41 protein-coding genes (2 of these 41 cut by a window edge) are annotated in these 57671 nt (G+C 64.0%); 25 read left to right on the top strand and 16 right to left on the bottom strand.

Going from position 1 to position 57671, the window contains the following annotated elements:
• A protein-coding gene (locus UP10_RS08800) for a caspase family protein (RefSeq protein ID WP_044586955.1) crosses the window boundary here: on the bottom strand, positions 1-141 show its 5' end (the start). The gene continues 2031 nt to the left of window position 1, outside the view; the window shows 141 of its 2172 coding nt (coding positions 1-141); the start codon lies at positions 139-141; its stop codon lies beyond the left edge, outside the window.
• A gap of 194 nt (positions 142-335) precedes the next feature.
• Here UP10_RS08800 and UP10_RS08795 point away from each other — a divergent pair, with 194 nt between their 5' ends.
• From UP10_RS08795 to UP10_RS08780, 4 genes are all read left to right on the top strand, one after another.
• The gene (locus UP10_RS08795; protein ID WP_044586954.1) at positions 336-1007 is read left to right on the top strand and encodes a DUF4286 family protein; all 672 of its coding nucleotides are present in this window, start codon (positions 336-338) and stop codon (positions 1005-1007) included.
• Between the two features lie 244 nt (positions 1008-1251).
• On the top strand, positions 1252-3051 hold the full coding sequence (locus tag UP10_RS08790; protein WP_044586953.1) for an FAD-dependent oxidoreductase: 1800 nt from the start codon (positions 1252-1254) through the stop codon (positions 3049-3051).
• Positions 3021-4868 (top strand): 2-oxoacid:acceptor oxidoreductase subunit alpha, encoded by a 1848-nt coding sequence (locus UP10_RS08785; RefSeq protein ID WP_044586952.1) that lies wholly within the window; start codon positions 3021-3023, stop codon positions 4866-4868. Before UP10_RS08790 ends, UP10_RS08785 begins: the two co-directional genes overlap by 31 nt.
• A complete protein-coding gene (locus tag UP10_RS08780) occupies positions 4865-5920 on the top strand; it encodes a 2-oxoacid:ferredoxin oxidoreductase subunit beta (RefSeq protein WP_044586951.1) in 1056 nt (351 codons plus the stop codon). The genes UP10_RS08785 and UP10_RS08780 overlap by 4 nt, the downstream gene beginning before the upstream one ends.
• 20 nt (positions 5921-5940) lie before the next feature.
• Here UP10_RS08780 and UP10_RS08775 read toward each other — a convergent pair whose 3' ends face one another.
• The 3 genes from UP10_RS08775 to UP10_RS08765 all read right to left on the bottom strand — a co-directional run bounded on the left by UP10_RS08775 (position 5941) and on the right by UP10_RS08765 (position 10812).
• Entirely contained in the window at positions 5941-7485 is a 1545-nt protein-coding gene (locus UP10_RS08775; RefSeq protein ID WP_044586950.1) for a SpoVR family protein, read from the bottom strand.
• On the bottom strand, positions 7485-8756 hold the full coding sequence (locus tag UP10_RS08770; RefSeq protein WP_197082620.1) for a YeaH/YhbH family protein: 1272 nt from the start codon (positions 8754-8756) through the stop codon (positions 7485-7487). The genes UP10_RS08775 and UP10_RS08770 overlap by 1 nt, the downstream gene beginning before the upstream one ends.
• Positions 8757-8868: 112 nt before the next feature.
• Positions 8869-10812 carry a PrkA family serine protein kinase gene (locus tag UP10_RS08765; RefSeq protein WP_044586949.1) on the bottom strand — a complete coding sequence of 648 codons (1944 nt, stop codon included), beginning with the start codon at positions 10810-10812 and terminating at the stop codon, positions 8869-8871.
• 1137 nt (positions 10813-11949) lie between these two features.
• On the opposite strand from UP10_RS08765, the gene UP10_RS08755 reads away from it, so the two are divergent.
• The 6 genes from UP10_RS08755 (at position 11950) to UP10_RS08730 (ending at position 19440) form a co-directional block, all read left to right on the top strand.
• Positions 11950-14796, top strand: a complete 2847-nt coding sequence (locus UP10_RS08755) for a bifunctional transaldolase/phosoglucose isomerase (RefSeq protein ID WP_044586947.1) — start codon at positions 11950-11952, stop codon at positions 14794-14796.
• Positions 14797-14808: 12 nt separating this feature from the next.
• Complete coding sequence (gene gnd, locus UP10_RS08750) at positions 14809-15792, top strand: phosphogluconate dehydrogenase (NAD(+)-dependent, decarboxylating) (protein ID WP_044586946.1); 984 nt, start codon at positions 14809-14811, stop codon at positions 15790-15792.
• Between the two features lie 67 nt (positions 15793-15859).
• The gene (zwf, locus tag UP10_RS08745) at positions 15860-17365 is read left to right on the top strand and encodes a glucose-6-phosphate dehydrogenase (protein WP_044586945.1); all 1506 of its coding nucleotides are present in this window, start codon (positions 15860-15862) and stop codon (positions 17363-17365) included.
• Between the two features lie 2 nt (positions 17366-17367).
• Positions 17368-18120 (top strand): 6-phosphogluconolactonase, encoded by a 753-nt coding sequence (pgl, locus tag UP10_RS08740; protein WP_044586944.1) that lies wholly within the window; start codon positions 17368-17370, stop codon positions 18118-18120.
• 28 nt (positions 18121-18148) lie between these two features.
• Positions 18149-18637 (top strand): gluconokinase, encoded by a 489-nt coding sequence (locus tag UP10_RS08735; RefSeq protein ID WP_044586943.1) that lies wholly within the window; start codon positions 18149-18151, stop codon positions 18635-18637.
• Positions 18634-19440: a Cof-type HAD-IIB family hydrolase gene (locus UP10_RS08730; protein ID WP_044586942.1), complete on the top strand. Its 807-nt coding sequence runs from the start codon at positions 18634-18636 to the stop codon at positions 19438-19440. The genes UP10_RS08735 and UP10_RS08730 overlap by 4 nt, the downstream gene beginning before the upstream one ends.
• Positions 19441-19447: 7 nt before the next feature.
• Here the strand turns inward: UP10_RS08730 and UP10_RS08725 are convergent, their stop codons facing one another.
• Positions 19448-21256 carry a glycoside hydrolase family 15 protein gene (locus UP10_RS08725; protein ID WP_044586941.1) on the bottom strand — a complete coding sequence of 603 codons (1809 nt, stop codon included), beginning with the start codon at positions 21254-21256 and terminating at the stop codon, positions 19448-19450.
• Positions 21257-21271: 15 nt separating this feature from the next.
• Entirely contained in the window at positions 21272-23224 is a 1953-nt protein-coding gene (gene malQ, locus UP10_RS08720) for a 4-alpha-glucanotransferase (RefSeq protein WP_044586940.1), read from the bottom strand.
• Between the two features lie 200 nt (positions 23225-23424).
• Between malQ and UP10_RS08715 the strand changes: the two genes are divergently transcribed.
• The 6 genes from UP10_RS08715 to treY are packed head-to-tail and all read left to right on the top strand — an operon-like array spanning position 23425 to position 37440.
• Positions 23425-25374 carry an alpha-1,4-glucan--maltose-1-phosphate maltosyltransferase gene (locus tag UP10_RS08715; protein ID WP_044587204.1) on the top strand — a complete coding sequence of 650 codons (1950 nt, stop codon included), beginning with the start codon at positions 23425-23427 and terminating at the stop codon, positions 25372-25374.
• 10 nt (positions 25375-25384) lie between these two features.
• Complete coding sequence (gene treS / locus UP10_RS08710) at positions 25385-28690, top strand: maltose alpha-D-glucosyltransferase (RefSeq protein ID WP_044586939.1); 3306 nt, start codon at positions 25385-25387, stop codon at positions 28688-28690.
• A complete protein-coding gene (gene glgB / locus UP10_RS08705) occupies positions 28687-30834 on the top strand; it encodes a 1,4-alpha-glucan branching protein GlgB (RefSeq protein ID WP_044586938.1) in 2148 nt (715 codons plus the stop codon). The genes treS and glgB overlap by 4 nt, the downstream gene beginning before the upstream one ends.
• Positions 30835-30837: 3 nt before the next feature.
• Positions 30838-32910 carry a glycogen debranching protein GlgX gene (gene glgX / locus UP10_RS08700; protein ID WP_044586937.1) on the top strand — a complete coding sequence of 691 codons (2073 nt, stop codon included), beginning with the start codon at positions 30838-30840 and terminating at the stop codon, positions 32908-32910.
• Positions 32907-34661 carry a malto-oligosyltrehalose trehalohydrolase gene (treZ, locus tag UP10_RS08695; protein WP_044586936.1) on the top strand — a complete coding sequence of 585 codons (1755 nt, stop codon included), beginning with the start codon at positions 32907-32909 and terminating at the stop codon, positions 34659-34661. Before glgX ends, treZ begins: the two co-directional genes overlap by 4 nt.
• A 4-nt stretch (positions 34662-34665) precedes the next feature.
• Entirely contained in the window at positions 34666-37440 is a 2775-nt protein-coding gene (treY, locus tag UP10_RS08690) for a malto-oligosyltrehalose synthase (RefSeq protein WP_044586935.1), read from the top strand.
• Between the two features lie 183 nt (positions 37441-37623).
• Here treY and UP10_RS08685 read toward each other — a convergent pair whose 3' ends face one another.
• Positions 37624-37935 (bottom strand): polyhydroxyalkanoic acid system family protein, encoded by a 312-nt coding sequence (locus tag UP10_RS08685; protein WP_044586934.1) that lies wholly within the window; start codon positions 37933-37935, stop codon positions 37624-37626.
• A gap of 164 nt (positions 37936-38099) precedes the next feature.
• Between UP10_RS08685 and UP10_RS42850 the strand changes: the two genes are divergently transcribed.
• Positions 38100-38264 carry a DUF3309 family protein gene (locus UP10_RS42850; protein WP_082070007.1) on the top strand — a complete coding sequence of 55 codons (165 nt, stop codon included), beginning with the start codon at positions 38100-38102 and terminating at the stop codon, positions 38262-38264.
• Positions 38265-38494: 230 nt separating this feature from the next.
• Here UP10_RS42850 and ligD read toward each other — a convergent pair whose 3' ends face one another.
• The 7 genes from ligD to UP10_RS08650 all read right to left on the bottom strand — a co-directional run bounded on the left by ligD (position 38495) and on the right by UP10_RS08650 (position 49461).
• Positions 38495-41122 carry a DNA ligase D gene (gene ligD / locus UP10_RS08680; protein ID WP_044587203.1) on the bottom strand — a complete coding sequence of 876 codons (2628 nt, stop codon included), beginning with the start codon at positions 41120-41122 and terminating at the stop codon, positions 38495-38497.
• Positions 41123-41251: 129 nt separating this feature from the next.
• Complete coding sequence (locus UP10_RS08675) at positions 41252-41941, bottom strand: response regulator (RefSeq protein ID WP_044537200.1); 690 nt, start codon at positions 41939-41941, stop codon at positions 41252-41254.
• The gene (locus tag UP10_RS08670) at positions 41938-44652 is read right to left on the bottom strand and encodes a DUF4118 domain-containing protein (RefSeq protein ID WP_044586933.1); all 2715 of its coding nucleotides are present in this window, start codon (positions 44650-44652) and stop codon (positions 41938-41940) included. The genes UP10_RS08675 and UP10_RS08670 overlap by 4 nt, the downstream gene beginning before the upstream one ends.
• 39 nt (positions 44653-44691) lie before the next feature.
• A complete protein-coding gene (locus tag UP10_RS08665) occupies positions 44692-45297 on the bottom strand; it encodes a K(+)-transporting ATPase subunit C (RefSeq protein ID WP_044586932.1) in 606 nt (201 codons plus the stop codon).
• 116 nt (positions 45298-45413) lie between these two features.
• Complete coding sequence (gene kdpB, locus UP10_RS08660; RefSeq protein ID WP_044586931.1) at positions 45414-47525, bottom strand: potassium-transporting ATPase subunit KdpB; 2112 nt, start codon at positions 47523-47525, stop codon at positions 45414-45416.
• Between the two features lie 24 nt (positions 47526-47549).
• On the bottom strand, positions 47550-49253 hold the full coding sequence (gene kdpA / locus UP10_RS08655) for a potassium-transporting ATPase subunit KdpA (RefSeq protein ID WP_044586930.1): 1704 nt from the start codon (positions 49251-49253) through the stop codon (positions 47550-47552).
• Between the two features lie 118 nt (positions 49254-49371).
• A complete protein-coding gene (locus tag UP10_RS08650; RefSeq protein ID WP_016846764.1) occupies positions 49372-49461 on the bottom strand; it encodes a K(+)-transporting ATPase subunit F in 90 nt (29 codons plus the stop codon).
• A gap of 503 nt (positions 49462-49964) precedes the next feature.
• On the opposite strand from UP10_RS08650, the gene UP10_RS08645 reads away from it, so the two are divergent.
• The 6 genes from UP10_RS08645 to UP10_RS08620 all read left to right on the top strand — a co-directional run bounded on the left by UP10_RS08645 (position 49965) and on the right by UP10_RS08620 (position 54401).
• Complete coding sequence (locus UP10_RS08645) at positions 49965-50426, top strand: hypothetical protein (RefSeq protein WP_044586929.1); 462 nt, start codon at positions 49965-49967, stop codon at positions 50424-50426.
• Positions 50427-50439: 13 nt separating this feature from the next.
• On the top strand, positions 50440-50715 hold the full coding sequence (locus UP10_RS08640) for a hypothetical protein (protein WP_156164477.1): 276 nt from the start codon (positions 50440-50442) through the stop codon (positions 50713-50715).
• A 222-nt stretch (positions 50716-50937) separates the two neighbouring features.
• Positions 50938-51195, top strand: a complete 258-nt coding sequence (locus UP10_RS08635; protein ID WP_044586928.1) for a hypothetical protein — start codon at positions 50938-50940, stop codon at positions 51193-51195.
• A gap of 7 nt (positions 51196-51202) precedes the next feature.
• A complete protein-coding gene (gene dapA / locus UP10_RS08630) occupies positions 51203-52183 on the top strand; it encodes a 4-hydroxy-tetrahydrodipicolinate synthase (RefSeq protein ID WP_044586927.1) in 981 nt (326 codons plus the stop codon).
• A gap of 62 nt (positions 52184-52245) precedes the next feature.
• Positions 52246-53643 carry an NfeD family protein gene (locus UP10_RS08625; RefSeq protein WP_044587201.1) on the top strand — a complete coding sequence of 466 codons (1398 nt, stop codon included), beginning with the start codon at positions 52246-52248 and terminating at the stop codon, positions 53641-53643.
• Positions 53640-54401 (top strand): slipin family protein, encoded by a 762-nt coding sequence (locus UP10_RS08620; protein ID WP_044537208.1) that lies wholly within the window; start codon positions 53640-53642, stop codon positions 54399-54401. The genes UP10_RS08625 and UP10_RS08620 overlap by 4 nt, the downstream gene beginning before the upstream one ends.
• Here the strand turns inward: UP10_RS08620 and UP10_RS44000 are convergent.
• Both UP10_RS44000 and UP10_RS08615 read right to left on the bottom strand, forming a co-directional pair.
• Positions 54371-54574, bottom strand: a complete 204-nt coding sequence (locus tag UP10_RS44000) for a hypothetical protein (protein WP_156179712.1) — start codon at positions 54572-54574, stop codon at positions 54371-54373. The genes UP10_RS08620 and UP10_RS44000 overlap by 31 nt on opposite strands.
• 1 nt (position 54575) lies before the next feature.
• Entirely contained in the window at positions 54576-54851 is a 276-nt protein-coding gene (locus UP10_RS08615; protein WP_044586926.1) for a hypothetical protein, read from the bottom strand.
• A gap of 256 nt (positions 54852-55107) precedes the next feature.
• Between UP10_RS08615 and UP10_RS08610 the strand changes: the two genes are divergently transcribed.
• Together UP10_RS08610 and lon are read left to right on the top strand one after the other, a co-directional pair.
• On the top strand, positions 55108-55515 hold the full coding sequence (locus UP10_RS08610) for an Hsp20/alpha crystallin family protein (RefSeq protein ID WP_044587200.1): 408 nt from the start codon (positions 55108-55110) through the stop codon (positions 55513-55515).
• Positions 55516-55525: 10 nt separating this feature from the next.
• Positions 55526-57671: the 5' portion of an endopeptidase La gene (lon, locus tag UP10_RS08605; protein ID WP_044586925.1), read on the top strand. Its footprint extends 242 nt past the window's final position; only the first 2146 of its 2388 coding nucleotides appear in the window; its start codon is at positions 55526-55528; its stop codon lies beyond the right edge, outside the window.

The following is a 57671-nucleotide window of genomic DNA, read 5'->3' as shown; positions in this document are numbered from 1 at the left end:
GGCGGCGGTCTGCAGCGCTCCCGCCTGATAGGCACCATTGCCGACGACGAGCGCGAGCCGCTTCTCCTGGTCCTGCGCATGCGCCGGAAGCGACGCCAGCGACACAAGACCGACGATCAATGCCCACAGAATTCGCGCCATCGAGGCGTCCCCTTTTTCATTTCAGCAATGCTATGGGCGAATGGAAATACAGTGTCCGTGAACCCGCGCTGAACAGAATTGCAGCAATTGTGGCAATCCTTGGTCTGCGCTGATCTTAACCGCAGGAACCAGCTTCCGTTGCATCGGCCGTTCGGCGATATTCAGCAATCAAAACAGGCACACAGGAGCAACCCATGCCGATCGCCGGACAGGGCATGCTGCTGACATCGATGGATGTCGACAGCTTACACGAGGCTGAATTCAATCGCTGGTACGACCGCGAGCATCTCGAAGAACGGGTAGCGATCGACGGATTCCTCGAAGCGCGCCGCTACGTCGCTCATGACGGCAAGCCGAAATATCTGAGCCTGTATTCGACCGCGACCTTCGACGTGCTCGACAGCCCGGCCTACCGCACCGCGCTTGCCAACCAGACCGAATGGTCGAAGGCCAACATCGCAAACTTCAAAAACATGATCCGCGGAGTTGCGCGTATCACCATCAGCCGCGGCACTGGCAGAGGCGCGGCGCTCGGCATCATCCGCCTGCGTCCGCCCGCCGACGGCGCGGACCGACTTCGCGATGCCTTGCGGGAACAACTCGATCCGTTGGCGCTCGACGGCATCATCTCGATGCACCTGCTGGAGAACGATCCGGTGCTGTCGAAGCCGCTCACATCAGACGCCGCGAAGAACGATCCCGGCGCCGGCGACTGGTTCGCGCTGATCGATGCGACCGATTTGAGTGCCGTCCCGGCCGCGGTGGCGCGCATCATGGATAATTTCGCGTTGAAGCCGCTCGTCGTCACGCGTGGTGTCTATCGGCTGCTGTGGGATATCACGAAGAGCGACCTTCCACGCGGCTGAATGCAACGAATGCGGCGGCGCACCATATTGCACTGCCGCATAGCGCAATCGAGACGAGCGCCCCACGCACGTCAGCCACGCGAAAGCTGCTGATCGCGCAAATTTGCCTTTGCCTTCTCTGAAACGGGTCTAATAAGATAACCCTATGATCCAATTCAAAAACCAGAACAACGTCGCGTGAGCGTTCGTCGTCAACAATAAGGCCGCGCCCCCTCTGGCATTTTCGCGCGGGTCGAAGGTAGGAATGAAACCGACTGATATCTCGGCGCCGGATTACTTTCATAAAGTAGTCGATTGCCAATGGGCCTGTCCCGCACACACTCCTGTTCCCGAGTACATCCGGTTGATTGCTGAGGGGCGTTACAGCGACGCCTACATGATCAATTGGAAGTCGAACGTGTTCCCCGGAATCCTGGGGCGCACCTGCGACCGTCCGTGCGAGCCCGCGTGCCGTCGCGGCCGCGTCGAGGAAACACCGGTCGCGATCTGTCGACTGAAACGCGTCGCCGCCGACTTCAAGGACGACATCAAGCATCGCCTGCCGAAGCCGGGCGCAAAGAACGGCAAGCGCATTGCGCTGGTTGGCGGCGGGCCCGCTTCGCTTACAGTGGCGCGTGATCTGGTGCCGCTGGGCTATCACTGCACCGTGTTCGACGCCGATCCCAAGGCCGGCGGCATGATGCGCAGCCAGATTCCAAAGTTCCGGCTGCCCGACAGCGTGATCGACGAGGAGACCGACTACATCCTCCACCTCGGCGTTGACTTCAAGGGCGGCCATCGCGTCGACAGCCTGAAGCAGTTGCTGACCGAGAAGTACGACGCGATCTTCGTCGGCTCCGGCGCGCCCCGCGGCCGCGAGCTCGAGATTCCCGGCCGCAAGGAGGCCGCCGCCAACATCCATATCGGCATCGAGTGGCTGTCGTCGGTCTCGTTCGGCCATATCGAGAAGATCGGCCGCCGCGTCATCGTGCTCGGCGGCGGCAACACCGCGATGGACTGCTGCCGCACCGCGCGCCGCCTCGGCGGCGACAGCGTCAAGGTGATCGTCCGCTCCGGCTTCGAGGAGATGAAGGCCTCGCCCTGGGAGAAGGAAGACGCCCTGCACGAGGACATCCCGATCCTCAACTACATGGTGCCGGTGGCCTTCAAACATGTCGCCGGCAAGTTGATCGGCGTCACCTTCCAGCAGGTCAAGGCCGAATACGACGCCAACGGCCGCCGCAATCTGGTGCCCTCGGGCGAACCCGATCAGACCATTCCCTGCGACGACGTGCTGGTCGCGGTCGGCCAGGAGAATGCGTTTCCCTGGATCGAAGCCGATTGCGGCGTCGAATTCGACAAATGGCACATGCCGAAAGTCGATCCCAAGACGTTCGCCTCGACCAACCCGAAGGTGTTCTTCGGCGGCGACGCGGCGTTCGGACCGAAGAACATCATCTGGGCGGTGGCGCAAGGCCACGACGCCGCGCTCTCGATCCACAAGCTGCTGTCCGGCGAGAACATCACCGAGCGGCCGCTGCCGGAGGTGCAGATCTCCTCGCAGAAGATGGGCATCCACGAGTGGAGCTACGACAACGACATCTCAGCGGACAAACGCTACAAGGTGCCGCATCGCGACAAGGTGATCGCGCTGAAGGATATCCGCACCGAGGTCGAACTTGGCTACGACCTCAAGCTCGCGCTCGGCGAGGCGCAGCGCTGCCTGAACTGCGACGTGCAGACGGTGTTTTCCGCGCCGCTCTGCATCGAATGCGACGCGTGCGTCGACATCTGCCCGATGGACTGCATTACCTTCACCGAAAACGGCGAAGAGAATGATTTGCGGCAGCGGCTGAAGGCCCCCTCGCCGCATCACGACCAGGCGATCTATGTCGCCGACGGCCTGAAGACCGGGCGGGTGATGGCAAAGGACGAAGACGTCTGCCTGCACTGCGGACTGTGCGCCGAGCGCTGTCCGACCGGCGCCTGGGATATGCAAAAATACCTCATCGATATGGTTCAAGCGGGATCAACATGTCAGTCCAAAGCCCGATCGGCAGCGTAAACGACTTCGTCGTCCGCTTCGCCAACGTCAACGGCTCGGGCTCCGCCTCTGCCAACGAACTGTTCGCGCGTTCGATCCTGCGCCACGGCGTACCGGTGAGCCCACGCAACATCTTCCCCTCCAACATCCAGGGCCTGCCGACCTGGTACGAGGTGCGCGTCACCGAGGCAGGCCATCTCGGCGCCCGCGGCGGCGTCGACCTGATGGTGGCGATGAACCCGCAGACCTGGGACAAGGATGTCGCCTCGATCGAGCCCGGCGGCTATCTGTTCTACGATTCGACCAAGCCGATGCCGACGTCGAAGTTTCGCGAGGACATCACCGTCATCGGCGTGCCGCTGACCGCGATCACCAACTCGACCTATTCCGATCCGCGGCAGCGCCAGCTGTTCAAGAACATCATCTATCTCGGCGCGCTCTGCGCGCTGCTCGACCTCGACCCCAAGCTGGTCGAGCAGCTGATCGGCGAGCAGTACAAGGGCAAGGAGAAGCTCTTGTCCTCCAACATCCACGCGCTGCATCTCGGCCGCGACTGGGCGCTGCAGAACCTGAAATGCCCGATCGGGCTGCGGGTGAAGAAATCAGACAAGGTCGGCGACCGCATCTTCATCGAAGGCAACAGCGCAGCGGCGCTCGGCGCCGTCTATGGCGGTGCGACCGTCTGCGCCTGGTATCCGATCACGCCGTCGTCGTCAGTTGCCGAAGCTTTCACCGCTCATTGCAAGAAGTACCGCCACGATCCCGCGACCGGAAAGGCGAAATACGCCATCGTGCAGGGCGAGGACGAGCTTGCGTCGATCGGCATCGTGATCGGCGCCTCCTGGAACGGTGCGCGGGCGTTCACCGCGACCTCGGGTCCGGGCATCTCCCTGATGACCGAGTTCATCGGCCTGTCCTATTTCGCCGAAATCCCGGCCGTGATCATGAATATCCAGCGCGCCGGCCCCTCAACGGGCATGCCAACCCGCACGCAGCAGTGTGACGTCATCTCCTGCGCCTATGCGTCCCATGGCGACACCAAGCATGTGCTGCTGTTCCCTGAGGATCCGGCGGAGGCGTTCGAGTTCGCCGCCGCCGCGTTCGATCTCGCCGAGCGGCTGCAAACCACGATCTTCGTGATGCTCGATCTCGACATCGGCATGAACCACCGGCTGAGCCGCCCGCTGAAGTGGGACGACGCGCGGCAATATGACCGCGGCAAGGTGATGACCGCTGAGATGCTCGACGAGGGCCGCGATTTCGGCCGCTATCTCGACGTCGACGGCGACGGCATCCCCTACCGCACCTATCCCGGCACGCATCCGACCAAGGGCTCCTACTTCACCCGCGGCACCTCGCGCGACCGCTATGCGCGTTACTCGGAGGAAGGCGCCGTCTACGCCGACAACATGCAGCGCCTGGTGCGCAAGTTCGAGACCGCGCAGGACATGGTGCCGCGGCCGCTGCAGGCCAATGCGGCGAAGCCGACCAAATACGGCGTGATCTATTTCGGCTCGACATCACCCGCGATGGACGAGGCAATCGGCCTGCTGGAGTCGCGCGGCCATCACCTCGATCGCCTGCGCATCCGCGCCTTCCCCTTCCACTCCAGCGTCGCGAGCTTCATCGCCGACCACGATTTTGTTTACGTGGTCGAGCAGAACCGCGATGCCCAGCTCCGCCAGCTGATTGTCAACGAGAACGGCATCGATCCTGTCCGGCTGGTGCCGATCCTACACTATGACGGCACCCCGATCACCGCCCGCTTCATCGCCAATTCAATCGGCGACCACCAGGACCACCTCAAGGTCACCCCTCTCCGCAAGGCCGTGTCATGACGTACATTGCAAAGCCGAAATTTCATCACCCCGGCCTGAAGAAGAACGAGCTCGGCTACACGCACCGCGACTATGAAGGCAAGATCTCGACGCTGTGCGCCGGCTGCGGCCACGACTCGATCACGGCGTCGATCATCGAGGCCTGCTACGAGCTGTCGATCGCGCCGCACCGGGTGGCGAAGATTTCCGGCATCGGGTGCTCGTCGAAGACGCCGGACTACTTCCTCGGCAATTCGCACGGCTTCAATTCGGTGCACGGCCGCATGCCGTCGGTCCTGACCGGCGCCAACCTCGCCAACCGCGACCTGATCTATCTCGGCGTTTCCGGCGACGGCGATTCCGCCTCGATCGGCTTCGGCCAGTTCGCGCATTCGATCCGTCGCGGCGTCAACATGACCTACATCGTCGAGAACAACGGCGTGTACGGCCTGACCAAGGGGCAATTCTCGGCGACCGCCGACCGCGGCTCGAAGTCGAAGAAGGGCGTCACCAACACCGACAACGCGATCGATCTGGTCGCGATCGCGCTGCAGCTGGGCGCGACCTTCGTGGCGCGCAGCTTCTCCGGGGACAAGACCCAGCTGGTGCCGCTGATCGCAGCCGCGATCAGCCACAAGGGCGCGTCCTTTATCGACGTGATCAGCCCCTGCATCGCCTTCAATAACCACACCGGCTCGACCAAGAGCTTCGACTATGTCCGTGAGCACAATGACGCGGTGAACCGCCTCGACGTGCTAGTCGGCCGCGATCCGATCAGCGTCGACTATGCGCCGGGCACCGTGCAAGTGGTCGAGCAGCACGACGGGACAAAGCTGGCGCTGCGCAAGCTCGACGCCGACTACGATCCGCATGACCGGCTCGGTGCCCAGACCTTCCTGCAGAAGCATGCCGCCAAGGGCCAGATCGTCACCGGGCTGCTCTATGTCGATCCGGACGCCGACGATTTGCACACCCATCTCGACACCGTCGAGACGCCGCTCAACACGCTGGACGAAAAGGCGCTGTGCCCCGGCTCAAGCGTGCTGGACAAGATCAACGCCAGCCTGCGCTGAATTTTAACTTGCTCTGATCACTAAGCCGCCACCGCCGCGGCGCGCGGGCTGATGACATATTCCTTCAGCACCTTGTCGGTGCCGTCGACCTCGGTCAGTGCAACGTCGTAGCTCCAGAGATCGGCGACGTGCTGCAGCACGCGCCGCGCGTCGGTCTCGTTGAGCTGCGCACCCTTCACCGTGGTGTGGCGCAGCATCAGCCGGCGATCGCCGGCGAGATCGACATCCACGACCTCGATATTGGCGTCGACGAAACCGACGTCGTATTGCCGCGACAGCTCGCGCCTGACACGGCGGTAGCCGCGCTCGTCGTGGATGGCATCGACCTTGATCCCAGCACTTTCCGCGGGGTCATCGTGCAGATGGAACATGCGGAAGCGACGGATCAGCGCCGGGCTCAGGAACTGGCTGATGAAACTTTCGTCGCGATAATTGCTCCAGACATCGCGCAGCACACCCTCCACATCACCCTTGCCGGCGATGTCGGGGAACCAATAGCGATCCTCCTCCTCCGGCTTGCTCACGATGCGCTCGATGTCCTGCATCATCGCAAAACCGAGCGCATAAGGGTTGAAGCCGGAGTAGCGGCGATCGTCGAATTCGGGCTGGAACACCACATTGGTGTGCGACTGCAGGAATTCGAGGAAATTACCGTCGGAAAGGCGTCCCTGCTGGTGCAGCCGATTCATGATGCGGTAATGGACGTAGGTCGCCGTGCCCTCGTTCATCACCTTCGTCTGGCTCTGCGGATAGAAATACTGCGCGATGTGGCGCACGATACGGATGATCTCACGCTGCCAGGGCGCCAGCCGCGGCGCGGTCTTCTCCAGGAAATAGAGGATGTTCTCCTGCGGCAGGCCAAGCAGCGCGCGGCGGCGCTCGGCGGTGAGCGTGGCCTTGGTCTTTGCCTTGGCGTTCGGCACCGTCCGCCACAGATCGTTGAACATGCTCTCCTCGTGCCGGTGGCGCTCGCCGGCACGCTTCTCCTCGGCACGGAGGTCGAGGACCTTCTTTCCGGGATAGCGGTCGATGCCATGCGACATCAGCGAATGTGCCGCATCGACCGTCCGCTCCACCGCTTCTCGCCCATGACGATCCTCGCACGCCGCGATGTAGCCCTTGGCGAATTCGAGATAGTCGAGGATGCCGTCGGCGTCGGTCCACTGCTTGAACAGATAGTTGTTCTTGAAGAAATGATTGTGCCCGAACGCTGCGTGCGCGATCACCAGCGTCTGCATCGTCGCGGTGTTCTCCTCCATCAGGTAGGAAATGCACGGCGATGAGTTGATCACGATCTCATAGGCGAGGCCCATCAGGCCCTTGCGATAGGACGCCTCCTGGAAGGCGAACTGCTTGCCGAACGACCAGTGCTTGTAGAACAACGGCATGCCGACCGACGAATAGGCGTCCAGCATCTGCTCGGCAGTGATCACTTCGATCTGGTTCGGATAGACATCGAGCCCGAGCTCTTTGCGCGCGATCTCCTCGCAGGCGTCGTGCACCCGCTGCAGGATCTGGAAATCCCAATCCGCGCCCTCGAACAGCAGCTCGCCGGAAGACCCCATCACGCAACCCTTTCCTGCTTGCTGCGGCGCTTGAACAGGTCCTGGAACACCGGGAATATCTCGCCGCGCTCGCTGACCTTGCGCATCGACAACGGCGCACCGTCATTGCGCAGGCGTTCGTAGAGCGTCCACAACGAGGAGTCCGGCATGTCGAAGGTGTAGTTGGCGGCCTCGCCCACCTCGAGATAGGCGAAGAACTGGCAGACCGGCAGGATCTTATCGGTCAGGAGATGGCCCGTCACCGCGCTATCCGACGTCATGTTGTCGCCGTCGGAGGCCTGCGCAGCATAGATGTTCCAGTCGGACGGGCGGAAGCGGGTGCGGACGATGTCGTTCATCGCAACCAGCGCGCTCGACACCAGCGTGCCGCCGGAGGCCGGTCCGTGGAAGAATGTATCCTCGTCGACCTCCTCGGCGCGGTCGGTATGACGGATGAACACGATCTCGACGTGCTTGTAGCGCCGCCTCAGGAAGACGTAGAGCAGCATGTAGAACCGCTTGGCGAGATCTTTCATGTGTTCGGACATCGAGCCCGAGACGTCCATCAGGCAGAACATTACGGCCTGCGCCACCGGCTTCGGCACCGTCTCGAAACGGCGGTAGCGGATGTCGATGGGATCGATGAACGGGATCCGCTTCTTCTTGGCCATCAAGGCCTCGAGCTGGGCCAGCAATTCGGTACGGCGCGTAGCATCGTCGCATTCCGCGAGTTCGGCCTCGAGGGCTTCGATCTCGTCCTTGCGCGGCCGGCGCAGCGCCACGCGCCGGGCCAGCGCCCGGCCCACGGTGCGGCTGATCGAGATGTTCGCCGGTGAGCCTGACGTGGCGTAGCCGGCGCGCTGGATCCCCTCGCTTTCGGTCTCCGCGAGCTTGCGCTTGGCGAGATCGGGCAACTCGAGGTCGTCGAGGAACAGGTCGACAAACTCCTCGCGGCTGAGCACGAAGCGGAACGCGTCCTCGCTATCGCCCTCACCGGCCCCCGAACCCTTGGCGCCACTCTGGTTCGGACGCTGCAACCAGTCGCCTTCGACGTACTTCTTGTTGCCGGGCAGCACCATGTCGCGGGTGCCGCCCTCGCGCCGGAACCGCGGCTCATCCATGCCGTCCAGCGGGATCGTTACCTCGCCGCCTTCCAGGACGTCCTTGATGTCCCGGTCTTGCGACGTCTTCTTCACGGCCCCCTGCACCAGCGCCTTGGCACGCCGCAGGAAGCGTTGGCGGTTCTCCAGGCTCTTGCTACCCGGATTCAGGCGCCGATCGACGATATGAATGACCACGTTGCATCCGCCTCAGGGATCATGATGTGATGATAGACTATCGCACCACGATCTCATTTCCCTATTTGAGCATGAAAGCCAGTTTTCGCGTCTTTCGGATCATGCCCTAACCGGCCTGTTTCACCCGCATGTACCACTCGACGAGGCGACGCACCTGGCGCTCGGTATAACCGCGCTCCACCATCCGCTCGACGAATTCGCCGTGCTTCTTCTCAGTCTCGCCGTCCTTCTTGGAACCGAACGAGATGACCGGAAGCAGATCCTCGACCTGCGAGAATATCCGCTTTTCGATCACGTCGCGGACCTTTTCGTAGGAGGTCCAGCTCGGGTTCTTGCCGCCATTATGGGCCCGCGACCGTAGCGAGAATTTGACGACCTCGTTGCGGAAGTCCTTCGGGTTGGCGATGCCGGCAGGCTTTTCGATCTTGGTCAGCTCCTGGTTCAGAAGCTCGCGGTTGAGCAGCTGCCCGGTGTCGGGATCCTTGAAGTCCTGGTCCTCGATCCAGGCGTCGGCGTAATCGACGTAGCGATCGAACAGGTTCTGGCCGTAATCGGAATAGGATTCCAGATAGGCCTTCTGGATCTCGTTGCCGATGAACTCGGCATAGCGCGGCGCGAGATCGGCCTTGATGAACTCGAGGTAGCGCTTCTCGGCCTCATCGGGCAGTTGCTCGCGGCGGATCGCCTGCTCCAGCACATACATCAGGTGCACTGCGTCGGCGCCGACCTCAGTCGTGTCGTGGTTGTAGGTCGAGGCCAGCACCTTGAAGGCAAAGCGGGTCGAGACGCCATCCATGCCTTCGTCGACACCGGCGGCGTCCTTGTACTCCTGCACGCTGCGCGCCTTCGGGTCCGATTCCTTCAAGCTCTCGCCGTCATAGACCCGCATCTTGGCAAACAGCGTCGAGTTCTCGTGCCGGCGCAGCCGCGACATCACCGAGAAGCGGGCCAGCGTCTCCAGCGTAGCCGGCGCGCAAGGCGCGGCGGCGAGTTCGGAGGTCTGGATCAGCTTCTCGTAGATCTTCTGCTCCTCGGTGGTCCGCAGGCAGTACGGGACCTTGACGACGCAGATGCGGTCGATGAAGGCCTCGTTGTTCTTGTTGGTCTTGAAGCTCTGCCACTCGGACTCGTTGGAGTGCGCGAGGATGACGCCGGTGAAGGGGATCGCGCCGATATTCTCGGTCCCGATGTAGTTGCCCTCCTGCGTCGCCGTCAGCAGCGGGTGCAGCATCTTGATCGGCGCCTTGAACATTTCGACGAATTCAAGCACGCCCTGGTTGGCGCGGTTGAGGCCGCCGGAATAGCTGTAAGCGTCGGGATCGTTCTGGGCGTAAGTCTCAAGCTTGCGGATGTCGACCTTGCCGACCAGCGACGAGATGTCCTGGTTGTTCTCGTCGCCGGGCTCGGTCTTCGCAACGCCGATCTGGCGCAGCCGCGACGGCTGGAGACGCGCGACGCGGAATTGCGAGATGTCGCCGCCGAAGGCTTCCAGCCGCTTGTAGGCCCATGGCGACATCAACCCGCTCAGCCGGCGGCGCGGAATGCCGTACTTCTCCTCGATCATCGGCCCGAGCTGATCCGGATCGAACAGGCCGAGCGGCGACTCGAACACGGGCGAGAGCTCGTCGCCGGCCTTCAGCACGTAGATGGGGTGAACCTCCATCAGCGCCTTGATGCGTTCGGCAAGCGACGACTTGCCGCCGCCGACCGGTCCGAGCAGATAGAGAATCTGCTTGCGCTCTTCGAGGCCTTGCGCGGCGTGGCGGAAGAAGCCGACGACGCGCTCGATCGTGTCCTCCATGCCGTAGAAGCCGGCAAAGGCTGGATAGGAGCGTATCGTCCGGTTCAAAAAGATACGGCCAAGGCGGGGGTCCTTGGCCGTGTCAATCATCTGAGGCTCACCGATCGCCGCTAACAAGCGCTCGGCCGCATTGGCATATCGCATCGGATCGCTTCGACACGACTCCAGATACTCGGCCATCGACATGTCAGTTTGGCTTCGTGCTTCAAACGACCTGGCGAAGGCGTTGAACAAAGAATCGTTGTACATGATCCCTCTCTCCACGATATGTGTATCGCCGCACGACTGAAACGAGTCGCAACCAGAGTCCAAGGATCGAATCAGCGTCGGCACGCTGGGTCCATTGGACACTCGACCGACTCACTTCGGCAATGCACGGCGCGTGCAGCCTCTGCCTTATCAACAGGCAGGAAGCTTAATAGTTCATCAATATCCACTATTGGTGGCCGGTTTTTGACGGTTTGTAGCCCGCTCGCCACATCCGTGGTTTACCGGGGTTCTGGCCTCCAAAGGCGAACATCCTGACTGGGCAACTTGCCTGCCCGGCGATGAACGTTGGGCTTCCTGAAAGGTGTGACTGCCCGGGCGTGGCGTCAAGATGGGCGCTTCACATGTCGCATGAACAAAAAACTTCAGGCGCCGTTGAACGTGCCTTCCTGTCGCCGCGACCAAGGCAGCGAGCCTGCACAGTACCGCGCAGCACTATCGCCGCACATGAACAGTGATGCGCGGCACGCATTGCTTATTCCCGAGAGTAGTCATGATGCTCGTGTTGCGCCTACACCGGCCCGACGAAGATCGCGGTCTGGAATCGCAACAATCCGAACGATGAGGTTGGCAATGCTTCGTTCGCCGGTACGGACGACAAAATCCTTTCCGTCAATCGCGCAGCGGAAGGCGAATGCGCCGAGCTTGTGACCGATCGCAAAGAGCTCGCCGCACTCCGCCACAAATGGGGCTTCGCCCAATCGAGATCAATTGCGGGAGGATGCGACGCCACGGCATGTCGGCGCGCTTTCGAAGGACGGAATTGAGCTCGCCGCCTGCGCCAACACCATGAAATCGCAGAACATCAGCCTGCACGACCTGCTGCCGGCTTCGTCAGTCCCGACCGGGGTGAGGTGGTCCGCCTCGCCGAGCTGCAGTCACAGGGTTACCTCTATTTGCGGCCATGAGCAGATCGCGCGCTGTCATAAAAATGCGCCAAGATCGGGCTCTGCGCGAAATCGGAATCCCGGCGGGATCGAACTGATGTGCACGGCGTTATGGTCTGGGACCACTGATATTCCATCCGGGCCCCCCACCTCTGTTGACAATCCGCCCCCGCCCCCGAAAGCTGCCCGGGAACCCAAAAATCGACCCTCGATCGAACGAGAACAGGCACCCATGAATCCCGTCAAAGCACTCGAAAACCACGGCCAGGCAGTCTGGCTCGACTTCCTGGCCCGCGGCTTCGTCACCAAGGGCGACCTGAAGCGGCTGATCGAGACCGACGGCGTCAAAGGCGTGACGTCCAACCCCTCGATCTTCGAGAAGGCGATCGGCAGTTCGGACGAATATGACGGCGCGATCGGCCAGGCCCTCAAGAAAGGCGACCGCTCGGTCGCCGACCTGTTCGAGCATGTCGCGGTCGAGGACATCCAGCATGCGGCCGACGTGCTGCGCCCGGTCTACGACCGGACCCACGGCGGCGACGGTTTCGTCAGCCTCGAAGTGTCGCCCTATCTCGCGATGGACACCAAAGGCACGATCGTGGAGGCCGAGCGGCTCTGGAAGGACGTCCATCGCAAGAATTTGATGGTCAAGGTGCCGGCGACGCCGGAAGGCCTGCCCGCGATCGAACATTTGATCGGCGAAGGCATCAGCATCAACATCACGCTGTTGTTTTCGCAGAAGGTCTACCGCCAGGTCGCGGAAGCCTACCAGAAGGGGCTGGAGACCTACGTCGCCAAGGGCGGCGATCCCTCCCACGTCGCAAGCGTCGCCAGCTTCTTCGTCAGCCGCATTGATAGCGCGGTCGAGAAGCAGCTCGACGAGAAGATCGCCAAGGCCAACGATCCCACCGAGAAGGAGCGGCTCGCCGCGCTGAAGGGCAAGGTCGCGATCGCCAATGCCAAGCTGGCCTACCAGGACTACAAGCGCCTGTTCGCGGGTGCCCGCTGGGACAAGCTCAAGGCCAAGGGCGCGAAGCCACAGCGGCTGCTCTGGGCCTCGACCGGTACCAAGAACAAGGACTACAGCGACGTCCTCTATGTCGAGGAGCTGATCGGCCCGAACACCGTCAACACCGTGCCGCCGGCGACGCTCGATGCGTTCCGCGATCACGGCACGCCGCGCGACAGCCTCGAGGAGAATGTCGACGATGCCCGCCGCGTGCTGGAGGAGTTGGAGAAATCCGGCGTCTCGCTCGAGGCGATCACCAAAGAACTGGTGAAGGACGGCGTCAAGCTGTTCGCCGACGCCGCCGACAAGCTCTACGGCGCGGTGGCACACAAGCGCGCGACCTCGCTCGGCGGCGGCATCGATCATCAGAAACTCGCGCTCGGCGCGGCCATCGAGAAAGCGGTCGAGAAAAGCACCGAGGCGTGGCGCGCGTCGGCGAAGATTCGCAGGCTGTGGCAGAAGGACAAGTCGGTCTGGACCGGCGATGACGAGAACAAATGGCTGGGCTGGCTGACCAGCGCCGCCTCCGCCGATGTCGCCGACTACGAGGATTTCGCCCGCCGCGTAAAGGGGCAGCATTTCACCGATGCCGTGGTGCTCGGCATGGGCGGATCGAGCCTTGGACCGGAAGTGCTGGCCGACACTTTCCCGCACAGATCCGGTTTCCCGAAACTGCATGTGCTCGACTCGACCGATCCGGCGCAGGTACGCGCGATGGAAGCCTATGTCGACATCTCGAAGACGCTGTTTATCGTCTCTTCTAAATCCGGCGGCACCACCGAGCCGAACGTGATGAAGGACTATTTCTTCGATCGGGTGGCAAAAGCGATCGGCAAGGACAAGGCCGGCCACCGCTTCATCGCGGTGACGGATCCCGGCTCATCACTCCAGAAGGTCGCAATCAAAGACGGCTTTGCCCGCATCTTCTACGGCGATCCCACGATCGGCGGCCGCTATTCCGTGCTGTCGCCGTTCGGCCTGGTGCCGGCGGCCGCCGCGGGCATCGATGTCCGCACCCTGCTCAGCCATACGCTATCGATGGTGCGCTCCTGCGGCGCCGACGTGCCGCCGCAGGAAAACCCCGGCGTGCAGCTTGGCCTTGCCATGGGCATCGCAGGCCTCGAAGGCCGCGACAAGGTGACGATCTTCGCCTCGCCAAAAGTCGCCGATTTCGGCGCCTGGGCGGAACAGCTGATCGCTGAGTCCACCGGCAAGGACGGCAAGGGACTGGTCCCGATCGAGGGTGAGACCATCGGTGCGCCCTCGGTTTATGGCAACGACCGCTTCTTCATCGACCTGCGCACGGAAGGCGAGGATGAGGCCGCACATGAGAGCAAGCTCGCCGCGCTCGAGGCCGCTGGCCATCCGGTCGTGCGCATCGTCATGAAATCGATCGACCATATCGGCCAGGAGTTCTTCCGTTTCGAGATCGCGACCGCAGTGGCCGGCTCGATCCTCAGCATCAACCCGTTCAACCAACCCGACGTCGAAGCCGCCAAGATCAAGACCCGCGAGCTCTCGGCTGCGTTCGAGAAGACTGGCGCGCTGCCTGCGGAAAAGCCGGTGGTGTCGTCGGCGAATGCCGATCTCTACACCGACGGGCAGAACGCCGAGGAGCTGCGCAAGGCCGGCGCCAATGGCGATCTCAATTCCTGGATCAAGGCGCATCTTTCGCGCTCCGGCCGCGGCGACTATGTCGCCCTGCTCGCCTATATCGAGCGCGACGGCGACACCATCGACGCCATGCAGGCGATGCGGCTGAAGGTGCGTGACGCCAAACACCTTGCGACCTGCGCCGAATTCGGCCCGCGCTTCCTGCATTCGACCGGACAGGCCTACAAGGGCGGGCCCGACAGCGGTGTGTTCCTGCAGGTGACGGTCGACGACGCCCAGGATCTGCCGGTGCCCGGCCAGAAGGCGAGCTTCGGCGTGATCAAGGCGGCGCAGGCGCGCGGCGATTTCGACGTGCTCACCGAGCGCGGCCGGCGCGCACTCCGCGTCCATCTCAAGGGCGACCTCGCCTCCGGGCTCGCGGCGCTCGACGCTGCGATCTCCGCCGCGCTGAACTAAGGGAGCCCTGCGATGCAACTCGGCATGATCGGCTTGGGACGGATGGGCGGCAATATCGTCCGCCGCCTGATGAAGCAAGGCCACACCACCGTGGTCTACGACAAGGATCCGAAGGCGGTCGCGGCGCTGGCCGCCGACAATGCCACGGGCGCCTCGTCACTGGAGGATTTCGTCCTCAAGCTGGAAGCGCCGCGCACGGCATGGGTGATGCTGCCGGCCGGCAAGATCACCGAAGCCACCATCGAGGCATTGTCGAAACTGATGCAGCCCGGTGACGTCATCATCGACGGCGGCAACACGTTCTGGCAGGACGACGTCCGCCGCGGCAAGTCGCTCAGGGAGCGCGGGCTGCATTATGTCGATGTCGGCACCAGCGGCGGCATCTGGGGCATCGAGCGCGGCTACTGCATGATGATCGGCGGCGACAAGGCCGTGGTCGACCGGCTCGATCCGATCTTCAAGACGCTGGCGCCCGGCATCGGCGACATCCCGCGCACGGAGGGCCGCGAGGGCCGCGACAGCAGGATCGAGCAGGGCTATATCCACGCTGGCCCAATCGGAGCCGGGCATTTCGTCAAGATGATCCACAACGGCATCGAATACGGCCTGATGCAGGCCTATGCCGAAGGTTTTGACATCCTCAAGAACGCCAACATCGAGGCGCTGCCGCCGGATCATCGCTTCGACCTCGATATCGCTGATATCGCCGAGGTGTGGCGCCGCGGCAGCGTGATCCCGTCCTGGCTGCTCGACCTCACCGCATCGGCGCTCGCGGGGAACCATACGCTCGATAATTATTCGGGCTTTGTCGAGGATTCCGGCGAGGGCCGCTGGACCGTCAATGCCGCGGTCGATGAGGCCGTGCCGGCCGAAGTGCTGACGGCTGCGCTCTACACGCGCTTCCGCTCACGCAAGGATCATACCTTCGCCGAGAAGATCCTCTCGGCGATGCGCGCAGGCTTTGGCGGACACAAGGAACCGCCCAAGAAAACGTAACAAGAAAGCGTAATGAGAAGGCATAAGGTGCAGGACGGTATTGCAGGAATCATTGCAGGAATCATGAATGGCTGACGCTCAGAAGAAACCCGATCCCTGCTCCTTTGTCATCTTTGGCGCCACCGGTGACCTCGCGCACCGGCTGGTGATTCCGGCGCTCTATAACCTCGCGGCATCAAACCTGCTGCCGGAGAAGTTTTGCGTGGTCGGCATCGCCCGCAAGGGCATGTCGAACGACGAGATGTCCGACAGCCTGCAGAAGGGCCTGCGCCAGTTCGCAACGCGCCCGATCGACGAAACGGTCGTCAACCGGCTGTTCGCATGCGTCACCTCGATCGAGGCCGACCCCAGGGACCCGGCGTCCTTCGATACGATGAACGAACAGCTCGACAGGCTCGAAACGGCGCGTGGAACGGGCGGCAATCGCCTGTTCTATCTCGCGACCCCGCCGAGCGCCTTCCTGCCGATCAGCGAGCAACTCGGGCGCACCGGCATGCTGACGGAGAACGGCGCTTGGCGGCGTCTGGTGGTCGAAAAACCGTTCGGCACTGATCTCGCGTCAGCCAAGGCGCTCAACGCCGCGCTCTTGAAGCTGGTCGATGAGCACCAGATCTACCGGATCGATCATTACCTCGGCAAAGAGACCGTCCAAAACATTTTGGTGCTGCGCTTTGCCAACGGCATGTTCGAGCCGATCTGGAATCGCAACCACATCGACCACGTCCAGATCACCGTTGAGGAGAAGCTCGGCGTCGGCCACCGCGGCAGTTTCTACGACGCCACCGGTGCGCTGCGCGACATGGTGCCGAACCATCTGTTCCAGCTGTTGTCGCTGGTGGCGATGGAGCCGCCTGCACGGTTCGATGCGCATGCCGTGCGCTCGGAGAAGGCCGAAGTGCTCAGCGCGATCCAGCTCCAGAGCGAGCAGGAAGCGCTGAACAACTCGGTGCGCGGGCAATATCGCGCCGGCAAGGTCGGCGACACCGAAATCGAGGACTATCTGAAGACCGAGGACGTCAAGCCTGACAGCACCACCGAAACCTATGCTGCGCTGAAGTTGACGATCGACAATTGGCGCTGGGCCGGCGTTCCCTTCTATCTCCGCACCGGCAAGGCGCTCAACACCAAACGCACCGAGATCGCGATCAAGTTCAAGCAGGCGCCGATTGGCATGTTTCGCGACACTCCGGTGGATCGCCTGTCGCAGAATTTCCTGATCATCTCGACCGAGCCGACCGAAGGCATCGAGCTGCAGTTCAACACAAAGGTGCCGGGCCCGGCGATCGACATCGACGGCGTCGAGATGAAGTTCCGTTACAAGGACTACTTCAAGGCCGAGCCGTCGACCGGCTACGAGACGCTGATCTACGACTGCATGATCGGCGACAACATCCTGTTCCAGCGCGCCGACAGCGTCGAGGCCGGCTGGCAGGCGGTGCAGCCCTTCTTTGATGCCTGGAAGAACGCCGGCGGGCGCGGCCTGCAGCCCTACAAGGCCGGCAGCAGCGAAGGCCCCGAGGCTGCCAACGCACTGCTGACGCGCGACGGCCGCAGCTGGCGAAAGCTCAGCTGACCATGGCAGGGAGCGGCGAGCGCAGGATCATTACCGTCGCCGATCCGGCAGCGTTGGCGGAGACGGCGGCTGAGCGCGTGATCGCAAAGATTGCCGAAAACAACAGTCGCGTGGCGGTCTGCCTCACGGGCGGGTCGAGTCCGAAAGCGCTCTACGAGTTGCTGGCGACACCGGAGTATCGCGGCAGGATTCCGTGGGACCGCGTGCACTGGTTCATCGGCGACGAACGCCTGGTGCCGCGCAAGGACCCGCTGCACAATATGAGCATGGCGCGCCAGGCTTTCCTCGATCGCTGCGCGCCGGCCGCGAATGTCCATCCGATCCCGACCGATACTGCCGACCTCAAGGATCCGGACAAGAGTGCAGCGCTCTACGAGAACGAGCTGATGGCGTTCTACTGCGCGGAGCAGCTCGATCCGGCGCGGCCGCTGTTCGACCTCGTGCTGATGGGCGTCGGTCCCGATGGCCACACCGCCTCGCTATTTCCCGGTTACCCCGAGGTCGAGCAGACCGTGCGCTGGGTGGTCGGGGTGCCCAAAGCCAATGTCGAGCCATTCGTGCCACGCGTGTCGCTGACGCTGCCGGCGCTCGCCTCCTGCCGCGAGATGCTGTTCGAGATTGCCGGCCAGAACAAGCGGGCGATCTTGACGCGGCTCTTCGCAGGCGAGAACCTGCCGGCGAATCGCGCGCGATCGATAAGAGAGACCATCTGGCTCGTCGATCGGGCCGCGCTGCCGGAGGATTTTCGTGGGTGACGGGATAAGCCCCTGCGCACTGGTCGTGATGGGCGTCTCCGGCTCGGGCAAGAGCACCATCGCCGATCACCTCGCGGTCAGGATCGGCTGGCGCTACGAGGACGCCGACAGCTTTCACCCGCCCAGCAACGTCGCCAAGATGCACGCCGGCCACCCGCTCACCGACGAGGACCGATGGCCCTGGCTGCAGGCGATCGCCGCCGAGATCGATCGGACCTGCAAAGCCCGCGACCGCGCCGTGATTGCCTGCTCCGCCCTGAAGCGCGCCTATCGCGACATCCTCGTGCATGGACGCAAGGACGTCCGCATCATCTTCCTCGACGGCACGCAGGACGTGATCGCCGCGCGGCTGGCCGCGCGCATGGGCCATTTCATGCCGCCGGGCCTGCTGGCCAGCCAGTTCAGCACGCTGGAGCCGCCGACCCCGGACGAACGCCCGATCACGGTGACGATCGACAACACTGTCGAGACCATCGTCGATAACATCGTCAGCCAACTGGAGCTGGACCGACCATGACCCGCATCGCCCTTGTCGTATCCGACGTCGACGGCACGCTCCTGACCAAAGACAAGATTTTGACCGACGACGCCAAGGCGGCGGTCGGCAAGCTGCACGCGGCCGGCATCGGCTTCACCATCGTCTCCAGCCGGCCGACGATCGGAATGGGCTTCCTGGTCGCGCCGCTCGGCATCACGCTGCCGATCGGTGCCTTCAACGGCAGCTCGATCGTCGATGCGCAGCTGAAGCCGGTCGCGCAGCATCTGATCCCCTCCGCGGTGGCAAAGCGCTGCATCGACCTGCTCACCGACCATGGTGTCGACATCTGGTTGTTCACCAACGACAAATGGCTGACGCGGAATCCGGAGGGTGAATATACCGCCCACGAGCAGCGCACGATCAAGCACGATCCGACCATTGTCACGGACTTCACGCCCTATATCGGTCAGGCCTGCAAGATCGTCGGCGCCAGCTCGGACGCGGCGCTGCTGCAGCGCTGCGAGGCGGAGATGCAGCAGGCGGTCGGCAACCAGGCGATTGCGGTCCGCTCGCAGACCTACTACCTCGACGTCACGCCGCCCGGCCACGACAAGGGGACGTTCGTTGTTGATATCGCGGAGCGTCTCGGCGTATCGCTCGAGAATGTCGCCACCATCGGCGACATGCAGAACGATCTGCCGATGTTTGCGAAGAGCGGCGTCTCCTTCGCGATGGGCAATGCCAGCGACGACGTCAAGGCGCGCGCCACAAATGTCACCGAGACCAACGAGCGGGACGGTTTCGCGCGTGCGATGGACATTGTGCTGAAGACCGGTCGTTAGAGCGAGCTTAAGTCGACCGCTGCACCACCGGCTTCTCGGCCGCAGCCTTGGCGTCGCTGAGATTGTGCGCGGTGTTGATCAGCGCGATATGGGTCAAGGCCTGCGGGAAATTTCCGGTCTGCCGGCCGGCACCGCTGTCGAACTCTTCCGCCAGCAGGCCGAGATCGTTGGCGACCGTCACCACGCGGTCGAACAAAACTTGCGCCTTGTCGATATCGCCCGCCAGCACATAGGCATCCGCGAGCCAGAAGCTGCAGGCCAGGAACGCGCCCTCGATCGGCTGCGTTTCATCGGACACTTCGCGCGGGTCGTGCCGGAGTACGAAGCCGTCGCGCATCATGTATGTTTCGACCGCATCGATCGTGCCGCGGATGCGCGGATCGGTTGGAGGCAGGAAACCAACCGACGGCAGCAGCAGAATGCTGGCGTCGAGCAGCTTCGAACCGTAGGATTCCACAAAGCTGTTCAGGTCCTCGTCAAATCCCTTCTCGCAGACGTCGCGATGAATGGCCTCGCGCAGCTCTCGCCATTTGACCAGCGGCGCATTGAAGCCGAACCGCTCCGCGCTCTTGATGGCACGGTCGAAGGCGACCCAGCACATCACCTTGGAGAACACATAGTGCCGGGGCTCGTTGCGGCGCTCCCAGATGCCGTGATCCGGCTTGTCCCAGGCATCAGCGAGATGATCGACGACGGTGCACTCCAGCGCCCAGTTCTCGTCGCCGAGCTTCAACTCGGCCATGCGGGATTGGTGGAACGCGTCGATCAGTTCACCGTAGACATCGAGCTGCAGTTGCGCGTGCGCGGCGTTGCCAATCCGTACCGGCTGCGCCCCTCCATAGCCCGGCAGCCATCCGGCCTCCCATTCCAGAAGACGCCGCTGGCCCATGATGCCGTACATGATCTGCATATCGGCCGGCGTACCCGCCACCGACCGCAGCAGCCAATTGTGCCAGGCCGACGCCTCCTCGGTATAGCCCGAGTTCATCAGCGCCAGCAGCGTGAAGGTGGCATCGCGCAGCCAGCAGAACCGATAGTCCCAATTGCGCGCACCGCCGAGTTTTTCCGGCAGCGACGTCGTCGGCGCCGCGACGATGCCGCCGCTTGGTGCGTAGGTCAGCGCCTTCAGCGTGATCAGCGAGCGCATCACGAGGTCGTGGTGACGGCCGCCGTCATAGGTCGAACGGCCAGACCATTCGGTCCAGTAGTCCTCGGTGTCCTTCAGTGCCGCCTCGGGATCGATCGGCTCCGGCACCGGGAGATGCGAAGGCCCGTAGGTCAGCACAAACGGCATCGTCTCGCCCTCGCCGACCTCGAAGTCCGCGACCGTGGTCATGTCCTCGCCGCGGGTCTCGACCGGCGTGCGCAGCACGGCCATATCAGGCCCGCAGATCGCCAGTAGTCCCGATCCGTCCGGATCCCTCTTCACCCAAGGCACGTCGATGCCGAAGCCAAAGCGGATCACCAGCTCCATGCGCATCTTGACGCGGCCGCTGATCCCGCGAACGAGGCGGACCACGTCGGATGCGTGGCCGCGCGGCGGCATGAAATCGATCAGCGCAACCGCGCCGCTTTCGGTCTCGAACCGCGTCTCCAGGATCAGCGTATCGCCCTGGTAGCGGCGCGAGGTCCTCGTGATCTTTTCAGCGGGCGAGATCAGCCAGCGGCCATGCTTCGAGGTGCCGAGCAGCGCCGCGAAACAGGCGTCGGAATCGAAGGCCGGCCAGCACAGCCAGTCGATCGACCCGTCGCGGCCGACCAGCGCCGCGGTTTCGCAATCGCCGATCAATCCGTAGTCTTCGATACGAGAGGCCAAATGTCGCGCTCCGCGTTACTCCGTGCGCGACCGCTCATGCGTCGCGCGCTTGAGCGCATCGATGTCGATCGCCGATGCGAGATGTTCGATCGAGACCGGAAGCCTCCGGCGCCAGTTCGGATGTTCGTTGACGGTGCCGGGAATGTTGGGCTGGTCGGTCAGGCCGAGCAGATCCTCCATCGACACCGCCATCATGCGCGACCGGGTCCGCGCCAGGAAGCTCGCCACCGCATAGAGATCGTGGTTTGGGATGCCGTGCCGGCGCAGCAAATCGTCGAGCTGGCCGAGCGCGTCCCAGCGCCCCTGGTCGGTTTCACCGGGATCGATCCCGAGCGCGCGCTTGGTCTTGAGATCGCTGAACGACCGCCAGCCGGCATAGGTCGAGAGGTCGTGGGTGTTGAAGGTGACGAGCGCGTCCGCAATGTAATAGTCGGCGTTGCGGAAGACTTTATTGTCGTCCTGCTCGAACATCATCACCAGATAAGACCAGATGCCCCAGCCGTTCATCTGCTCGCGGAACCCCTCCGGCACCGTGCCGAGATCCTCGCCGATCACGACGCAGCGATTGGCGACGCTCTCCAGCGCGGTCGCGGCGAGCAGCGCCTCGAACGGCATCTGCACATAGGCGCCGTTGGCCGGGCCAAAGCCGCGCGGTACAAGGTAGAGCCGCCTCAGCCCGAACGCATGGTCGAGCCTGACCGCGCCGGCATGACGCATCGAGGTACGCAACATCTGCCTGAACGGCTCGAAGGCGCGCAGTTCGAGGCCCGCGGCATTGAAACCGGCGAGCCCCCAATCCTGACCGGCGGTGTTGAGCGGATCCGGCGGCGCGCCGACGCCCAGATGGCGCGAGATCGCGACCTGCTCATTCCACGCGTCGAAACCATCCGACTGCACGCCGACGGCGACGTCGAGATAAAGCCCGACCCGCATGCCGAGCTTGTGCGCGAGCGCCTGGCAGGCGCCGAGCTGCTGATCGGCGATCCACTGCACGAATTCGACGAACTCGACCTCGGCGGCGGTGTCGCGGTCCTTGCGCAGCCTGGCACAGGCCGTCGCGCCGGGCTGCCGCCATTCGTCCGGCCACTCCCACCACGGCGCGTTGAACTTGTGCCTCATCACCTCGAAGCAGGCGTAGCGCGACAGCAACTCGCCGTGTTCGCTGCGATACGCCTCGAAAGCCTGCCAGCGGCCGAGACCCGGATTGGCCTTGAACGACGCAAAGGCCGTGCGCAACGCGCGCCACTTCAGCGGGGCCACCGCGACATAATCGACGAGGTCGCGGGTGCGCAGCTGCGCCAGCGCGGCCTGCGTCCCCGCATCGATCTTGAATTCGGGGATCTTCTCGACATCGATGTAGAGTGCGTTGAGGAACAGCCGGCTGTTCGGTGAGTAAGGGCTGCAATCGCCGGGCCGATCATCGAACAGTGCGTGCAGCGGATTGAGGCCGATGCCGTCGGCGCCGACCTGATGCGCGAATTTGAGCAGGCCCTCGAGATCGGTGAAATCGCCGATACCCCAGTTGCGCGCTGAACGCACGCCATATAGCTGGACGGCGATCACCCAGCAGCGGTCGAAATCGCCACCAAAGGCGTTTTCCGGCGCGACCAGCAGCGGCAGCTCTTCGCTCGCGCCCGATGCATCGGACACCTGCAATCGATACACGCCGTCAGGCAGATCCGCGGGCCAGGCGAGGCTCCGCTTACGCGCCTCGCCTTGCGCGAGCAGCGCCGGACCGTCCATGATCTTCCAGCGCAGCGGGAGCCGGGCGGCCTCCGGCAGCTCGGTTCGCGCGGCGCGGCCGGAGCGAATGACAGCCGGCTCAGCAATGATGCGCCGCGCCGGCTGCGGAGGGAGCGCTTCGAGGATCGCCGATAGCGCCTCAGGCGTCGTCACACGGCGTTGACCGTGACCGTCGATAAATTCGGTCTGAATTCCCAGGGTCTTGGCTTTGGCGTAAAGGTCCATACGGCACGCTGCTTGCACGCAACGGTATTTGGGCCGTCGCGAAATTGTCCAGATACGGGAAAGGGTTAGACGATGCTTAACGCTCTGCCCCGGCCGGTGTTCCAAGGGAACCAATACCCGGTGAGCGGCTTTCTATATAGGTCTGGCGCGCCTCCTACCCGCCGCTGCGACGTCATTTGCCTTTCAATGGCGGCATCACCGTGAACAAAACTGCCCGACCTGTCGAGAGTGCCGGCGGCACTTTTCATATCAGCGACGTCTATCCGTCGGTCGATGGTGGCCGTTTTGCGGTCAAGCGCATCGCGGGCGAGCCTGTCGAAGTCTGGGCCGACATCTACCGTGACGGACAGGATGTGATCGCTGCCGCGCTGGTGTGGCGACATGACGCGGGCGGCGAATGGCAGCGCGCGCCGATGACACTGCACAGCAACGACCGCTGGGGTAGCGCATTCGTCCCGGATCAGCCGGGCCGCTATGTCTTCGCGATCGAGGCCTGGACCGACGAATTCGCCAGTTGGCGGCAGCGTTTCGAGCAGCAACAAACAACCGGCAGCGACCTCACGCTGGATGCGATCGAAGGTGCAGGCATGCTGACCAAGGCGCATGCCGGCGGCCCGGCGGACGCTGCCGTGATCATCAAGCAATGCGAACTTTACCTTGCGACCGGCGAGGCTGGCGCCCTGCTCGTGCCGGAATTGAAGCAGGCGATGACCGAGAGCCAGTATCGCGCCGATTTGACGCGGTCGCCGCTGTTTCCGCTCGTCGCCGACCGGCCGAGGGCGCTGAATGGCGCCTGGTACCAGATGTTTCCACGCAGCCAGGGCAAAGTGCCCGGCGAACATGCGACCTTCAACGATTGCATCGCGCGTCTCCCCGACATCGCGGCGATGGGCTTCGACGTCGTCCATCTCACACCGATCCATCCGATCGGACAAGAGCGCCGCAAGGGCCGCAACAACGCGGCCATTGCGCAGCCTGGCGATCCCGGCAGCCCCTACGCGATCGGCTCGGCCGAAGGCGGCCACGACGCCGTGCACCCGCAACTCGGCACGCTGGACGATTTCCGTGCCTTCGTCGCGGCGTGCCAAGCGCATGGCATGGAGGTCGCGCTCGACTTCGCCGTGCAGTGCTCGCCCGATCACCCCTGGTTGAAACAACATCCGCAATGGTTCAAGCGGCGTCCGGACGGATCGATGCGCACCGCCAAATATCGGCCGCAGCGATGGGACGATGTCATCAACCCCGACTTTGCCGGCGAGGATGCCGGCGCGTTATGGCACGCGCTGCGCGACGTCGTGCTGTTCTGGGTCGACCAGGGCGTCAGGATCTTCCGAGTCGACAATCCGCACACCGAGCCGCTGCCGTTCTGGGAATGGTTGATCCGCGAGGTGCAGCGCCACGACGCGAACGTGCTTTTCCTTGCGGAAGCCTTCGCGCAGCCAAAGGTGATGAAGGGCCTGGCGAAGCTCGGCTTCACACAGTCCTATACCTATTTCACCTGGCGCACGCAGCGCGGGGAGCTCGAGCAGTATCTCGGGGAATTGATCGGCTACCCCGAGCGGGACTTCTTTCGGCCGAATTTCTTCGTCAACACGCCCGATATCCTGCCCTTCCACCTGCAAAGCGGCGAATCCTGGATGTTCAAGTCGCGTCTCGCACTGGCCGCGACGCTATCGAGCAACTACGGTATCTACAGCGGCTTCGAGCTGCTGGAGCATGCGCCAATCCCCGGACGAGAAGACTATCTCAACTCCGAAAAATACGAGATCAAGGTTCGCGACTGGGAGCTATCAGGCAATATCAAGCCCTATGTCACTGCACTCAACCGGATCAGGCGCGGCAATCCGGCGCTGCAACAGACCGCCAATCTGCGCTTTATCGACATCGAGGACGGCAATGTGATCGGCTTCGTCAAGGAATCGGTCGACCAGAGCAATGTGATCGTGGCCGCGATCGCATTGACGCGCGATGCGCGCGAAGTCTGGCTTGCGCTCGGCGACATCAAGATCGGCCGCGACGATGCACGACGTTCCGTCACGGCCGTGGAAGATCTCGTCACCGGCGAGCGTTATGCGCTCGAATGGGGCGGCGTACGCCTGCGTATCGATCCCGGGCGCGATCCCGCGCTGCTGTTGCGCTGCGTGGCCTGAGGGAGCCATCATGAACGTATTCTCGTCAGTCAATACCAAGGAGACGGTCGCGACCGAGACCGCGGACCAGCTTTGGTACAAGGACGCCATCATCTATCAGCTTCACGTCAAGGCGTTTGCCGACAGCAACAATGACGGCATCGGCGACTTTGCGGGGTTGACGGAGAAGCTCGGCTATCTGCAGGAGCTCGGCGTCACCACGCTGTGGCTGCTGCCGTTCTACCCCTCGCCCGGCCGCGACGACGGCTACGACATCGGCGATTACGGCGACATCAATCCTGATTTCGGGACGATGAAGGACTTCAAGCGCTTCATCCAGGAGGCCAAGAAGCGCGGGCTGCGCGTCATCACCGAGCTCGTCATCAACCACACCTCCGACCAGCATGCCTGGTTCAAGCGCGCGCGCCGCAGCGGGCCGAATTCGAGTGCGCGAAGCTGGTATGTCTGGAGCGACACCGATCAAAAATATCCCGACACGCGGATCATCTTCACCGATACCGAGAAGTCGAACTGGACCTGGGATCCGGAAGCCGGCCAGTTCTACTGGCATCGTTTCTTCTCGCACCAGCCGGACCTGAATTTCGACAATCCGCGCGTGGTGCGCGCGATCGTGCAGGTGATGAAGCGCTGGCTGGACACCGGGGTCGACGGCTTCCGGCTCGACGCCATCCCCTATCTGTGCGAGCGCGACGGCACCAACAACGAGAACCTCCCGGAAACGCATGCCATCATCAAGCAGCTGCGCCAGGAACTCGACGCCTATGCCAAGGGCAAGGTGCTGCTCGCCGAGGCCAATCAGTGGCCGGAGGACGTGCAGGAATATTTCGGCCGCAGCGACGAATGCCACATGGCCTATCACTTCCCACTGATGCCGCGCATCTACATGGCGATCGCCCAAGAGGATCGCTTCCCGATCACCGACATCCTGCGGCAGACGCCGGATATCCCGGCCGCCTGCCAATGGGCGCTGTTCCTGCGCAATCACGACGAGCTGACGCTGGAAATGGTCACCGATGTCGAGCGCGACTATCTGTGGTCGACCTATGCCCACGATCCGCGCGCCCGGATCAATGTCGGCATCCGCCGGCGGCTCGCGCCGCTGATGGACAATGACCGGCGCAAGATCGAGCTGATGAACTCGCTGCTGCTGTCGTTTCCCGGCACGCCGATCATCTATTACGGCGACGAGATCGGCATGGGCGACAACATCTATCTCGGCGACCGCAACGGCGTGCGCACGCCGATGCAGTGGTCGCCGGACCGCAACGGCGGTTTCTCGCGCGCTGACCCCGCGCGGCTCTACGCACCGACGATCATGGACCCGGTCTACGGCTACGAGTCCGTCAACGTCGAAGCGCAGTCGCGCAGCCTGTCCTCGCTGCTCTCTGCCACCAAGCGGCTGATCGCGGTGCGCAAGTCGACGCTGGCATTCGGGCGCGGCACCATGACGTTCATCCGCCCGGAGAACCGCTCAGTGCTCGCCTATGTGCGTCAGCACCAGGGCGAGGTCATCCTGTGCGTCGCCAATCTGTCGCGCTCGGCGCAGGCAACCGAGCTCGACCTCTCCGCCTTCAGGGGCCGCATTCCGCTCGAGATGCTTGGCCGGACGCGGTTCCCGGCGATCGGTGAGCTGCCCTACATGATCACGCTCGCGCCTTACGGCTTCTACTGGTTCCAGCTGCAGGAGCGTGACAAGTCCGAGCCGGTGGTTCCGCACGCGGTGCCGGAGTTCGAGACGCTGGTGGTGCCGCTCAATTCCACCTGGATGTCATTGGCGCGCACCCGCGGCGTGTTCGAGCGCGACGTTCTGCCCGACCACCTCGCGCGCACGCGCTGGTACCCAGAGCGATCGCCAAATGCGATCCAAACGGCGCTGGTCTCCGCGATCCCGTTCTGCGACATCGGCGACAACAGGCCGTGGCTCGTCTTCTTGGAGACCACGCAGCGCGGCACCACCAGCCGCTACGTACTGCCGATGCAGATCGAGTGGGTGCGCTTCGATCGCGAGCGCTACAACCCGCGCGCCTTCGCCGCGGTGCGTCAGGGTGCGCGCGAGGGCACGCTGCTCGACGTCGCCACCGACCAGATCTTCACCGGCCTGTTCCTGCGCAATCTGCGAGAGAGTCTGACGGTCGATGAAGGCGAGCAAGGCCTGAAGCTTGAGTTCCGGCCGACCAACCGCTTCGCCGACAAGGCTATCCGGCAGCCGGAGCGTCTTCGCGTCTACGAAAACGATCAGCCGCACTCGACCGCGCTGGTCGACAACGAATACGTCACCAAGATCTACCGGAAGCTTGAGGTCGGCATCAATCCGGAGGTCGAGATCGGCCGCTTCCTCACCGAAGTGGTGGGTTTTCCCAACAGCCCCGCTTTGCTCGGCACCGCCGAGCTGATCGAGGGCGACAAACGCAGCGCGATCGCGGTCCTGCATGCCTTCGTGGTCAACCAGGGCGATCTCTGGACCGTTACCGCCGGCCGCCTTGATCGATTCGTCGACACGCAGCGTGTGCTGGCCGCCAGCCAACACCCGACCGAAAACGACGATCAGGGATCCTATCTGCACTACACGTCGCAGAGCGGGAAACGCCTGGCCGAGCTGCACATCGCGCTCGCCAGCAACAGGGATCTGCCGGATTTCGCGCCGGAGCCGACGCGGCCCGAAGACGTGCAGCGTTGGAACGACGAGATCATGGCGCGGGCCGAGCGGGTGTTCGACACGCTGAAGCAGCGGCGCGATACATTGAAGGAAGCCGACCGTCTGTTGGCCGACCGGTTGCTGGCCCAGCACGACATGCTGCCGGACCGGCTGAAGGCGCTGCTGCCGCGCGACATCGAGGGCCTCAACATCCGCCATCATGGCGACCTCCATCTCGGCCAGGTGCTGGTCGTCAAGGACGACGTCTTCATCATCGATTTCGATGGCGGGCCGGGCCGGACCATCACAGAACGCCGTCGCAAGGCACCGGCTGCGCGGGACGTTGCCGGCCTGATCCGCTCGATCGACTACGCGACGACGGCTGCCCTGGAACGAGCGCTCGAGGTCGTTTCAGACGAAAGCGGCAAGTTGAGCCTCGCTTTGGCCGAATGGCGCGAGCGGGCGGCGGCCTCCTTCCTGGGCGCTTATCGCGAGACGATGGCCGGCCAGCGCCTGTGGCCGGCCGACGCCAAGGCCGCCGAGCGGCTCCTCGGCTTTTTCCTGCTTGAGAAAGCCTTCTACGAGATCGAATATGAACTGGCCAACCGGCCGGATTGGCTGCGGGTCCCACTGACAGGCCTGTTGAGGATCCTGGCGCAACAGCCGCATGAGGTTGCATGACCAAATTGCCCGCCGAGGCCTATGCCATCATCGAGGGCCGTCACGCGGATCCCTTCCATTATCTCGGTCTCCACACCGAGGGGGATCGCAGCGTCGTGCGCGCCTTCCTGCCTGACGCCAGCAATGTCGAGGCGATCGGCGAGCATGGCGAGACGGCGCCGCTCACCCGGATTCATGATGCCGGCCTGTTCGCCGGCCCGCTGCCGAACGGCTCGACGCGCTACCAGCTCCGCGCACGCTTCGGCGACACCATCGTCGAGCTCGAGGACGCCTACCGGTTTCTGCCGATCCTGAGCGATTTCGACCTCTATCTGCTCGGCGAGGGCACCCATCAGCGCATCTACGACACGCTCGGCGCGCATCCAATGACGCTCGACGGCGTCGATGGCATAGGCTTCGTGGTGCTGGCCCCGAATGCCCGGCGGGTCAGCGTGGTCGGCGACTTCAATTTCTGGGACCCGCGGCGGCATCCGATGCGCGTCCGCGGCGCCGGCTATTGGGAGTTGTTCATCCCGCGCGCGCGCGTCGGCGACCACTACAAGTTCGACATCGTCGGGTCGAACGGCCAGCATTTAGCGCTGAAGTCCGATCCCATGGCCTTCGCCACCGAGGTCCGGCCGAAGACCGCCTCGATCGTGTACGATGAGCGCACGATCCCGCATCCGCGCCCGGCTCCCGACGGCATCAACGCGCTGCGGGCTCCGATGTCGATCTATGAAGTCCATCTCGGCTCCTGGCGGCGCAAGGGTCGCAATGAGTGGCTGACCTATCGCGAGCTTGCCGAGCAGCTTCCAGCTTACGCTCGCGACATGGGCTTCACCCATGTCGAATTCCTGCCGGTCAGCGAGCATCCGTTCGACGGCTCCTGGGGCTATCAGCCGACCGGCATGTTCGCGCCGACCAGCCGCTTCGGCTCGCCGGACGACTTTTCCGCGCTGGTCGATGCCTGCCATCGCGAAGGGCTGGCCGTGCTGCTCGACTGGGTCCCAGGGCATTTCCCCGACGATCCGCACGCGCTCGGCCGTTTCGACGGCACTGCGCTTTACGAGCACGCCAACCCGTTGCAGGGCCGCCATCTCGACTGGGGCACGCTGATCTACAATTACGGGCGCACCGAGGTCACCAACTTCCTGGTGTCGAATGCGCTGTTCTGGCTCGAGCGCTACGGCATCGACGGCCTGCGCGTCGATGCCGTCGCCTCCATGCTCTATCTCGACTACAGCCGCCCCGCCGGCGGCTGGATTCCGAACAAATATGGCGGCCGGGAAAACATCGAGGCCATCGACTTCCTGCGCCGCTTCAACACGGAATTGTTCGCGCGCTTTCCGCAGGCGACGACTGCGGCCGAGGAATCCACCGCATGGCCACAGGTGTCGCGTCCCGTCGAATTTGGCGGGCTCGGCTTCGGCTACAAATGGAACATGGGCTGGATGCACGACACGCTGAAATATATCGGCAAGGATCCGATCCACCGCAAACACCATCACGGCGATATCCTGTTCGGCCTGCAATACGCCTTCTCGGAGAACTTCATCCTGCCGCTGTCGCATGACGAGGTCGTGCACGGCAAACGCTCGATCCTGGGGCGGATGCCCGGCGACGAGTGGCAGCGCTTTGCCAATCTGCGCGCCTATTACAGCTTCATGTTCGGTCATCCCGGCAAGAAGCTGTTGTTCATGGGCTGCGAATTCGGCCAGGTGCGCGAGTGGGACCACGATCACTCGCTGGATTGGCATCTGACCGAGCAGCCGAAACATGCCGGCGTGCAGAACCTGATCCGCGACCTCAACCGCCTCTATCGCGCATTGCCGGCGCTGCACGAGCTGGATTGCGACCAGGCCGGGTTCGAATGGGTTGTCACCAACGACGCCAACCACAATCTGTTTGCCTGGATCAGGAAGGGCAGCGCTGCGCGCGCGCGCTGCCTCGTGGTCGTGAACTTCTCGCCCAACGTCTATCGCAACTATCGCGTCCGGGTGCCGTTCGCCGGCAAATGGCACGAGGTGCTCAACTCGGATTCCGCGCATTACGGCGGCAGCAATGTCGGCAATATCGGCGAGGTCCGTGCCTCGGAGGGCGCAACGCCCGAGCTGAGCCTGACGATTCCACCGCTCGCTGCGATCTTCCTCGTACCGGAAAGCTGATCCATGCGACTAACGGAGGGGACGTCCTCGCGGCTTGGCGCCAGCTGGGACGGCAGGGGTACTAACTTTGCGCTGTTCTCCGCCAATGCGGAGAAGGTGGAGCTGTGCCTGTTCGACGGCCAGGGCCGCCGCGAGCTCGAGCGGGTCGAATTGCCCGAGCGTACCGAGGACGTCTGGCACGGCTATCTCAACGACATCTCGCCGGGCCAGCTCTACGGCTATCGCGTCTACGGCGCCTACGCGCCGGAGCGCGGCCACCGCTTCAACTCCAACAAGCTGCTGCTCGATCCCTATGCCAAGCGGCTCGCAGGAAGGCTGGTCTGGAGCGACGCGCATTTCGCCTACCGCACCGGCAGCGCACGCGAGGACCTTTCGTTCGACCGGCGCGACAACGCGCGCGGCATGCCGAAGGCCGTGGTGGTCGACGAGACCTTCAACTGGGGGCGCCGCGAGATCCGGCCGCAAATCCCCTGGCAAGACACCATCATCTATGAGGCCCACATCAAGGGCCTGACGCAGAAGCGCGAGGACGTGCCACCGGGTTTGCGGGGCACCTATGGCGGCCTGTCGTCACCCGCAATGATCGACCACCTCAAGCGGCTCGGCGTCACCACCGTGGAGCTGTTGCCGATCCACGGACTGATCGACGACCGCACGCTCGTCGAGAAGAAGCTGGTGAACTACTGGGGCTACAACACTATCGCGTTCTTCGCGCCGGAGGCACGCTACGCGCAAGACAATGCGCTGGATTCCTTCCGTACCACGGTGGCCCGGCTGCACGACGCCGGCATCGAAGTGCTGCTCGACGTCGTCTACAACCACACCGCCGAAGGCAACCATATGGGCCCGACGCTGTGCTTCCGCGGCATCGACAATGCGTCCTACTACTGGCTGAACCGCGAGAACCCGCGCTTCTATGACGACTTCACCGGCTGCGGCAGCTCGGTCAACCTCACCCATCCGCGCGTGTTGCAGATGGTGATGGACTCGCTGCGCTACTGGGTCGAGGTCTGCCATGTCGACGGCTTCCGCTTCGATCTCGCCACGACGCTGGCGCGCGGCCCGAACGGATTCGATCGCAACCATCCGTTCCTGACGGCGATTCGCCAGGACCCGGTGCTGGCGACCGTGAAGATGGTGGCCGAGCCCTGGGACCTCGGCCTCGGCGGCTATCAGGTCGGCGCGTTTCCGTCGCAATGGTCGGAATGGAACGATCGTTACCGCAGCGCGATGCGGCGCTACTGGAGTGGCGAAGGCAGTCTGATCGGCGAAATCTCGGGCCGCATGACCGCGTCCTCGGACCTGTTCCACCATGACAACCGTACGACCCGCGCCGGCATCAACCACATCACGGTGCATGACGGATTCACCCTGGCCGACCTGTTCAGCTACAATGAGAAGCACAACGAGGCCAATGGCGAGGACAATCGCGACGGCTCGAACGACAATCACTCCAACAATAGCGGCCATGAGGGCCCGACCGACGATCCCGATATCAATGCGCTGAGACGGCAGCTCCGGAAGAACCAGCTCGCCTGTCTCCTGCTTGCCCAGGGAACACCGCTGATCCTCGCCGGCGACGAGGTCGCCAACACCCAGAATGGCAACAACAACGCCTATTGCCAGGACAACGAGACCGGCTGGGTCGGCTGGGAGAACCTCGGCACGGACGACGACATCATCGATTTCATCGGCCACCTGGCCGCGCTGCGGCGCCGCTTCGGCCAGATCCGCTGCCAGCGCTGGCTCGACGGCCTTCGCGCCGATGGCACCTATGGTGTGCTGTGGCTGACGCCGTCGGCCGATGAGATGACGGAATCCGACTGGAAATTCCCCGAAGGCCGGTTCCTCGCCTTCGTGCTCGGGCCGATGGAACAGGAGCAGGCGCCGATCTTTATCGTGCTGAACGCCGCACCGGAGGAGATCGCATTCAAGATGCCGAAGATGGCGGATTACAAGAGCTGGCAGCAAGTGCTGAACACCACGACGAGCCAACAGGACGGTGCCGCCTTTGCCTCGGGCGCTGACAGCAACGCGCCGCCGCGCTCGGTGCTTGCCTTTGCAGGCTCCGCATGAATGTCCATCACTTCGGCCCCGAGCTCACTCACGACGGCACGCGCTTTCGGCTATGGGCGCCGGCCGCGAAGCGCGTCGACGTTCTGCTCGACAAGCCGCACCCGCTGACACGCGACGCAGCCGGCTGGTACATCGCCGAGATCCCGGGCATGGGCGCAGGCGCTCGCTACAAATTCCGGGTCGATGACGAGATCGACGTGCCCGATCCGGCGTCCGCCTTCCAGCCGGACGACGTGTTCGGCCCGAGCGAGGTGATCGACCATTCCGCTTTCAAATGGCGCGCCACGGCGTGGCGCGGGCGTCCCTGGCATGAAGCGGTCGTTCTCGAGGCCCATGTCGGCACCTTCACCCCTGAGGGCACCTATCGCGCCATGATCGACAAGCTCGATCATCTGGTCGCGACCGGCATCACCGCGATCGAGCTGATGCCGCTTGCGGATTTCGCTGGGCGCCGCAACTGGGGCTATGACGGCGTGCTGTGGTATGCGCCCGACAGCGCCTATGGCCGTCCTGATGACCTCAAGACCCTGATCGACGAGGCCCATCTGCGCGGTCTGATGGTGATGCTCGACGTGGTCTATAATCACTTCGGCCCCGAGGGAAACTATCTTGGCCGCTATGCGCCGGCCTTCTTCACCGACGCCAAGACGCCGTGGGGCAGCGCGATCGACTATCGTGTCCCCGAGGTGCACGCCTTCGCAATCGAAAACGCAGTGTCCTGGCTGCGCAACTATCGCTTCGATGGACTGCGCCTCGATGCCGTCGATACTATCATCGACGAGGACGGCGTTTCAGTCCTGCGTGACCTCAGCGTCGCAGCTGGACGGCTCGCGGCCGAGACCGGCCGTCACATCAACCTCGTGCTCGAAAACGGCGAAAACCGCGCCAGCCTGCTGGACGCCACAGAGAAGCCTCCGCACGGCAAATATCGGGCACAGTGGAACGACGACTACCATCATGTCTGGCGCGTGCTCCTGACGGGTGAATCGCAAGGCTACTACGCCGACTATCAACATGCGCCGGCGGACCAGCTCGCCCGCGCGCTGTCGTCCGGCTACGTCTATCAAGGCCACGCCTCGAAGTTTCGCGGCGGCAAGCGCCGCGGCGAGCCAAGCGGAGCACTGCCGCCGACCTGCTTCATCGACTTCTTGCAGAATCACGACCAGATCGGCAACCGTCCGCTTGGCGATCGCCTCGTGACCGTCGCAAAGCCGGCCGCGCTGGAGACCGCGCTGGCCGTGACGCTGATCGCGCCAGCGACACCGATGTTGTTCATGGGCGAGGAATGGGGCGCGACGTCGCCGTTTCCATTCTTCTGCGATTTCAAGGGCGATCTCGCCGATGCGGTTCGCCAGGGACGGCGCAAGGAATTCGCCTGGGCATTCGAAAAATACGGCAACGACATTCCCGACCCGCTCGACGAAAAGACCATGCGATCCGCCGTGCTCGACTGGATGGCGCTCGCGCACGACCCGGGCCGCAGGCGACTGGCGCTGGTGCGTGACCTGCTCACGGTCAGGCACCGCGAGATCACGCCGCGGCTTGCGGGCGCGCGTTTCGGCGAGGCTCATGTCGCGAACGACCTCTTGACTGCGCATTGGCAGATGGGTGACGGCAAAACGCTGCAGCTTGCGGTCAATCTCTCCGACCGCGATCTCCCCGCTACGTCGGAGATCAAGGGAACCCTGATCTGGGGCCGTGCGTTGTCGGATCACATCCCCGCCTGGTCGGTGCGCTGGTACATCGGATAGAACAATGCCTCCCGCGATCCCGATCGCGACATACCGCCTGCAACTCACTGCCGATTTCGACTTCGATGCCGCAGCCCGCGTGCTGCCGTATCTGAAGGCACTCGGCATCAGTCACGTCTATGCCTCGCCCTTCACCAAGGCGCGCAAGGGCTCGACGCACGGCTATGATGTCGTCGACCACACCAAATTCAATCCGGAGCTCGGCGGCGAGGCCGGATTCTCACGGCTGAGCGATGCGCTGAAACAAAATGACCTCGGCCTGATCCTCGACTTCGTGCCTAACCATGTCGGCGTGCATTTTGCCGACAATCCGTGGTGGCTCGATGTGCTGGAATGGGGTCAAACCTCGCCGCACGCGGTCTCCTTCGACATCGACTGGGACCTGCTGCCCTATCGTGCCCGCGGCGGCGTGCTGCTGCCGATCCTCGGCTCGTCCTATGGCCAGGCGCTGGAGCGGGGCGAGATCGAGCTGCGCTACGACGAAGCCGAAGGCAGCTTCTCCGCCTGGTACTTTGAACATCGCCTGCCGATCGCACCCGAGCGCTATGGCGAGGTGCTGCGGGCTATCGTCCGCGAATCCGGCGCCGAGGACAGCGCGGCTGGACGCGCGATGCTCGACCTCGCCGCGCGATACCGGGGACTGCGTCACCCCAACCGCACCGAGGCTCCCACTCTCAAGGCCGAGTTGCGCGCGATCGACGGCGGCGCCGGCGTCATCGCGCGCGGGCTCACCGCCTATCGCGCCGCCAAGGATCGTCCGACCCAGACGCTGGCGCTGCATCATTTGCTGGAGCGCCAGCACTACAAGCTCGGCCACTGGCGGCTCGCCTCCAGTGACATCAACTACCGCCGCTTCTTCGACGTCAACACGCTCGCTGGCCTGAGAGTCGAGGATGCCGGCACCTTCGAGGCGAGCCACAGCCTGGTGAAGCGGTTGATCGCGGAAGACCGGCTGCAGGGCTTACGCCTCGACCATATCGACGGCCTGCGCGATCCGGCGCAGTACTTCCAGCGCCTGCGCCGCCTGATCCGCTCCGCGCAAGGCGCGAAGGCAAAGCCGTTCTACATCGTGGTCGAGAAGATCCTCGGCGAGGACGAGAAGCTGCCGGCGTTCACCGGCGTCGACGGCACCACCGGCTATGAATGGATGAACGTGATCAGCCAGGTGCTGGTCGACGGCAGCGGCCTCGATCCGCTCAACGAGATCTGGCGCCAAATCAGCAACCAGTCGCCCAATCTGGTGCCGGTGCTGCGCGAGGCCAAGCGGCGGGTGCTCGAGACGCTGCTAACCAGCGAATTCACCGTGCTCACACGCTTGCTGGCGCGGATCGCCGGCGGCCACTATTCGACCCGCGACTTTTCGGCCGACAGCCTGCGCCAGGCGCTCGAACTCTACGTGCTGCACTTCCCGGTCTATCGCACCTATCTGACGCCGTCGGGCGCAAAGGCGCATGACCGCGCGCTGATCGTTGAGACGATCGCGCGCGCCCGCGCCGACTGGTTCGCGGCCGACGAAGGCATCTTCGATTTCCTGCGCGATGCCCTGACCATGGACCTGCTCAAGCCCGGCCGTCCACCGCACGGCGCGCCGCGGGTCCGCCGTTTCGCGCTGAAGGTCCAGCAGTTCACCGGGCCGATGATGGCGAAGTCGCTGGAGGACACCACCTTCTATCGCTATCACCGCCTGGTGGCGCTGAACGAGGTCGGCGGCGATCCAGCAGCAGGCGCGCTTCCCGCCGGCCGTTTCCACACAATGATGCAGGCCCGTATCAGCGAATGGCCGCATGGCATGACCGCGACCGCAACCCACGACACCAAGCGCGGCGAGGACGCCCGCACGCGGATCATGGCACTTGCCGAGATCCCCGGCGAATGGACCAGCGCGGTCGCACGCTGGAAGGTGTTGAATGCGCCGCACCTGGTGCTCGACGGCGAGATGCGCGCACCATCGGCGACCTTCGAATACATGCTGTATCAGGCGCTGATCGGCGCCTGGGAGCCGGACGACCCCTCGTTTGTCGAGCGCATGCAGGCCTACGCCCTGAAGGCGGCGCGCGAAGGCAAGCAGGAGACGAGCTGGCTCAATCCGCATCAAGCTTACGAAGACGGCGTCAAAACCTTTATCGAACGGATCCTGGATCGCAAGACATCCGCCGAATTCCTGGATTCGCTGGAGACTCTGGCGCAACGTACGGCCCGGATCGGCGCGTTGAACTCGCTCAGCCAAGTCACGCTGAAGGCGACGATGCCGGGTGTGCCGGATTTCTATCAGGGCACCGAACTCTGGGATTTTTCGCTTGTCGATCCCGACAACCGGCGGCCGGTCGATTTTGCGGAGCGAGCCGAACTACTTGCCGCGACCGAAGCACCCGATTGGGGCGCGCTCGCGCAAAGCTGGCGCGATGGCCGGTTGAAGCTCGCATGGACGCGGCATCTGCTGCGGCTGCGGAACGAAGTGCCCGATGTCTTCGCTAGCGGCGGCTATGAGCCGCTCGAGGTTGACGGCCCGCATCGCGACCACGTCATCGCGTTCGCCCGGCGCCACGGCCGCGACGCTGTTATCGTCACGGTGGCCAGGTGGTTTGCCCCGTTCACGCAAAGCGGGCGCGCATGGCCGCGTCCGGACGCCTTCGACGGCACAATCGACGTGACGGGATATGCGACGGAGGTCGGCACGAACAGGCTTCCGCTTTCGACACTGTTCGAGCAGCTGCCTGTTGCGGTGCTGCGAGCGAGGACCCCTGCCAAGGGATCGAAGCGAAAGCAGAGCCGTCCGTAGAAGCGCGGAGGCCGTCCGGGATCGACGGCCGGACGGCCTGGCGGATGTCGTGCCGGTTACGAAGGCCGGTTCCCTCCCTCCGCGCTTGCCGTGATAGTCCGGCAAATTCGTTACCGAGAGGCTGACGACCGCCTGCCACGCGCGGTATTTCGTTGCTGCGGGGCACAACGATCGCCTAACCCATCAGCTGCGCTTGGTCAGCAACAACTGTCCGCTCTTCTGGATGGCGATCTGCGCGACCTCGGCGAAGCGTTGCAGCAACCATGGCAACGTCACCTCCAGCCGTACATACGCATCCTCGACGTCGAGATGCCCGGCGGCGATTTGCCCGAGCGCACGCACGCGAAAGGTCATGCGATTGTCGTCCCAATGCTCCTCGTCGACGCTCAAAACAGGCACGCTCGATGCCGCGCGCGACAAACCTGCCTTCAGGCGACGCATGGCCTCATCGCGACCGAGACGGTGGGGAATCGAAACAATGAGCGGCGCCGACATCACAAGCCCTCCTCGACCGTTACCGTTGATGTAATTCCGTTCCACACAAATGGAAGATGTACGGATTTTATCGCACCGCGAGAGCAGGAACCTTCACAGTTCCGGTTTGTTTCCTCCACGCAAAGGGCAAACGCACAGGGCCTGTGGGCTGAGGAGAGCTTGAGATGTCAATTGGAACGATCATTCTTATCATTCTGGTCATCGCGCTGCTGGGCGGCTTCAGCGGCATCGGCGGCGGACCGTTCTACGGCACCGGCTATTACGGCGGCGGCGGGCTCGGCCTCGTGGTCGTGATCCTGCTGGTTCTGCTCCTGCTCGGACGGCTGTAAGACAAGGGATCGTAGGGTGGGCAAAGGCGCACTTGCGCCGTGCCCACCATCAAGAGCAGCGCAAGAGGTGGTGGGCACGCTTCGCTTTGCCCACCCTACACAGCCGATCCCTTCCACATAAAGACTGTCATCACCCGCGAAAGCGGGTGACCCAGTATTCCAGAGACGCTGTTGGTTGATCCGATAGGTCGCGGCGTACTCGATACCCCGCCTTCGCGGGGTACGACGAATTACCGCGCCGCCAGCTTCTTCATCGCCGTCTTGATCGACGCCGCTGCGTCATCGTAGCCATCCCACGCCTTGGTCTTCGCAAGCAACGCCGGCACGGTTCGCACCGTGTATTTCTTCGGATCGAGATCGCCGCGTACCTGTGTCCAGGTCAGGGGCATCGACACCGTGGCGCCATCGCGCGCTCGCGGCGACAGCACCGAGACTGCGGTCGCAAGCCGGTCGTTGCGCAGATAGTCGAGGAAGATCTTTCCGGTGCGCTTGGCCTTGGACATGTTGAGCAGATAGCGCTCGGGCTCATCCTGGGCCATCCACTGACAAATGCCTTGCGCGAAGGCCTTGGCCTCCTTCCACGTCACCTTGTCCTTTGTACCGTGGAGCAGTGGCGTGACGACGTGAAGGCCCTTGCCACCGGTGGTCTTGCAGAAGCTTTCGAGACCGACCGCCGTCAGGCGCTGGCGCATGTCCTTGGCGGCGTCGATTACCTCGGAAAAGGCAACGTCGGGCGCGGGATCGAGGTCGAACACCAGCCGGCCTGGCGTGTCATAGGCATCGGGCGCACAATTCCAGGGATGCAGCTCGAGCCCGCCGAGTTGGGCGACCGCTGCTAATCCCTCGACCTGATCGATCTGCAGATAGGGTTTTCGGTCGCCGGAGACCTTTGCAAGTTTCAGCAGCTTCGACGTGCCCGCCATCGCGTGGCGCTGAAAGAAGGTCTCGCCCTGGATGCCGTCGGGTGCGCGCACGATCGAGCACGGCCGGCCCTTGAGATAACCGATCATCCATTCGCCGACCGTCTCGAAATATGTCGCGAGGTCGAGCTTGGTCACGGACTTGCCGTCGCCTCCGTCGGGCCACAAGGCCTTATCCGGATGGGAGATGACGACACCCATCACCTCGCTGGATGCCTTCGCCGCGCTTCTTGCCGTGCCTTTGGCCATCGGCTTCACCACTTTCGTCACAGCAGGCTTCTCCGCTTCGACCTCACGCGCCGGCTTGTCCTGGCGCAGGCCCTTGAATGCGGCCTGGCGGATGTTGCCGCCGTCGGTCCAGCCGGCGAATTCGATCTCGGCAACCAGCTCCGGCTTCAGCCAATGCACGTCGCGGGTTGCCCTCGGCGCGTCCTTGCCGCCGAACGGACTCTCGTCCGATGCGGCCGCCTTCAGCGACGGCATGATCCGCCGAACCGTGTCCTGGCCGAAACCGGTGCCGACGATGCCGACAAAGGCCAGATGACCACCGCGATAGACACCGGCCATCAGCGAGCGGAATTTGCCGTTGGTGGTCTTCCAGCCGCCGATCACGACCTCCTGGCCGGCGCGGATCTTTGCCTTGGTCCAGTCGTCGGACCGTCCGGAGCGATAGGGCGCATCGAGCTTCTTGGAGACGATGCCTTCCAGTCCGAGCTTGCGTGCCGATTCCAGCACGGTCTCGCCGCTCTCCTCGAAGTGCTCGACATAGCGGATCAGCAGATCCTTGCCTTTGCGCTTCTCGAGCAGTTGCTTCAGCCGCGTCTTGCGCTCGCCCAGCAGCAGGGGGCGCAAATCCTCCTTGCCGGCAAACAACAGATCGAAGGCGAAGAAGATCAGCCAGTTCGTCTTGCCGTCGGAGATTGCCGCCTGCAGCGTCGAGAAATCCGGAACGCCTCCTTCGTTGAGCGCGACGATCTCGCCATCGATCAGGGCGTCCGGCAGCTTGCCGGCCTCCTTAGCGATCGCGGCGAATTTGTCCGTCCAGTCGAGCCCCTTGCGGGTCTTCAAGACTGCTTCCCCGTCCTCGACGCGGAGTTGCACACGGTAACCGTCGAATTTGATCTCATGGCACCAGCCCGCGCCGCCGGGCGGGCTTTCAACCGATGCGCAGAGCTGCGGCGCGACGAAATCCGGCATCACCGGCACCTGTTTCGGCTTCGCCGCTGGTCGCGCTTTGGCCGGCGGCGCCTTGGCCTTGGCGCGCGCGTCGGCCGCATCGCCGCGATTGGAGTGCCAGACAGCGTCCGCCTTGGCCTTTCCGTTGCCTTTGGCCAGCATGAACGGCTTTGGCGCCCGTCCCTTGCCTTCAGCGATCTGCGCCATCGACCGCCCCGAGGCGACCGAGCGGTCCTCCTTGAGGATCTCCTCGCCGTCGCCATCCACGGCATAGTCGTCGCGGTGCTTGATCAACAGCCAATTGGTGCGCTTGCCGCCAAAGCGGTCGCCCTTCATCCGCACCAGCACCCAGCTGCCATGCAGCTTCTCGCCATCAAGCGTGAACTTCAGGTCGCCCTTCTTGAAGCCGCGTTCGGGGTCATCAGACTCCCAGTAACCGCGATCCCAGAGCTGCACCGTGCCGCCGCCATACTCGCTTTCGGGAATTGTGCCTTCGAAATCGCCGTAGTCCAGCGGGTGATCCTCAACCTCCACCGCCAGCCGCTTGTCATGCGGGTCGAGCGAGGGACCACGCGTCACCGCCCAGGACTTGAAGACGCCGTCGAATTCGAGCCTGAGATCATAGTGCAGCCGCGTCGCGTCATGCTTCTGGATGACAAAGCGCCGCTGCTTTCCGGCTGCGACCTTGACGTCGCCCGACGGCTCATCGGTCTTCTCGAAATCGCGCTTCTTGCGATAGGTGGACAGGTTTCGGAGCGACAATTGCAAGCCTCGGCGCTAACGACGGCAGCCGCCCATCCGCGGCCGTCAGGAACCAAAACCCACGGTATCCGTTCAAGTTCCAAACTCAAGCTGTTTGGAGAGGAAGCGAGGCATGACAACCCAGAGCGGCTAATCCGCCGCGCGCAGCCGATAGCCAATGCCGGTTTCGGTCAGCACGAATTGCGGACGCTCGGGGTCGGCCTCGATCTTCTGGCGGAGCTGGCGCACATAGACGCGCAGATATTGCGCATCGGTCAATTCGTCCCACAATTCCTTCAGCAGGAAGCGATGCGTCAGTACCTTGCCGGCATGCTGCACCAGCACACGCAGCAGGTCGTACTCCTTCGGCGACAGCTTTATCTCTTTCTCGCCGACCTTGACGATGCGGCGCACCAGATCGACCGAGAGATCGCCGGAGCGAAAGACAGGCCGTTCGCCCTGCACCTGCAACTGGTGCCGGAGCGCGGCGCGCAGCCGCGCCAGCAGTTCGTCCATGCCGAACGGCTTGGTCAGGTAATCGTCGGCGCCGAGATCGAGCGCCTGCACCTTGCCGGCCTCGTCGCCGCGGCTCGACAGCACCACGATCGGTACATTTTCGTTGCGGCCGCGGATCATGCGCAGCAAATCGTGGCCCTGGATGTCGGGCAAGCCGAGATCGAGGATGATCAGTGCGGGCTCCTCGGCCAGCATCTCCAGCGCAATCTTGCCGTTGGAAGCTTCGAGGATGTCATAGCCCTGCGTGCTCAGTCCCATCCGCAACAGTTTGCGGATCGGCGGCTCGTCGTCGATGACCAGAACCTTGATGGGTGTTGCGTTCATGCAGCGGTGTCCAGCGCGTGGGTGTCGGCCGGGATCGGCAGGCGGATGGTGATGATGGCGCCGCTCCGGTCGGAGCGGTTGGCGGCCGCGATCGTGCCGCGCATCGCCTCGACGAAGCCGCGCGAAATCGCCAGCCCGAGGCCGGTGCCGGGGCGGATATGGTCGCCCTTCTCGGCGCGATAGAACTTGTCGAACACGCTTTCGAGATCGTGGGCCGGAATGCCGTTGCCCTCATCTAGGATCTGCAGCGCGATCGTCTCGCGGTCGCGCCCACCGCGGATCGAGATCGTGGTGTCCGGCGGCGCATATTTGGCGGCGTTGTCCAAGAGGTTGAACAGCACCTGCTCGAACAGCACCGCATCGAGCTCCAGCATCGGCAGGTCGGCCGCGAGCTCCAGCGACACCTTGTGGTGCACCAGAATCTTTGCCGCGCGGCGCAGCGCGCTGCCGACGATCTCGCCGATATCGTGCCGCGCGGTGTTGGGCACGATCGCACCCGACTCGAGCTTGGTCATGTCGAGCAGATTGGCGATAAATCTGTTGAGCCGCTCCGACTCGTCGATCACGGTCGCCAGCAAATCATGCTTCTGTGCGTCGGTCAGGCTCGCGCCGACGTCGCGCAGAGTCGAGGCCGAACCTAGCACGGAGGCGAGCGGTGTCTTGAGGTCGTGCGAGATCGAGGTCAGCAGCGCGCCGCGCAGGCGGTCCGACTCGACCGTGCGCTTGACACGGTCCATGTCCTCGACCAGCAGCACGCGTTCGATCGCGAGCGCGCCCTGGTCGACCAGCGCATCGAGCAGCCGGCGCTGGTCGGGGGTCAGCAACGGTCCGGTCCGGTCGTCGTCGATGCCGATCACGCCGGTCAGGCCGCGCCCGGTGCGCATCGGCAGGAACAGCCGCTTGGCGCCGGGCAACGTGTCCGAGCCGCGACCGGCGGGGCGATCGTTGCTCCACGCCCAATTAGCCGCGGCGAGGTCCGCCTTGTCGAGCTGGTCCTCCGGCGGATAGCCGGCCTTGACGGCCAACAGCCCGTCTTCCGGCAGCAGCAGCACCACACGCACCTTCAGCATCAGCGCGATCTGGTAGGCGGTCGCCCACAGCACGTCGTCGAGCGTGGCGGTACCCGCGAGCTTGCGGCTGAAAGCATAGAGCGACTCGGTGGTGCGGACGCGGCCGATCGCGGAATCGGCCTGCGTGCGCACGCGCGCGGCGACATTGGAGACCAACAACGCCACCACCATGAAGAAGAAGAACGCGGCGACGTTGGTCGGATCGGTGATGGTGAAGGTATAGACCGGCGGCAGGAAGAAGAAATTGTAGCACAACGAAGCGGCCACGCTGGCCAGCAGCGATGGCCACAGGCCGTAGCGCACGGCGACGCCGACGACGGCGGTGATGAACACCAAGTCGACGTTCTCGATCCCGAAGAACGGCTGGATCAGCTGCGCCGCAACGAGCCCGATCGCGACCAGCAGCAGCGCCATCAGATAGGGCCGCGGATTGAACGGCTCCTGCCGCTGCGCTGTCTGCACCGCCGCCTTGGCGACCGGCTGCTCGTCGCCGGCGATCACGTTGACGCTGATATTGCCGGCGCGGCGCACCAGATCGTGCACCACGGAGCCGCGCGTCATCTCGAACCAGCGCGAGCGCGTCGACTTGCCGATGATGATCTGGGTGACGTTGTTGGCCTGCGCGAAACTGATGACGTCGTCGGCGATGCGGCGCCCGACGCCGGGAATCGTCAGCGCCTCGCCGCCCAGCGCCTCGGCAAGCCGCAGCGTATCGGAGAGCCGGTCGCGCTGCTCGTCGGTCAGTTGCAGGCTGCGGCGGGTTTCGATGCTGATCGCAGTCCACGGCGCGTGCAGCCGGTCGGCCAGCCGCTTGGTATAGCGGACGAGGCCGGCCGCGCGCGGGTCCTCGCTGATGCTGACGAGGATTCGTTCACCGGCCGCCCAGGGCCCGGCGATCGCGTTGGCCTGCATGTGGGTGAGCAACTGCTCGTCGACCCGCTCGGCGGTGCGCCGCAGCGCGAGCTCGCGCAGCGCGGTCAGATTTCCGGGCGAGAAATAGTGCTCCAGTGCCCGCTCGGCCTGCTTCGGCACATAGACCTTGCCCTCCTTCAACCGCTGAATCAGGTCGTCGGGCGTGAGGTCGATCAGCTCGATGGCGGCGGCGCGATCGAACACCGAATCCGGTACGGTCTCGCGCACCCGGACGTGGGTGATCTGGGCGACCACATCGTTGAGGCTCTCGATGTGCTGGATGTTGACGGCGGTATAGACGTCGATGCCGCGCGAGAGCAGTTCCTCGACATCGAGATAGCGCTTGGGATGCCGGCTGCCCGGCGCATTGGTATGGGCGAGTTCGTCGACCAGCGCGATCTGCGGGCGCCGCGCGATCAGTGCGTCAAGGTCCATCTCCTCGATGTCCTGGTCGCGGTAGGTCAGCCGCTTGCGGGGGACCACTTCGAGGCCCTTCAGCAGCGCCTCGGTCTCGACGCGGCCGTGGGTCTCGACGACGCCGACCACCACGTCGGTGCCTGCCTTGATGCGGGCGTGAGCGCTTTGCAGCATCTCGTAGGTCTTGCCAACGCCGGGAGCGGCACCGACGAAAATCTTCAGCCGCCCCGAGCGATCGGTCTCCCGGCGCGCGGCCTCAAGCAGCGCATCGGGCGAGGGTCGTTTTTCCAGGTCGCGGCGCTGATTGGCCATACGGCAATATAGTCATCCGGTCGGTTGCAGCCTACTCCCCTATTTCGAGCTGGCCCCGTCCAGCGCCAGATTGAGCGCAAGAACGTTAACGCGCGGCTCGCCCAGGATGCCGGCGAAACGCCCTTGCGTGTTCTGCGTCACCAGCTGACGAACTGCGTCCTCCGACAGGCTCCGCGCCTTGGCGATCCGCGGCACCTGGAACAGCGCGGCGTCCGGCGAGATGTCGGGGTCGAGCCCGCTGGCCGAGGTGGTGACCAGATCGATCGGCACCGCGGCGGACGGATTTTCAACCTTCAGCTTCTCGACATCCTCCTTGACCCGGTCGTTCAGCGCCTTGCTGGTCGGACCGAGATTGGAGCCGCCGGAATTGGCAGCATTGTACGGCGCCGGCACGGTCTTGCTGGCATCGTTCGGATCAGGCGCGACCGTCGCCGAGGGCCGGCCGTGGAAGTATTTGTCGTCCTTGAACTCCTGCCCGATCAGGGCGGAGCCGACCACTGTGCCGTTTCGCTCGATCAGGCTGCCTTGCGCCTGTTTCGGGAAGATGGCGCCAGCGATCGCCGTCATGGCGAGCGGATAGACCAGGCCCGTGATCGCGGTCAGCACGACCAGGACGATGATGGCGGGGCGGATTTCTCTGAGCATCGTAGGTCTCCTAAGTTTGCTCGGTCATTGCGAGCGAAGCGAAGCAATCCATGGTTCGGAAAACGGAGAGATGGATTGCGGCGTCGCTTCGCTCCTCGCGATGACGGTTGCGTGGTTCAAGCCAGGCCCAAAGCGGCGACCAAGAGGTCGATTACCTTGATGCCGATGAAGGGAATGATGATGCCGCCAAGGCCGTAGACCATCAGGTTGCGGCGAAGCAGCGCGCCGGCCCCGATCGCACGGTACTTGACGCCCTTTAGCGCCAGAGGAATCAGCGCGATGATGATCAGCGCGTTGAAGATGATCGCCGACAGGATCGCGCTCTGCGGGCTCGCCAGGTGCATTACGTTCAGCACCGAAAGCTGCGGGTAGAACGTAAGGAACATCGCCGGGATGATCGCAAAGTATTTCGCGACGTCGTTGGCGATCGAGAACGTGGTCAGCGCGCCGCGTGTCATCAGCAGCTGCTTGCCGATCTCGACCACCTCGATCAGCTTGGTCGGGTTGGAATCGAGGTCGACCATGTTGCCGGCCTCGCGCGCAGCCTGGGTGCCGGTGTTCATGGCGACACCGACGTCGGCCTGCGCCAGTGCCGGCGCGTCATTGGTGCCGTCGCCGCACATCGCCACCAGCTTGCCCTTGGCCTGCTCGTCGCGAATCAGCTTGAGCTTGTCCTCAGGAGTGGCCTGCGCCAGGAAGTCGTCGACGCCGGCTTCAGCCGCGATCGCAGCAGCGGTCATCGGGTTGTCGCCCGTGATCATGACGGTGCGGATGCCCATCCGGCGCAGCTCGGCAAAACGCTCGCGGATGCCGCCCTTGACGATGTCCTTCAGGTGCACGACGCCGAGCAGCTTGCCGTCCTTTGCCACTGCGAGCGGCGTGCCGCCGGCCTTGGAGATTTCGTCGGCGATCGACTGGATCTCGCGCGCCTCGGCGCTCATCGCCGTCTGAATCGACCGAACGGTATTGCCCGAGGCCACGGCGCGTTGTCCGCCGCCATCGACATAGTTCAGGATCGCATCCACCGCGCCCTTGCGGACCGACGACGAGCCGGCATCGATGCCGCTCATGCGGGTCTGCGCCGTGAACGGAACGAACGTCGCGGCGAGTTCCTTCATGTCGCGGCCGCGGATGCCGTATTTCTCCTTGGCCAGCACCACGATCGAGCGTCCCTCCGGTGTCTCGTCGGCGAGCGAGGCCAGTTGCGCCGCATCGGCGAGATCCTGCTCGGACACGCCGCGGACGGGGCGGAACGCGGTCGCCTGGCGGTTGCCGAGCGTGATGGTGCCGGTCTTGTCGAGCAGCAGCGTATCGACGTCGCCGGCGGCCTCCACCGCGCGGCCGGACATCGCCAGCACATTGAAGCGCACCAGGCGGTCCATTCCGGCGATGCCGATCGCGGACAACAGCGCGCCGATCGTGGTCGGGATCAACGTGACGAACAGGGCGACCAGTATCACGACCGAGATCGAGCCGCCGGCATAGGCCGCATAGCTCGGGATCGTCACGGTGGCGAACACGAAGATGATGGTGAGACCCGCCAGCAGGATGTTGAGCGCGATCTCGTTCGGCGTCTTCTGCCGCTCGGCGCCTTCCACCAGGCGGATCATGCGGTCGATGAAGGTCGAACCCTGCGCCGCGGTGATGCGGACGCGGATCCAGTCGGACAGCACCTGCGTGCCGCCGGTGACAGCCGACCGATCGCCGCCGGATTCACGGATCACGGGCGCGGATTCACCGGTGATGGCGGCCTCGTTCACCGAGGCGACGCCTTCGATCACCTCGCCGTCGGAGGGGATGTTGTCGCCGGCTTCGACCAGCACGACGTCACCGACCTTCAGCGAGGTGCCGGGCACCATGCGAAAGGTTCTATCAGTGCCGGTGAGCAGCTTGGCCTGGCTCTCGGTGCGGGTCTTCTTCAGCGATTCCGCCTGCGCCTTGCCGCGGCCTTCGGCGACGGCTTCGGCGAAATTGGCGAACAGCACGGTGAACCAGAGCCAGAGGATGATCTGGAAGGTGAAGCCGAGGCTGGGCCCGCCGGTGACGAGGTCGCGGACGAAGATCACAGTGGTCAGCGCGGCCACGACCTCGACCACGAACATGACGGGGTTCTTCGCCATCAGCCGCGGATCGAGCTTGACGAAAGCCGACCAGATCGCCGGCACCAGGATCTTCGGGTCGAGCATGGTCGACGCCGTCACCTGCTTCTGCAGTTTCATGGTTTCCATGGAGGGTACTCCGGTCGTATCAAATCAGAACAGGGTGTTGGCGGTCATGGCGAGGTGTTCGACGATCGGCCCGAGCGCCAGCGCCGGGAAGAAGGTCAGGCCGCCGATGATCAGGATGACGCCGACGACGAGGCCCACGAACAGGCCGCCGGTGGTCGGCAGCGTGCCGGCCGACGGCGGGATCGACTTCTTCCCCGCGAGCGAGCCGGCCATCGCCATCGCCGGCACGATCATGAAGAAGCGGCCCACAAACATCGAGACGGCAAGCGTCAGATTGTAAAAGAAGGTGTTGCCGGTGAGCCCCGCGAAGGCCGATCCGTTGTTGCCGGTCGCCGACGTGTAGGCGTAGAGCACCTCGGTAAAGCCGTGAGGACCGGCATTGGCCATCGAGGCCACCGCCGAGGGCAGCACCACGGCCACCGCCGTCCAGCCGAGATACATCAGCGGCAGCACCAGGATCGCGAGCATCGCCATCTTGACCTCACGCGCCTCGATCTTCTTGCCGACATATTCCGGCGTGCGGCCGACCATCAGGCCGGCGACGAAGATCGACAGCACGACGAACAGCAGCATGCCGTAAAGGCCGGCGCCGACGCCGCCGACGATGATCTCGCCGAGTTGCATGTTGATCAGCGGGATCATGCCGCCGAGCGCGGTGAAGCTGTCATGCATCGCATTGACCGCGCCGCAGGACGCAGCAGTGGTGATGACCGCGAACAGCGAGGACGCGACGATGCCGAAGCGCACCTCCTTGCCCTCCATGTTGCCGCCGGTCAGGCCGAGCGCCTGCAGCGCATTGGTGCCGTTGGCTTCCGCCCAATAGGTCACGGTGACGCCGGCGAGGAACAGCACGCCCATCACGGCGAGGATCGCCCAGCCCTGGCGTTCATTGCCGACCATGCGACCGAACACGTTGGTCAGCGCGGCGCCGAGCGCGAAGATCGAGATCATCTGCACGAGATTCGACAGCGCGGTCGGGTTCTCGAAGGGATGCGCGGCGTTGGCGTTGAAGAAGCCGCCGCCATTGGTGCCGAGCATCTTGATCGCGACCTGCGAGGCCACCGGCCCAAGCGCGATGGTCTGCTTGCTGCCTTCCAGCGTGGTCGCATCGACATAGGCGCCGAGCGTCTGCGGCATGCCCTGCCAGACCAGGAAGACAGTATAGACGATGCAGATCGGCAGCAGCACGTAAAGCGTGCAACGCGTGACATCGACCCAGAAATTGCCGATCGTGCGCACCGAGGAGCGCGAGAAGCCGCGGATCAGCGCCATCGCGAGCGCGATGCCAGTCGCAGCCGACAGGAAGTTCTGGTGGGTGAGGCCGAGCATCTGGACCAGATAGGACAGCGTGCTCTCACCACCATAGTTCTGCCAGTTGGTGTTGGTGAGGAAGGAGATCGCGGTGTTGAAGGAGAGATCCTCCGCGACCGCGGTTTGTCCGGCCGGGTTGAACGGCAGCACCGCCTGCAGCCGCATCAGGCCGTAGATGATGAAGAACGCGCCGACATGGAACAGCAGCATCGCGACCGCATAAGTCAGCCAGTGCTGCTCGCGCCGCTCGTCGACGCCGCCGACCCAGTAGATGCCGCGCTCGACGGGGCGCAGCACGGGAGAGAGGAAGGTGCGCTCGCCGTTAAAGACGCGGGTCATGTACCAGCCGAGCGGTTTGACCAGCGCGACCACGATCGCGCAGAAGAGAATAATTTGAATCCAGCCGATGACGGTCATTGCGTCAAACCTTTCGAACGGGTGCGAGGCGCAGCAGCGACGCGAGCAGGCCGAGCAGCAAGCCGCTCAGCGCCACGTCCGCCACGAGAATTGTGCAAAGCGCGAGCATTGCGTGGACCTAGAAGCGCTCGGGCCGCAGCAATGCATAGGTGAGGTAGAACAGCAGACCGAGCGAAACGAGGCCGGCGAGCGAATAGTCGAAAATCATCGCCGCCTCCTATAGCCGTTCGCAGGCGTAGGCGTAGCCGATGCCGGCCGCGAACAGGCCGATCGCCAACGCTGCCATGAGAATGTCCATCATGAGAGCCTCCTATGCTCCGTGGGCGGCGGGACATCGCATAAGCGATCCCGCGCCTGATGGTGGTGAAGTGCCACCCGTGGCATAGGTTTTCGAGATGTGGCGAATAAGGACGTTATAGGAATCCTATATAGGCCACGGCGCGTTCCGCTGTCGTCCCGGCGAAGGCCGGGACCCATACGCCGCGGCCCGCAGAAAGGGCACAAGCGGAGTCGGCTTTCTTCAGTCAGTCAATTCGGTGGTTATGGGTCCCGGCCTTCGCCGGGACGACGCATGGAGAGATAGCAGCCCCGTTCCACCTTTATGAAATCCCTATATCTCCGCCCCTCGCCTCATCTCGTTTTCAAATGGCGGTCAAGCCATTTTGAACGCGCGGCCAATGTCTTGGGCCGCGCTCGGCACGAGATGATGTCATGTCATTGCTTTCTGAAAACCCCTCCGAGCTCGGCGACCGGCTGCGCGACGCTTATGCCGTTACGGGCGAGTTGATGACCGACATCGTCAGCCGGACCTGCCGGCGTTTTCCCTCGCTCCGACAGGGCGGCAAGACCGCCCATATCGAGCGTCTGATCCACTCAGGCGCCTGGACCGAAACCGCGCTCGCGTTGATCGATCTCGAGCTTCCGCAATGGCAGGTCCGCCGCCTTGTCTATGATGAAGGCGAATGGCACTGCGCGCTGTCGCGCCAGCGCGAGCTGCCCGACTGGCTCGACCAGTCGATCGAGAGCCATCATGCGGATCTCGCGCTCGCAATCCTCAGCGCCTTCGTCGAGGCCCAGCAGATCAGCGCGCCGGCAAGCCGGCCCAGCGTGCCTGGGGTCCGTCGCGACACCAGCACGCAGTACGAACTACTCCTCGTTGACAATTTCGGCTAACGGCGGCGCCATCTTGAGTGCAAAAGAGTTGCCGCGGGAATTGCGCTCGGCACAGGTCCTGATCCGGTTTGGATTCCGGATCGCGATCATGATCGGCTTTGCCGCGTTCGCCAGCATCGGCTTCGGCAGGAGCCTGGTCGCGCTGCTGTGGATGTCGGCGCTGCTGTGCGCCGTGGTCGGCGCCGCCAAGCGCGAGCCGCCGTTCAGAGCCCAGCTCAATCATTGGGACGAGATGACCGCCTATGTCGCGCTGTGCGCGCTAGGCACCGGCATCGTCGAGCACCTCTAGAGCCGTTTCCGTTCCGATAGAATCGGAACGGGGCTCTAGATTCTTGTTTTGACGCGTTTTCTTTACGCGAACCGGCATCCACTTCGCTCGAAAACGCTCTGAAACCCATCCCGAAAAATCCTATGCGCCTCCTATGACATCGGTTGCCGCTCGCGCTCGATTTCATATCCGGCAAGCCTGACATTGAGCGCGTGACGTTGACTTTGAAAAGGACTGACTAACGTGAAACTCGTCGAACCTCCCTCGTGCAGCTCGACATCTTCCATCGTCTTTATCGGCCGCAACCGGCGCGGCCAATGGGTCGCCCAGGAGCAGAATGGCCTTTATGGCGGCCTGTTCGTCAATCGCGCCCAGGCCGTCAAATACGCGCTGTTCGAAAACGGCCAGCACCCCGAAATGCTCGTTGAGCTGTCGCGCGAGATCGAGCTCGACATGCACAGCCGGGCGACCGCCGGCATGCCCGTCAGCCGCGTCGCCTGAGCCCCAGATGCTCTCCCCTCCACAGCCGGCCGAATGGCTCTCGGGTTACATCCCCGACCTTCCGACGCCCTTCAACGACCAGGGCGGGATCGACGAGGCCGCGTTCGGCCGGCTTTGCGAACGCCAGATCGCCGCCGGCGCCACCGCGCTGGTGGTCGGCGAGACATCGGGCGAAAATTCGACATTGGAGCCGGCGGAGCGCGAGCAGCTGGTCCGCATCGCCGTCGACGTCGCCCATCACCGCGTGCGCATCATCGCCGGCGCCGGATCGAACGCGACCGAGCGGGCGATCATGCTCACGCAAGTCGCGGAAGCCGCCGGCGCGGACGCCGTCATGTCTGTGGTGCCCTACTACAACAAGCCGATGCCGTCAGGCATGGCAGCGCATTTCCGCGCCATCGCCGCAGCGACGACGATGCCCGTCATCCTGCACGATATCCCGTCGCGAACGGTGCGCGGCTTGCCCGACGACACGCTCATAGAGCTCGCGCGATCGCCGCAATTCGCCGGGTTGCGGGACGGCAGCGGCGACATGGCCCGGCTGACGCGGCTACGATCGCGCCTGCCGGCAAGCTTCCGGCTTTTGACCGGAGACGACGTAACATCGCTCGCCTATCTCGTCGCTGATGGCGATGGCTGCATCTCGTCAATGTCGAATGTCGCGCCCGACCTGTGCGCGGCCATTCACCGGAATGTCCGTGAGGGGCGGCTGCATCAAGCGCGCGAACTGCACCGGCGGCTCATGCCGATCACAACGCTGCTGGAGCGGGAGCATCCCGCCGTCCTGAAGTTCGCGCTCGCGCTGCTTGGATTCATGCAGCCGACAACGCGCCTGCCGATCGTGCAATTGAACGCATCCGCAAAGGCCGAGGTCGTACAAGCGATCGCCGGCCTCGCCGATCAAGCGGCGCAGAGCGAAGTCGTAAACCATCTGTTCGCAATGCCAGTCATCGCAATGCACAATGGCCTAGGCGTGCATCGTCGGTGACGCCACTGCCATATTGAGGTTCCAGAACGGCGCCCCATATCCCTGACAAGGGAGTGCTTGCCGTGCAGACCTTCAAGGCGGCCCTCGTTGCGGCGACCGTCTTCGTCGCGCTGGCTGTCTCCATCCGTCCAGGCGCCGCGGAGGAGAACAGCCGCCTTGCCATGACCATTGCGATCGATGGCGCGATCGGACCGGCGTCAGCCAGCTATGTGAAGGCGGCTTTGGCCAAGGCCGCCGAACGGCACGCCGAGATTGTCATCCTGCGCCTGAATACACCGGGCGGTCTCTCTACCAGCATGCGCGAGATTATCGCCGATGTGCTGGCTTCGCCGATTCCAGTCGTCGGCTACGTCGCTCCCTCCGGCGCCCATGCCGCGAGCGCCGGGACCTACATTCTCTATGCGGCCCATATTGCCGCCATGGCGCCGGGCACCAATATCGGCGCCGCGACGCCGGTGCAGATCGGCGGTCCGATACCCGGTCTGCCGGGCGCCGCCCCGGACAAGGACGGCAAGGACAAGAAGGATGGCGACCATTCATCCGAGCCGAAGGACGCCATGACGGCGAAGGTGACGAATGATGCCGTCGCCTTCATCCGCAGCCTTGCCGAGCTGCGCGGCCGCAATGCCGACTGGGCCGAAAAGGCGGTCCGCGATGCCGCCACGCTCTCCGCCAACGGCGCGTTGCAGGCCGGTGTCATCGACCTTGTCGCGCGCGATCCGGCCGAATTGCTCAGGCAGGTCGATGGTCGCGTGGTGGAGGTCGCGGGCGGCAAGACGCAACGGCTGGCGACCAAGGATGCCGTGCTCAAAGCCATCGATCCCGGCTGGGCCTCGCGCGCCCTGGCGGTCATCACTGATCCGAACATAGCATTCATTCTGCTGATGGTCGGCATCTACGGGCTGATCTTCGAATTCATGACCCCGGGCACGGTCGCTCCCGGGATCGTCGGCACGATCTGCCTGCTGCTTGGCCTGTATTCCCTCAATCTGCTGCCGATCAACTATGCCGGCTTCGCCTTGATGCTGGTCGGAATCGCGCTGCTCGCGATCGAAGCGTTCAACCCGACCGTCGTGATTGGCCTTGGAGGGATCGTTGCCTTTGTGCTGGGCGCGCTGATGCTGTTCAGGGTCGAAACGCCCGGCTACGCACTGTCATGGTGGGTCATCGGCATCACCGTCGCGGTGTTCGTCACTTTCTTCCTTGCCATCCTCGGCGCACTTCGCCGCGCCGCCAGGGGGCCGGTCCTCCTCGGCGCGCAGGCCATGCGCGGCCTGCCGGCCGAAGTACTCGACTGGTCCGAGACCACAGGTCACGTCTTCACCAACGGTGAACGCTGGCAAGCGCGCGGCACCGAGACGTTCAAGTCCGGAGAGACGGTCGAAGTGGCCAACATCATCGATTTGACACTGGTGGTCCGGCGCGCGCCGGCTTCCGCCGGCGAGGGAGGTACAGCATGACGCTTGATTATTTCGCCTATGCGGCACTCGTGCTGCTTGTCATCATATTCCTGACCCAGGCGGTTCGCGTGCTGCGCGAATATGAGCGCGGCGTCGTCTTCACGCTTGGCCGCTTCACCAGTGTGAAGGGCCCGGGGCTCATCATCCTCATTCCGGTCGTGCAGCAACTGGTGAAGGTCGATCTCAGGGTGATGGTCCAGGTGGTGCCGCCACAGGACGTGATTTCCCGCGACAACGTCTCGGTCAAGGTCAACGCCGTCCTTTACTTCCGCATCGTTGATGCCGAACGCGCCATCATCAAGGTCGGCGACTACATGGCCGCGACCAGTCAGCTCGCACAGACCACGCTGCGCTCCGTGCTCGGCAAGCACGAACTCGACGAGATGCTCGCCGAACGCGACAGGCTGAACGCCGACATCCAGGAGATCCTCGACAAGCAGACCGATGTCTGGGGCATCAAGGTCACCGCAATCGAGATCAAGGATATCGATCTCAACGAAACCATGGTGCGGGCGATTGCCAAGCAAGCCGAGGCGGAACGGTTGCGACGCGCCAAGGTGATCAACGCGATGGGCGAGCAGCAGGCCGCCGAGAAGCTGGTCGAGGCAGGCCGAATCCTCGCCCAGGAGCCGCAGGCCATGCAGCTACGCTATTTCGAGGCACTGCATGACATCGCGGGCGAGCGCTCCTCGACCGTGGTGTTTCCGCTCCCGATGAACATCCTCGATCACCTGACGCGGCGAAGTGAAGCGACCTGACCCGGCAAATGCTTGGCCCGCCAGGCCGGTCCGGGGCCGCGCATGTAATGCGCCTCGGGCCGGTAGACCGTGACCGGCTCCTTGCCGATCCAGGCGAGGAACTTGAACAACGAGTCTGCGCCGCTGCGCAGCATGGCGGCGATACCAGTCGATGATGATGACGTTGCGCGCATCTCAGTAATCCCACTTCTCGCCGAGCACGACCGGAGCCCGCGGATATTTCTCGGCGTCCGCGCCGATGGTGCCGACATCCAGATTCATTCGCGCCCAGCCGTCGTGGCCGCGATGCAGCAGGAGCTCGTTGCGCAGCCGGTGGATCTTCGCGGCCGCGATGGCGCTGTGGATCGTCCTGAAGGCGGCGCCGATCCGCTTGATCGCCCGCCGGAGCGTGAAACGAGAGGCGCCGCCCGAGGCGTGCAGCCGGGCATCGTGTGCATAGAGCAAGGTCATGTCCCACCTTCCTTTGGCGGCGCGCGCGAGCGCGCCGCGTCACCCCGGAAGATGCTGATAAGACCGTAGGAATTCGAGATGGCCCGCAGCCAAGCCGCATAGGCACGGCATAAAGGACACCCGCCTCGGCTGGCCCGCTGCAAATCGGGACATTGCAAGCGATTTTACCCCCGATCTGCCCTACCCGGAGCCGGTTTACGGTCGGGGGCAACATCGGTAACCTCCCGGTCCGCAGGTCCGACGCAGTGAGGTGCCCATGCAGCCCAAGGATCCCATCAACTGGATGCTGTCAGATGCGATCGAGACGCTGGCCCGGGCGGAGCGCATGCATCAGCGCTTCCTGAATCTGCATCCGCGCACCGGAAACCGCGAGCCGAGCTGGGAACCGCCGATCGACGTGATCGAGACCGACGACGAAATCCTCATTCTGGTCGCGCTGCCGGGGGTCGACCCCGACGAGGTCGAGGCGGCGCTGGATGGCGCAACGCTCGTGATCAGCGGACGCCGCACATTGCCCGCCGAACTGCGCGACGCCCGCATCCTGCGGCTCGAACTGCCGCAGGGACGGTTCGAGCGCCGGATCGCGCTGCCGATCGGCCGTTACACCATCACCCGCTTCGCCGCACATGGCTGCGTTGGGCTGCGGCTTGGAAAATTGAGCTGAGGAGTTCGGCATGTCCGATGTAGCAAGCGCAGCGCCGGTATCGTCGTCCGATCGTTCGACACCTGTACCGGGAGATGCCCTCATCATCGTCCCGGTCCGCAATACCGTGCTGTTTCCGGACGTGATCATCCCGATCACGATCGCGCGGTCGACATCGATCGCCGCCGCACAGCAGGCAGTTCGCGAACAGCGCCAGATCGGCATCTTGCTGCAGCGCGATCCGGAGACCAACGACCCCGGCCCCGATGGCCTCTACCGCATCGGCACCGTCGCCAATGTCGTGCGCTACCTCACCGGCCCCGACGACAGCCATCATCTGGTCTGCCAGGGCGTGGCGCGCATGCGCGTGCTGGATTACCTCCCGGGCACGCCGTTCCTGGCGGCGCGGGTGCTTCAGATCCCGGAACCCACGGCGACCTCGCCCGAGATCGAGGCGCGCTTCCTCAATCTGCAACGCCAGGCGATGGAGGCCGCGCAATTGCTGCCGCAGGCGCCGCCGGAATTGGTCGCAGCATTGCAGGGCACGACCTCGCCGGCAACGCTCGCCGACCTTGCGACCTCCTTCATGGACCTCAAGCCGCAGGACAAGCAGGACATCCTCGAGACCATCGACCTTGCGCTGCGGATGGACAAGGTGTCGCGGCATCTCGCCGAACGCATCGAGGTGCTGCGGCTCAGCCAGGAGATCGGACAGAAGACCAGGGCCGTGTTCGACGAGCGCCAGCGCGAGGCGATCCTGCGCGAGCAGATGGCGACCATCCAGCGCCAGCTCGGCGAAGGCGACGGCAAGGCGGCCGAAGTGGCCGAGCTGACCAAGGCGATATCAGATGCCAAGATGCCACCTGAGGCGGAGAGCCAGGCGCAAAAGGAGCTGCGCCGCTATGAACGGATGCCGGAGGCAGCAGCCGAATCCGGCATGGTGCGCAGCTATCTCGACTGGCTGATCGAGCTGCCCTGGGGCATTCCGGAGGAGAAGCCGATCGACATCGCGGAAGCGCGCAAGATCCTCGACCAGGACCATTACGGCCTTGAGAAGATCAAAAGCCGCATCATCGAATATCTGGCCGTGCGCAAGCTGGCGCCCGGCGGCAAGGCGCCGATTCTCTGCTTCGTCGGGCCGCCCGGCGTCGGCAAGACCTCGCTCGGCCAATCGATCGCGCGCGCGATGAGCCGGCCCTTCGTGCGGGTCAGCCTCGGCGGCGTGCATGACGAGGCCGAGATTCGCGGCCACCGCCGCACCTATATCGGCGCGCTGCCCGGCAACATCATCCAGGCCATCAAGAGGACCGGCGCACGCAATTGCGTGATGATGCTGGATGAGATCGACAAGATGGGCCGCGGCGTCCAGGGCGATCCGTCGGCCGCCATGCTCGAAGTGCTCGACCCCGAGCAGAACGCGACGTTCCGCGACAATTACCTCAGCGTTCCCTTCGATCTCTCGCGCGTCGTCTTCATCGCGACCGCCAACATGCTCGACGGCGTGCCGGGACCGTTGCTGGACCGCATGGAGATCATCAGCCTCGCGGGATATACCGAAGAGGAGAAGCTCGAGATCGCGAAGCGTTATCTGGTGCGTCGCCAGCTCGAAGCCAACGGGCTGAAGGCCGACCAGGTCGAGCTCGAGCCCGATGCCATCAGGATGATCATCAAGAGCTACACCCGCGAGGCCGGCGTCCGCAATCTGGAGCGCGAGATCGGCAAGGTGTTCCGCAACGTCGCGGTGCAGATCGCCGAAGGCAGCACGAGCCGCGTCGTCATCGCCGCAAAGGACATCGTGGCACTTCTGGGCCAGCCGCGGTTCGAGAGCGAGATCGCGATGCGCACCAGCATCCCGGGCGTCGCGACCGGGCTCGCCTGGACCCCGGTCGGCGGCGACATCCTGTTCATCGAGGCCTCGCGCACACCGGGCAGGGGCGCGCTGATGATCACCGGACAGCTCGGCGATGTCATGCGCGAGAGCGTGCAGGCCGCGCTCACGCTGGTGAAGAGCCGGGCCTCCCAGCTCGGCATCGACCCCGCGATCTTCGAGAAGAGCGACATCCATGTCCACGTCCCCGCAGGTGCGACACCGAAGGACGGCCCGAGCGCAGGGGTCGCGATGTTCACCGCCCTCACCTCGCTGCTGACCGACCGCACCGTGCGCAGCGACACCGCGA

The organism is Bradyrhizobium sp. LTSPM299 (assembly GCF_000938235.1).
Taxonomy (GTDB): Bacteria; Pseudomonadota; Alphaproteobacteria; order Rhizobiales; family Xanthobacteraceae; genus Bradyrhizobium.
This window is presented reverse-complemented; position numbering and strand designations above follow the sequence as displayed.

Bases quoted from the DNA above. Each gene is read 5' to 3' on its own strand.
- treS (WP_044586939.1), top strand. From the start codon at position 25,385: ATGAACGTATTCTCGTCAGTCAATACCAAGGAGACGGTCGCGACCGAG.
- gnd (WP_044586946.1), top strand. From the start codon at position 14,809: ATGCAACTCGGCATGATCGGCTTGGGACGGATGGGCGGCAATATCGTC.
- UP10_RS08610 (WP_044587200.1), top strand. From the start codon at position 55,108: ATGCAGCCCAAGGATCCCATCAACTGGATGCTGTCAGATGCGATCGAG.
- UP10_RS08645 (WP_044586929.1), top strand. From the start codon at position 49,965: ATGTCATTGCTTTCTGAAAACCCCTCCGAGCTCGGCGACCGGCTGCGC.
- glgX (WP_044586937.1), top strand. From the start codon at position 30,838: ATGCGACTAACGGAGGGGACGTCCTCGCGGCTTGGCGCCAGCTGGGAC.
- UP10_RS08775 (WP_044586950.1), bottom strand. From the start codon at position 7,485: ATGGGGTCTTCCGGCGAGCTGCTGTTCGAGGGCGCGGATTGGGATTTC.
- glgB (WP_044586938.1), top strand. From the start codon at position 28,687: ATGACCAAATTGCCCGCCGAGGCCTATGCCATCATCGAGGGCCGTCAC.
- UP10_RS08765 (WP_044586949.1), bottom strand. From the start codon at position 10,812: ATGTACAACGATTCTTTGTTCAACGCCTTCGCCAGGTCGTTTGAAGCA.
- dapA (WP_044586927.1), top strand. From the start codon at position 51,203: ATGCTCTCCCCTCCACAGCCGGCCGAATGGCTCTCGGGTTACATCCCC.
- treZ (WP_044586936.1), top strand. From the start codon at position 32,907: ATGAATGTCCATCACTTCGGCCCCGAGCTCACTCACGACGGCACGCGC.
- UP10_RS42850 (WP_082070007.1), top strand. From the start codon at position 38,100: ATGTCAATTGGAACGATCATTCTTATCATTCTGGTCATCGCGCTGCTG.
- UP10_RS08675 (WP_044537200.1), bottom strand. From the start codon at position 41,941: ATGAACGCAACACCCATCAAGGTTCTGGTCATCGACGACGAGCCGCCG.
- UP10_RS08685 (WP_044586934.1), bottom strand. From the start codon at position 37,935: ATGTCGGCGCCGCTCATTGTTTCGATTCCCCACCGTCTCGGTCGCGAT.
- UP10_RS08735 (WP_044586943.1), top strand. From the start codon at position 18,149: ATGGGCGTCTCCGGCTCGGGCAAGAGCACCATCGCCGATCACCTCGCG.
- UP10_RS08790 (WP_044586953.1), top strand. From the start codon at position 1,252: ATGAAACCGACTGATATCTCGGCGCCGGATTACTTTCATAAAGTAGTC.
- UP10_RS08785 (WP_044586952.1), top strand. From the start codon at position 3,021: ATGTCAGTCCAAAGCCCGATCGGCAGCGTAAACGACTTCGTCGTCCGC.
- UP10_RS08755 (WP_044586947.1), top strand. From the start codon at position 11,950: ATGAATCCCGTCAAAGCACTCGAAAACCACGGCCAGGCAGTCTGGCTC.
- UP10_RS44000 (WP_156179712.1), bottom strand. From the start codon at position 54,574: ATGCGCGCAACGTCATCATCATCGACTGGTATCGCCGCCATGCTGCGC.
- UP10_RS08670 (WP_044586933.1), bottom strand. From the start codon at position 44,652: ATGGCCAATCAGCGCCGCGACCTGGAAAAACGACCCTCGCCCGATGCG.
- UP10_RS08620 (WP_044537208.1), top strand. From the start codon at position 53,640: ATGACGCTTGATTATTTCGCCTATGCGGCACTCGTGCTGCTTGTCATC.
- treY (WP_044586935.1), top strand. From the start codon at position 34,666: ATGCCTCCCGCGATCCCGATCGCGACATACCGCCTGCAACTCACTGCC.
- kdpB (WP_044586931.1), bottom strand. From the start codon at position 47,525: ATGGAAACCATGAAACTGCAGAAGCAGGTGACGGCGTCGACCATGCTC.
- malQ (WP_044586940.1), bottom strand. From the start codon at position 23,224: ATGGACCTTTACGCCAAAGCCAAGACCCTGGGAATTCAGACCGAATTT.
- UP10_RS08730 (WP_044586942.1), top strand. From the start codon at position 18,634: ATGACCCGCATCGCCCTTGTCGTATCCGACGTCGACGGCACGCTCCTG.
- UP10_RS08795 (WP_044586954.1), top strand. From the start codon at position 336: ATGCCGATCGCCGGACAGGGCATGCTGCTGACATCGATGGATGTCGAC.
- UP10_RS08650 (WP_016846764.1), bottom strand. From the start codon at position 49,461: ATGATTTTCGACTATTCGCTCGCCGGCCTCGTTTCGCTCGGTCTGCTG.
- zwf (WP_044586945.1), top strand. From the start codon at position 15,860: ATGGCTGACGCTCAGAAGAAACCCGATCCCTGCTCCTTTGTCATCTTT.
- UP10_RS08780 (WP_044586951.1), top strand. From the start codon at position 4,865: ATGACGTACATTGCAAAGCCGAAATTTCATCACCCCGGCCTGAAGAAG.
- pgl (WP_044586944.1), top strand. From the start codon at position 17,368: ATGGCAGGGAGCGGCGAGCGCAGGATCATTACCGTCGCCGATCCGGCA.
- UP10_RS08665 (WP_044586932.1), bottom strand. From the start codon at position 45,297: ATGCTCAGAGAAATCCGCCCCGCCATCATCGTCCTGGTCGTGCTGACC.
- kdpA (WP_044586930.1), bottom strand. From the start codon at position 49,253: ATGACCGTCATCGGCTGGATTCAAATTATTCTCTTCTGCGCGATCGTG.
- UP10_RS08615 (WP_044586926.1), bottom strand. From the start codon at position 54,851: ATGACCTTGCTCTATGCACACGATGCCCGGCTGCACGCCTCGGGCGGC.